Below are 57,671 nucleotides of genomic sequence, written 5' to 3'. Positions count from 1 at the left end.
GTGAAATAAAGAGCACCCCATTGGCCAAGCACAAGGCGCTCAAAACAGAGAAAAAAGTGGAAGTACCCTTTTCGGAACAGGAAATGGATAGAATCTTGTCGGAAATACCTTTTGAGGATAATTTTGAGGGGATGCGGGATAAACTCATCATAGAGCTTTTGTATACGACCGGGATGCGTAGGACAGAGCTTGTGAACCTGAACCTCGGGGCAGTGGATTTTTCCAGTGCAACATTAAAGGTTTTGGGGAAAAGAAACAAAGAACGGATTCTCCCGTTACTGCCTGCCACAGTTGAACTTATTAAGGAATATCTGGTATACCGTTCCAGATTGCAGAAAATAGAAAATCCTGCATTTATTTTTCTTACCAAAGAAGGAGCTAAAATTTATGAAACACTTGTTTATCGTATCATAAATAAGTATTTTAGTTTAGTGTCCCCCAAGGTAAAAAAGAGTCCACATATATTAAGGCACACCTTTGCAACACACTTGCTTAACGGGGGGGCGGACTTAAATTCGGTTAAAGAATTATTGGGCCATTCAAGTTTGGCTTCGACACAAGTCTATACACACAACAGTATAGCAGAACTAAAAAAGGTTCACCAAAAGGCCCACCCTAGGAACAAGAAGTGAAATTCTTGTATTGTTTAACTTCGCTGTCGCTTGACAGCACTAAAATCATATCTTATGAAAGTAAATGCGCAATCGGTAAATTTTGTAGCTGATGGTAAGCTTCTGGACTTTATCCAAAAGAGAATGGATAAAATGGAATTGTTCTATGACAAGGTCATTGACTCGGATGTTTATTTAAAGGTGGAGAACACCAGTGCAAAAGAGAATAAGATAGTGGAAATCATGGTATCTGTCCCTGGGGATAAGATGATGGTTAAAAAGCAATGTAAGTCCTTTGAGGAGGCGGTCGATTCAGCCTGTAGTTCCTTGGAAAGACAGTTGGTAAGGCGAAAGGAAAAACTCAGGGCCAAGGTTTGATCAAAATTTTTCAAATTTTATTTTGAATAAAAAAATAAATCTCTACATTTGCAGTCCGTTAGAAATAGCGGACTTTTTTATGTTCAAAAAAGCGGTAAAAATGCCGATATAGCTCAGCTGGCTAGAGCAGCTGATTTGTAATCAGCAGGTCGTGGGTTCGAGTCCCTCTATCGGCTCGTAAGATACTGAAAATAAGGCGGGGAGATACTCAAGCGGCCAACGAGGACAGACTGTAAATCTGTTGGTTTTCACCTTCGCAGGTTCGAATCCTGCTCTCCCCACGAAGTTGTTAGCGAACAACAGGACGTGGAAAGTTTTTTGAAATGTTGAAGTTTTTTGGGTGTAAGTCCCAAATAAAAATGCGGGAGTAGCTCAGTTGGTAGAGCGTCAGCCTTCCAAGCTGAATGTCGCCGGTTCGAACCCGGTCTCCCGCTCTAAACCGATTTTGGAACAAAAGATTTCAAAATTGTGTAGGTTGAAGTTTAACATGCTGGACTTGCAACTTTAAACGCTAAACCTGAAAACGCAATAAGCCGGTGTAGCTCAGGGGTAGAGCGTTTCCTTGGTAAGGAAGAGGTCAGGGGTTCAAATCCCCTCATTGGCTCAAAACGATTTGTACACTAATATAAACTAAGATTAAAATCATTTTAAAATGGCAAAGGAAACTTTTGATCGTTCCAAACCCCACTTAAATATTGGTACCATTGGTCACGTGGATCACGGTAAAACTACCTTGACTGCTGCCATCACTACCGTATTGGCTAACGCGGGATTGTCAGAGCTTAGAAGCTTTGATTCTATTGATAACGCTCCCGAGGAAAAAGAAAGAGGTATTACCATTAACACTTCTCACGTAGAGTATCAAACTGAAAACCGTCACTACGCGCACGTTGACTGTCCTGGTCACGCGGATTACGTAAAGAACATGGTAACTGGTGCTGCTCAGATGGACGGCGCTATTTTGGTTGTTGCTGCAACTGATGGTCCTATGCCTCAGACTCGTGAGCATATCCTTTTGGGTCGTCAGGTAGGTATTCCTCGTATCGTTGTTTTCTTGAACAAAGTTGACATGGTTGATGATGAGGAGCTTTTGGAACTTGTTGAAATGGAAGTAAGAGAATTGCTTTCTTTCTATGAGTACGATGGTGACAACGGGCCTGTTATCGCTGGTTCTGCACTTGGTGCTTTGAACGGTGAGCAAAAATGGGTTGATACCGTAATGGAGTTGATGAAAGCTGTTGATGAGTGGATCGAGCTTCCTGAAAGAGATGTTGATAAGCCTTTCTTGATGCCTATTGAAGACGTATTTACCATTACTGGTCGTGGTACCGTAGCTACTGGTCGTATCGAAACAGGTGTTGCCAATACTGGTGATGCTGTTGATATTATCGGTATGGGTGCTGAGAAATTGTCTTCTACTATCACTGGGGTTGAGATGTTCCGTAAGATTTTGGATAGAGGTGAAGCTGGTGATAACGTAGGTCTTCTTTTGAGAGGTATCGAAAAATCCGATATCAAAAGAGGTATGGTAATCTGTAAGCCAGGTTCCGTTAAGCCACACGCTAAATTCAAAGCTGAGGTCTATATCCTTAAGAAAGAAGAAGGTGGTCGTCACACTCCATTCCACAACAACTACCGTCCTCAGTTCTACGTTCGTACAACTGACGTAACTGGAAACATTGTGCTTCCTGATGGAGTTGAAATGGTTATGCCAGGTGATAACTTGACAATCACTGTTGATTTGATTCAGCCAATCGCATTGAACGTAGGTCTACGTTTCGCTATCCGTGAAGGTGGTAGAACTGTTGGAGCTGGTCAGGTTACTGAAATTTTAGATTAATCATTTTTGAAAATAATGCACTAAAGGGTGTCCCGGATTCTCGGGATACCTTTCAGTGTAATTATAAACGGGTGTAGCTCAGTTGGTAGAGCACTGGTCTCCAAAACCAGGTGTCGGGAGTTCGAGTCTCTCCTCCCGTGCAAGAAAATACAAGCAGTACTATGTTGACTTATATTAAGGAATCCTTCGAGGAATTAAAGAATAATGTTACTTGGTTGGACAGGGACAAGGCCTCTAACCTAATGGTGGTTGTGGCTGTATTCTCAATCATCTTTGCCTTGGCAACATGGGGTGTGGATGAACTTTTTAGCAAGTTGGTGGGATTGTATTTTGAACAAATAATAGGTTAAGTCGGTATGTCTGAAGTTCTTGAGAAAAAATGGTACGTGGTACGGGCTGTCAGTGGTCAAGAAAATAAGATCAAGGGCTACATAGAGAGTGAGGTAGAGCGCAATGGTTTTGGTGACTATCTTGAAGAAGTCCTTGTGCCTACCGAGAAAGTTGTACAAATCAGAAACGGAAAGAAAATCAATAAAGAAAGGGTTTACTTTCCGGGATATATAATGATCAAAGCCAATCTTGGTGGTGAAATGGTGCATATTATACGTTCCATAACCAATGTGATTGGATTTTTGGGTGAAACCAAAGGTGGTGATCCCGTGCCTTTGAGAAAATCGGAGGTGAACCGAATGCTTGGGAAAGTGGATGAACTGGCTGTCAATACAGACAATGTGGCCATTCCATTTGTGTTGGGTGAAACGGTAAAAGTTATTGATGGTCCTTTCAACGGATTCAATGGAACTGTTGAAAAAGTCAATGAAGAAAAGCGTAAGCTAGAGGTGATGGTTAAGATTTTTGGTAGAAAAACACCATTGGAACTTAGCTATATGCAAGTTGAAAAAGTATAGACTCAAGACCGGGAGAAACAAGATAAAAGACGATGAATGTCTTGGCTCTTGGTTCTATAAGTCTTGAATCAGAAAAGTTAAGAATTAAATAGAGCTGTTACATATATAAAGCTGTGTTGCTTCCAATTGACACACTTTAAATTTAATTAGAAACAATGGCAAAAGAAGTAGATAAGGTAGTTAAATTACAAGTTAGGGGAGGTGCTGCGAACCCATCGCCACCGGTTGGACCCGCCTTAGGTGCTGCTGGTGTTAACATCATGGAGTTCTGTAAGCAGTTTAATGCGCGTACACAGGACAAACAAGGCAAAGTATTGCCGGTTGTTATCACCGTTTACAAAGACAAATCTTTCGAGTTTGTTGTAAAGACACCACCTGCGGCAGTTCAATTGATGGAAGCAGCTAAGATTAAAAAAGGATCTGGCGAACCTAACAGGGTTAAGAACGGTTCGGTCTCTTGGGATCAAGTAAAGCAAATCGCCGAAGACAAAATGGTAGATTTGAATGCTTTTACAGTAGAGTCTGCAATGAGTATGGTTGCAGGTACTGCTAGATCTATGGGCCTTAAAATAGCCGGTAAAAGACCTTTTTAAAATCTTAAAAGCAATTTAGAATGGCAAGATTGACAAAAAAGCAAAAAGAAGCCCAAGCCAAAATAGATAAGAATAAACTCTATTCCTTGGAAGAGGCCTCTGCTTTGGTAAAAGAAATAACCAATGTAAAATTTGACGCTTCCATTGATTTGGCGGTTCGTTTGGGTGTAGATCCAAGAAAAGCAAATCAAATGGTGCGTGGCGTGGTTACCCTTCCCCATGGAACTGGTAAGGATGTTAAGGTTTTGGCACTGGTGACCCCTGATAAAGAAGCCGAAGCTCAAGAAGCTGGTGCCGACTATGTAGGGTTAGACGAATATTTGGATAAAATTAAAGGCGGTTGGACCGATGTTGATGTTATCATCACCATGCCAAGCGTTATGGGAAAATTAGGTCCATTAGGTCGCGTTTTGGGGCCAAGGGGATTAATGCCCAATCCAAAGACCGGAACAGTTACCATGGATGTGGCCAAGGCTGTATCTGAGGTAAAGGCTGGTAAGATAGACTTTAAAGTGGACAAAACGGGAATTGTACATGCCGCTATCGGTAAAGCTTCATTTTCTGCAGATAAAATTGCAGGAAATGCCAAGGAATTGATTGATACTTTGGTGAAGTTGAAGCCTGCCGCAGCAAAAGGAGTATACATGAAAAGTATCTACTTGTCCAGTACTATGAGTCCCAGTGTTCAATTGGATCCAAAAGCAGTTTAAGTAACTGGTAGTTCAATATTTTAACTATGACAAGAGAAGAAAAAGCAACAGTAATAGAAGATTTGACTGCACAGTTAGCTGAAACCGCCAATATTTACTTGGCAGATATTTCAGGATTGGATGCCGTTGCCACTTCTAACCTTAGAAGGGCATGTTTCAAGGCCAATATTAAACTTGCAGTGGTTAAGAACACCTTGCTTGCAAAAGCAATGGAAGCTTCTGATAAGGAATTTGGTGAACTTCCCGGCGTGTTGAAAGGCAATACATCCATGATGTTGTCCGAAACCGGAAATGCACCTGCGAAACTTATCAAGGACTTTAGAAAAAAATCAGATAAACCTTTGTTGAAGGGAGCCTTTATTGCTGAGGCCATCTACATCGGGGACGAAAACCTTGAGGCACTTGTAAACATCAAGTCCAAAGAAGAAGTCATCGGAGATATTATCGGATTATTGCAATCACCGGCCAAGAATGTTATTTCTGGTCTTAAATCAGGTGGAGGCAAGTTGGCCGGTATCCTTAAGACATTATCTGAAAAAGAATAATTCGCGCACAATAAACTAAGTATATTTTTAAAATTTTTATTAAACGATAGAAAAATGGCAGATTTAAAAGATTTTGCAGAACAGTTGGTTAACCTTACAGTAAAAGAGGTAAATGAATTGGCCGACATATTGAAAGAAGAATACGGTATTGAGCCTGCTGCTGCTGCAGTAGCTGTTGCTGCTGGTGGTGGAGCCGCTGGTGGTGATGCTGAGGCTGCTGAGGAAAAATCAGAATTCGATGTAATCCTTAAAGCAGCTGGTGCTTCTAAATTGGCAGTTGTAAAATTGGTTAAGGAATTGACCGGTCTTGGACTGAAAGATGCTAAAGACATTGTTGACAGCGCACCAAAAGCTGTTAAGGAAGCTGTTTCTAAAGATGAGGCAGAAGGTATCAAAAAATCATTGGAAGAAGCAGGAGCAGAAGTTGAGCTTAAATAATAGCTTATACCATAAAGGTTTGGTTAAGGTCTTTCCATTTTTGGTTAGACCTTAGCCTATTTTAATAAGGAGTGTATAAAGTCATACACGGCCCCCATAGTATTCACGATCAAAATTTGTCCATAGATGTTCACAAACACTATTGAAAGAGTTAATTTCGCATCCGCTAAGAACATACCGGAATACCCGGATTTCTTGGACATTCAGATAAAATCATTTCAAGACTTTTTTCAACTTGAAACCAAATCTGACGAAAGAGGGAACGAAGGTCTCTACAACACCTTCATGGAGAATTTTCCAATCACAGATACCAGAAACCAGTTTGTACTAGAGTTTTTGGATTACTTCATAGATCCACCCAGATATTCCATCCAAGAATGTATCGAACGTGGACTTACTTACAGTGTTCCATTAAAGGCACGTCTTAAATTGTACTGTACCGACCCAGAGCACGAAGACTTTGAAACGATCGTACAGGATGTATATTTGGGTACCATCCCTTACATGACTCCAAGTGGAACCTTTGTGATCAATGGTGCCGAACGTGTTGTTGTTTCCCAGTTGCATAGATCTCCAGGAGTTTTCTTTGGACAGTCTTTCCACGCAAACGGAACAAAATTGTATTCGGCCAGGGTAATTCCTTTTAAAGGGTCTTGGATTGAATTTGCTACCGATATCAATGCGGTGATGTACGCTTACATTGATCGGAAGAAAAAATTGCCGGTAACCACGCTTTTCCGAGCTATCGGTTTTGAAAGGGACAAAGATATCTTGGAAATCTTTGACCTATCTGAAGAAGTAAAGGTTTCAAAAGCCGGACTTAAAAAAGTATTGGGCCGTAAATTGGCCGCAAGGGTATTGAACACATGGCACGAGGATTTCGTGGACGAGGATACCGGAGAAGTGGTTTCCATTGAACGTAACGAGATCGTTTTGGATCGTGATACCGTTTTGGAAAAAGAGCATATCGATGAAATCATTGATGCCGATGTGAAGACCATTCTACTTCACAAGGAAAACAATGCGCAGTCAGATTACGCCATTATCCACAACACCTTGCAAAAAGACCCTACCAACTCTGAAAAAGAAGCGGTAGAACACATCTATAGACAATTGCGTAATGCCGAGCCGCCAGATGAAGAGACCGCTCGTGGTATTATCGACAAATTGTTCTTCTCCGACCAACGTTACTCTTTGGGTGAGGTAGGTCGTTACAGAATGAACAAGAAATTGGGCTTGGACATTGGTATGGACAAAGAAGTCTTGACCAAGGAAGATATCATTACCATCATCAAGTATTTGATCGAGTTGATCAACTCCAAAGCGGAGATTGATGATATCGATCACTTGTCCAACCGTCGTGTACGTACCGTGGGTGAGCAATTGTCCCAGCAGTTTGGAGTAGGTTTGGCACGTATGGCACGTACCATCCGTGAGCGTATGAACGTTCGTGACAACGAGGTGTTTACCCCAATCGATTTGATCAACGCCAAGACCTTGTCTTCCGTGATCAACTCGTTCTTCGGGACCAACCAGTTGTCTCAGTTCATGGACCAGACCAACCCATTGGCTGAAATTACACACAAAAGAAGATTGTCCGCATTGGGACCAGGTGGTCTTTCCCGTGAAAGAGCTGGTTTCGAGGTGCGTGACGTTCACTATACCCACTACGGTAGATTGTGTCCCATTGAAACCCCTGAAGGACCAAACATTGGTTTGATTTCCTCGCTTTCCGTGTTTGCGAAAGTGAACAGCATGGGCTTCTTGGAAACTCCTTACCGTAAAGTTGCCGATGGAAAAGTAGACGTGAAAGATCATATCTACTTGAGTGCAGAGGAAGAAGAAGGAATGAAAATTGCCCAGGCGAACATTCCTTTGAAAGATGACGGCACCATTGACAGGGATAAGGTAATTGCCCGTGAAGAAGGGGATTTCCCAGTAGTAGATCCTGCTGAAATCCAGTACACGGATGTTGCCCCCAACCAGATTGCATCCATCTCTGCTTCCTTGATTCCGTTCTTGGAACATGATGATGCGAACCGTGCGTTGATGGGCTCCAACATGATGCGCCAGGCCGTACCATTGTTGCGTCCTGATTCACCTATCGTGGGTACAGGTCTTGAAAGACAAGTAGCTACCGACTCCAGGGTATTGATCAATGCCGAAGGCAATGGAACCGTGGAGTATGTGGATGCCCAAAAAGTCACTATCAAATACGATAGAACCGATGAAGAGCGCTTGGTAAGCTTCGAAGAAGACTCCAAGACCTACGAATTGGTGAAATTTAGAAAGACCAACCAAGGGACCAGCATCAACTTGAAGCCGATCGTGAAGAAAGGTGACAAGGTGAAAAAGGGTCAAGTACTTTGTGAAGGATATGCTACCGAAAAAGGTGAATTGGCCTTGGGTAGAAACATGAAAGTAGCCTTCATGCCTTGGAAAGGATATAACTTTGAGGATGCAATCGTAATCTCTGAAAAAGTGGTTCGTGAGGATATCTTTACCTCCATCCACATTGATGAGTACGCTCTTGAGGTTAGGGATACCAAATTGGGTGCAGAGGAATTGACCAACGATATTCCAAACGTATCCGAGGAAGCTACCAAGGACTTGGACGAGTACGGTATGATCCGTATCGGTGCCGAGGTAAAACCTGGTGACATCCTTATTGGTAAGATCACTCCAAAAGGAGAATCAGACCCAACTCCAGAGGAAAAACTATTGCGTGCCATCTTTGGTGACAAGGCAGGCGACGTAAAAGATGCTTCCTTGAAAGCCTCACCATCGTTGAGAGGTGTGGTTATTGATAAAAAATTGTTCTCCCGTTCCATCAAGGACAAGCGCAAGCGTTCCGAGGACAAAGAAGCCATCTCAAGATTGGAGATGGATTACGAAGTGAAATTCCAACAACTGAAAGATGTATTGATTGAGAAATTGTTTGGCTTGATCAATGGTAAAACATCCCAAGGAGTCATCAACGATTTGGGTGAGGAAGTACTTCCAAAAGGAAAGAAATACACCATAAAAATGTTGAACGCTGTCGACGATTTTGCCCACTTGGTTGGAGGTAGCTGGACAACAGACGAGGATACCAATACCTTGGTGGCCGATTTGTTGCACAACTACAAGATCAAATTGAACGACATTCAAGGGAACCTAAGAAGGGACAAGTTCACCATCTCCGTTGGGGATGAGCTTCCTGCGGGAATCATGAAGTTGGCCAAGGTCTACATCGCCAAAAAACGCAAGTTGAAAGTGGGTGATAAAATGGCGGGTCGTCACGGTAACAAAGGTATTGTTGCCCGTATCGTTCGTCAGGAAGACATGCCGTTCTTGGAAGATGGAACTCCTGTGGACATCGTATTGAACCCACTGGGTGTACCTTCAAGGATGAACATTGGTCAGATCTACGAAACCGTTTTGGGTTGGGCCGGATTGAAATTGGGTAAAAAGTTTGCTACACCAATTTTTGATGGTGCCACTTTGGACGAGATCAATGCATTGACTGATGAGGCCGGTGTGCCACGTTTCGGACATACACACCTTTATGATGGTGGAACAGGTCAGCGTTTTGACCAGGCTGCCACCGTTGGGGTGATCTATATGTTGAAATTGGGTCACATGGTAGACGACAAGATGCACGCACGTTCCATTGGACCATACTCATTGATCACACAACAACCCTTGGGTGGTAAGGCCCAGTTTGGTGGTCAGCGTTTTGGAGAGATGGAGGTATGGGCATTGGAAGCCTACGGTGCTTCATCAACCCTAAGGGAAATCCTGACCGTTAAGTCGGATGACGTTATCGGAAGGGCCAAGACCTATGAATCCATCGTGAAAGGCGAGACCATGCCAGAACCTGGATTGCCAGAATCTTTCAACGTATTGATGCACGAACTTAAAGGTTTGGGCTTGGATATCCGTTTGGAGGAGTAGAACACTATATTACATTAATTATATCATCACCATATTGTTATGGCTAGAATAAAAGACAATAACGCACCAAAAAGGTTCAATAAGATTTCCATAGGATTGGCCTCTCCAGAGTCCATTTTGGCCGAATCCCGTGGCGAAGTATTGAAGCCTGAAACCATTAACTATAGAACGCACAAGCCCGAGCGTGATGGATTGTTCTGCGAGCGTATCTTTGGTCCTGTAAAGGATTATGAGTGTGCCTGTGGAAAGTATAAGCGTATCCGTTACCGTGGAATCGTTTGTGATCGTTGTGGTGTTGAAGTAACCGAGAAAAAAGTACGTAGGGACCGTGTTGGACACATCAACCTAGTGGTTCCCGTAGCACACATCTGGTACTTCCGTTCATTGCCAAATAAAATCGGATACCTTTTGGGATTGCCTTCCAAAAAGTTGGATATGATCATTTACTACGAAAGGTATGTGGTCATCCAACCCGGTATTGCCAAAGGTCCCGAAGGAGAGGAAATCCAAAAAATGGATTTCTTGACCGAAGAGGAATATTTGAACATCTTGGAGTCCATTCCTACTGAGAACCAGTACTTGGAAGATACGGACCCCAACAAGTTCATCGCCAAAATGGGTGCCGAATGTTTGATTGATCTATTGTCCAGAATCGATTTGGAACAATTGTCCTACGAACTTCGTCACAAGGCAAACACCGAAACATCAAAACAACGTAAGACCGAAGCCTTGAAACGTCTTCAAGTGGTTGAGGCCTTGCGTGAATCACAGGACAACAGGGAAAACAATCCTGAGTGGATGATCATGAAGGTCATTCCCGTGATTCCACCAGAATTGAGACCATTGGTGCCATTGGATGGTGGTCGTTTTGCCACTTCGGATTTGAACGATCTATACCGTAGGGTGATCATCCGTAACAACCGTCTAAAGCGGTTGATGGAGATCAAAGCCCCTGAGGTAATCTTGCGAAATGAGAAACGTATGCTTCAAGAAGCTGTGGATTCCCTTTTCGACAACACAAGAAAAGCCTCTGCGGTAAAAACAGAATCAAACAGACCATTGAAATCCCTTTCAGATTCTTTGAAAGGTAAACAAGGTCGTTTCCGTCAAAACCTTTTAGGTAAACGTGTGGATTACTCTGCTCGTTCCGTAATTGTTGTTGGTCCGGAATTGAAATTGTACGAATGTGGTCTGCCAAAAGATATGGCGGCCGAGCTGTACAAGCCTTTTGTTATCCGTAAGTTAATAGAAAGAGGTATTGTAAAGACAGTAAAGTCTGCCAAGAAGATCATAGACAAGAAAGAGCCTGTGGTTTGGGATATTCTGGAAAATGTCCTTAAAGGACATCCAGTTCTATTGAACCGGGCCCCCACATTACACCGATTGGGTATCCAAGCGTTCCAGCCCAAACTTATTGAAGGTAAGGCGATTCGTTTGCACCCCTTGGCGTGTACCGCATTCAACGCGGATTTCGATGGGGATCAGATGGCGGTTCACTTGCCATTGGGGCCAGAGGCCATTTTGGAGGCCCAATTGTTGATGTTGGCTTCCCAAAATATCTTGAACCCTGCAAATGGTTCGCCAATTACGGTACCATCACAGGATATGGTTTTGGGATTGTACTATATGACCAAGGAAAGAAGGTCTACCAAAGAAGTTCCTGTAAAAGGGGAAGGCTTGACGTTCTATTCCGCTGAAGAGGTTGAGATTGCCTTTAACGAAAAGAAAGTAGATCTTAATGCAGCAATCAAGGTAAGGACCAAAGACTTCAATGAAGCAGGTGAATTGGTCAATCAAATTATTGAAACCACTGTAGGTCGTGTATTGTTCAACTCTGAAGTACCAGAACAAGCAGGATTTATCAACCAAGTATTGAACAAGAAGGCCCTAAGGAACATTATTGGGGATATTCTTGCCGTGACCGATGTGCCCACAACGGCCGAATTCTTGGATAAGATCAAGTCCATGGGATATGATTTCGCTTTCAAGGGAGGTTTGTCCTTCAGCTTGGGAGATATCATCATCCCTGCGGAAAAACAAGATATGATCAACGAAGCCAACGAGCAGGTTGATGGTATTATGATGAACTATAACATGGGTCTTATCACCAACAATGAGCGATATAACCAGGTTATTGATGTTTGGACTTCAACCAACGCCATGTTGACCGAATTGGCCATGAAGCGAATCCGTGAGGACAAACAAGGATTCAACTCCGTGTATATGATGTTGGATTCCGGTGCGAGGGGTTCCAAAGAGCAGATTCGTCAGTTGACCGGTATGCGTGGATTGATGGCCAAGCCTAAAAAATCTACCGCTGGTGGTGGTGAAATTATCGAAAACCCGATTCTATCCAACTTTAAGGAAGGTCTATCCATCTTGGAATACTTTATCTCTACCCACGGTGCGCGTAAAGGTCTTGCGGATACCGCTTTGAAAACTGCGGATGCGGGATACTTGACCCGTCGTTTGGTGGATGTTTCCCAAGATGTGATCATCAACATAGAAGATTGTGGTACACTTCGAGGAATTGAAGTGGAAGCATTGAAGAAGAATGAGGAAATCGTGGAAACCCTCGGAGAACGAATCTTGGGTAGGGTTTCTTTACATGATGTATACAACCCATTGACTGAGGAGTTGATCCTTAGAGCAGGCCAAGATATTACTGAAGCTGATGTGAAGAAGGTGGAAGCCGCTCCAATTGAAAAAATTGAAGTACGTTCCCCATTGACTTGTGAGGCGCCTCAGGGAATCTGTGCAAAATGCTACGGAAGAAACCTAGCTACCAATAAAATGGTGCAACGTGGTGAGGCCGTTGGTGTGGTTGCAGCACAATCCATTGGAGAGCCAGGTACTCAGTTGACCTTGCGTACGTTCCACGTAGGGGGTATTGCAGGTAACATTTCTGAGGACAACAAATTGGAGTCCAAATTCGATGGTGTTGCCGAAATCGAAGATTTGAGGGTTGTTGAAGGTGAAAACAGTGAAGGTGAAAAGACCAATATTGTCATCTCCAGGACTACCGAAATCAAGATAATGGATGCCAAGACAGGAATTACCTTGAGTACCAATAACATTCCCTACGGTTCACAATTGTTTGTGAAGGATGGAGAGAAGATTTCCAAGGGAACCGTGATTTGTCAGTGGGATCCTTATAATGGTGTTATTGTGTCCGAGTTTACAGGACAGATTGCCTATGAGAATATTGAGCAAGGGGTTACCTACCAAGTGGAGATTGATGAACAGACCGGTTTCCAAGAAAAGGTAATTTCTGAATCGAGAAACAAAAAGTTGATTCCTACCTTATTGATCAAGGATGGTAAAGGTGAAACCTTGCGTTCTTACAACTTACCTGTTGGTTCCCACATTATGGTGAACGATGGGGAGAAAATCAAAGAAGGAAAGATTCTGGTCAAGATTCCACGTAAATCTGCTAAAACAGGGGATATTACTGGTGGTCTTCCAAGAGTAACCGAGTTATTCGAAGCAAGAAACCCGTCTAACCCAGCTGTTGTATCTGAAATAGATGGTGTGGTTTCTTTTGGTAAGATCAAAAGAGGTAACCGTGAAATCATCATCGAATCAAAGACAGGTGAGATCAAGAAGTACTTGGTTAAACTTTCCAACCAAATTTTGGTTCAGGAAAATGACTATGTACGTGCCGGTATGCCATTGTCTGATGGATCTATTACTCCAGAAGACATTTTGGCCATCAAAGGACCATCTGCTGTTCAGCAGTATTTAGTGAACGAGGTTCAGGAAGTATACCGTTTGCAAGGTGTAAAAATCAACGATAAGCACTTTGAGGTTGTCGTTAGGCAGATGATGCGTAAAGTACAGATCCAGGATTCGGGAGACACTACCTTCTTGGAGAACCAATTGGTACACAAAGATGACTTCATCAACGAAAATGATGAAATCTTTGGTAAGAAAGTGGTAGAGGATGCAGGTGATTCCGAAAGGTTAAAACCAGGTCAGATAGTTACGGCACGTCAATTAAGGGATGAGAACTCTATTCTTCGAAGAGAGGACAAGACCTTGGTTACCGCAAGGGATGCCGTTGCTGCTACTGCGACACCAATTCTTCAGGGAATTACAAGAGCGTCGTTGCAAACCAAATCCTTTATCTCTGCAGCATCGTTCCAGGAAACTACCAAAGTGTTGAATGAAGCTGCCGTTAATGGTAAAGTGGATACTTTGGAAGGATTGAAGGAAAACGTAATTGTTGGACACAAGATTCCTGCCGGTACCGGTATGAGGGATTATGACAGTATCATTGTAGGTTCCAAAGAGGAATATGATGAGATCATGGCCCGAAAAGAGGAATTTAAATTCTAGATAATGAGCAAGCCCTGACCTAATCGTCAGGGTTTTCTTTTTCATTTTTGAAAGAAAGTAAAGTATGGCTGAAAAAAATCAGAACCAAAAGCAGATCAATATTGAACTGGATGAGAAAACGGCAGAGGGAATTTATTCCAACTTGGCCATTATCAATCATTCCGTATCGGAGTTTGTGGTGGACTTTATCAGTATGATGCCCGGGGCTCCTAAGGCTAAAGTGAAGAGCAGAATTGTACTGACACCCCAACATGCCAAGAAGTTTTTAAAGGCTTTAAACGATAACGTGACCCGTTTTGAAAAAGCACACGGCCCTATAAAAGATTATGAGCAACCTTCCATTCCATTGAATTTTGGACCTACGGGAGAAGCTTAATTGAAATAGAGCTTCCCAAAGAATAGTGTTTCGTCAACCTGAACTTGTTTCAGGTTCTCATGTATAGAGTTGACCAACTCCAAAAGATTCTGAAATGAATTCAGAATGACGATTTTCATCATTTTTTGGGAAGCTTCTTTTTTAGTATTAGGTATTTATTTCAACCAACCTTTCTGGATGCCCTTTTTTGAAAAGAAAACTAGGTAAAGCCCAATGATTATAACAATTATGGGCATTCCATAAGTGGAGGTGCCAAATGCTTCCACCGCATTGGAAATAAAAAGCCAATGGACAAACTGTGCCACGGCAGTTATCAATGAAATAATGAAGAAAGGCCGTGCCCATTTTTTTCGGAGCAAAAGCCCAATTGATCCAATAAACCCGGAAAAGACTGCAATGGCAAAAGCAGCAGTTGCCCAAGCTGGTATTCCTTCAAAAACCTCACGTTGTGCTTGGTCCAAAGATTCCAGAATGGCCTGTTGGTTAAAGGCTTGATTGAGATAGTTAAAAACACCCATCAAATTCCACAAAAGTGCGATAGTACTTACCACCCAGAACCAAACTGGTGGTTTTACGGTTGTTGTCATAATAGTTATTTTTTTGGTTGTGGATACAATGTACAAAAATGACAACAAAGAACGGCTAAGATGTTATTTTACAATAAAGTAAGTGCGTCAATTGCTGCGGTGAACTCTACAGCAGTTGGCGTGTTTTAACGCGTACTGTTTCTATTGTGAAACGACTTTTTGACTTCTAGATTACGTGGATTGGCTGTTATTCAAACTCTGAAGTATAATGTAATTTTACCGATGGATATTTTTGCTGTGTCATCTGAAGTGAAAACTGAGAATCGGCCAAAAAGACAAGTTTTCCACGTTTATCGGTAGCCAAAAATTTCTGTTTTACCCGTTTAAATTCGGCAAATTCCTCGTTGTTCTTATCCTCAGGTTCTACCCAACAGGCTTTGTGCACCGGAAAGTTCTCGTAAGTGCATTTGGCGCCATATTCGTGTTCCAATCGGTATTGGATTACCTCATATTGCAGAGCTCCCACAGTACCAATGACTTTTCTACCATTCATTTCCAAGGTAAATAACTGAGCTACACCCTCGTCCATAAGCTGGTCAATTCCTTTGTACAACTGCTTGGCCTTCATGGGGTCTGCATTGTTGATGTATCTGAAATGTTCTGGAGAAAAACTGGGAATACCCTTGTAATGTAGCTTTTCGCCACTGGTTAACGTATCTCCGATTTTAAAATTCCCTGTATCATGCAGTCCAACAATATCACCGGGGTAAGAAACATCAACGATTTCCTTCTTTTCCGCAAAGAAGGCATTGGGGCTGGAAAATTTCAATTTTTTATTATGCCGAACATGTAGATAAGGCGTATTACGCTCAAAAGTTCCCGAAACTACCTTTATAAATGCCAATCTATCTCGGTGTTTGGGATCCATATTCGCATGGATTTTGAACACAAAACCTGAAAAATCCTTCTCATTGGCCTTTACTAAACGTTCCTCGGCCATTTTGGCCCTGGGTGGTGGGGCAATGTCCACAAAACAGTCCAGCAACTCCCGAACCCCAAAATTGTTCAATGCCGATCCAAAGAAAACAGGTTGTAACTCTCCTTTTAGATAAGCTTCTTTGTCAAAATCAGGATACACTCCATTTACCAATTCCAGATTATCACGGAGGTTTTCAGCGGCATCGGTGCCAATGATTTTTTCGAGTTCTGGGCTGTTGATGTCATCAAAGGCAATAGTCTCTTCAATATTCTTTTTACTGTTGCCGCTAAATAGATTGATGTTTTTCTCGTAAATATTGTAAATACCCTTAAAATCGTACCCCATTCCTATGGGAAAACTAAGAGGCGTAACAGATAGCCCCAATTTTTGTTCCACTTCGTCCAATAGGTCAAAGGCATCCTTTCCTTCCCGATCTAATTTGTTAATGAACACAATCATGGGAATATTGCGCATCCGGCAAACTTCAACCAATTTTTCGGTCTGTTCCTCTACACCCTTGGCAACATCGATCACTACAATTACACTGTCCACAGCAGTCAAGGTCCTAAAGGTGTCTTCGGCAAAATCCTTGTGTCCTGGTGTATCTAATATGTTGATTTTCTTATTGTTGTAAATAAAGGCCAGAACCGAAGTAGCTACTGAGATACCCCGTTGTCGCTCAATCTCCATGAAGTCGCTGGTGGCAGATTTCTTAATTTTATTGCTCTTTACGGCTCCAGCCTCTTGTATCGCACCTCCAAACAAAAGTAACTTTTCCGTCAAGGTGGTTTTACCCGCATCTGGGTGAGAAATAATACCAAAAGTTCTTCGTCGCGCTATTTCCTTTTCAAAACTCATCAACAAAAATTTGGGCAAAAATAGGGTAATTATGGCTTTTGTCATCAATTTGTTAAAAGATACCCCATTGTTGATATTTTCGGAAAAAAAGGAAGCTGGCCTTGGGTTATGATAGCAAAAAGTAGAGTAATTTTCGCTCCGCATTGCTCAAGCGTAAAGTTTAAGCTTCGGTTTATTTTGATTTAATGTAAAGTATGAGGTAAATAATGATGATGAATACGCCTTTTATCGAGAAAAATAGGAGGTAAGCGTCAAATACATTAATTATGTGACCGGATTGTGTTTGTATGTGTCGGAATGACCAAAGCACAAAGTAAAAATAAGAAAGCCCCAATTTTCTTACACTTACGAGAACTACATGCCATGGTGATTAGTTGACCAAAACTTATCATTTATGGAAAAAAATACTTTCTTGGATTTTGGGAGAAGGATACCTTATGGTCTATTTCCTGTTCTGGGACTTGCCATATTCCTAATCATGACCTCTTTTGATGGGGCACCCGCATCCACAACCGAATCCTTGGTCGTTGTAGATATGTACACTGACGCAGATGGAGATGGTGTTCCAGATTACATAGATATTGATGACGATAATGACGGAATTTTGGATTCGGTAGAGGATAATAACCTTGATGGCGATAACGACCCCCTGACCAATCCTTATGATAAAGACTCCGATGGTATTCCCAATCATCTGGACATAGATTCAGATGGTGATGGTATTTTGGATAACATTGAGGCGCAGTCATCCTCAAATTATATAGCACCTTCGGGAATAGATGCCAACAATAATGGTTTGGATGATGCTTATGAAAATGATGGTAAGCTGGGAATCGAACCCTTAAATACGGATAGATATAATGGGGGAAATGGGTTTTTGCCAGATTATCTGGATGTGGATTCGGACATCGATGGCATTAGGGACAATGTAGAGGCTCAGTCGTTTAAAGACTATGTTGGGCCCTCTGGAACGGATTCAAATGCAAATGGATTGGACGATGCATATGAAGGGGTATACGGATTTGGGATTATCCCTTTGGATTCGGATGAAGATGGCATACCGGACTACAGGGATTTCGATTCAGATAATGATGGAATAAAAGATAAGGTGGAAGCACAAACATCAGAAGGGTACATTCCACCAGCTGATGACAAAAACTGCAATGATATTGATGATGCCTATGAAGATGGATTAAATCCTATTGATACGGATTCCGATTCCATTCCTGATTATAGGGATATCGATAGTGATAATGATGGCATATTGGACAATGTTGAAAGCCAGACAATCCAAGATTATGTGGCGCCAAGCGGAATCGATGATAATGGAGACGGAATGGATGATGTATACGGTCTTGGAGGCATTGATCCCATCAATTCTGATGCAGATTCACTGCCAGATTTTAGAGATATCGATAGTGACGATGACGGGATTCCAGACAACGTTGAGGCGCAGAGCACTGCAGGCTATATTCTCCCGAACAACGACGACGCTGCAACCTACGAGTCGAACGACGGTTTGAACAGCGCCTACCTTGGCGGCTTGGATCCGGAGGACACCGATGGTGACGACACGCCGGACTACCTTGACGAAGACAGTGATAACGATTTGGTAGCGGACAACAACGAAGGTAACGACTTCAACTATGACGGTATCCCGGACTGGACGTACACAGGGACGGATACGGACAACGACGGTCTTGACGACGGCTACGAGGGCAGCGATGTCAACGACGGCTATGACGTGAACGACGAGATAGAGGACCCTGCGACGGACCTTCCCGACACAGATGGTACTGAAGATGTAAACTACCGAGATATTGATGATGATGGCGACGGGATCGACACCCCTGACGAGGACGCAAATGAGGACGGTGACCCTACAAATGACGATACTGATGAAGATGGCACCCCGGACTACCTTGACCCCGACAGTGGCGGAGGTGATGATACGGATGGTGATGGAGTCACTGATGATGATGAAGAGGAAGACGGAACGGATCCTAACGATGCCTGTGATTTTATATTGGCCAACCAGACCGTGGAACCTTCGTCTGAATGGAAGACATCGGATTGTGATGGAGACGGTGTGACCAACGAAGACGAGAAAGAAGATGGCACGGATCCCTTGGATCCCTGTGATTATAACCCTGATCATGTCACCTTGCCGCAGAGCGGAGATTATTTGACCGCTGACTGCGACGGTGATGGAGTGACGAACGAAGATGAAGAGGAAGACGGAACAGACCCGAACGATGCCTGTGATTTTGTATTGGATAGCCAGACCCTGGACCCAAGCTCTACATGGAATGCTTCTGATTGTGATGGTGATGGAGTGACAAACGAGGATGAGAAGGAAGATGGTACCGACCCATTGGACCCCTGCGACTACAATCCTGACCATGTGACCTTGCCACAGAGTGGGGATTATTTGACCGCTGATTGCGACGGTGATGGAGTGACGAACGAAGATGAAGAGGAAGACGGAACAGATCCGAACGATGCATGTGACTTTGTACTGGATAGCCAGACCGTGGACCCAAGCTCTACATGGAATACTGCTGATTGCGATGGTGATGGGGTTACCAATGAAGACGAGATAGAAGATGGTACTGATCCATTGGACCCTTGTGATTATAATCCAGAGAGTATCACGTTGGAGCCATCTCCAGAGTGGAAAGAGCTGGATTGTGATGGGGACGGAAATCCAAATGGTACGGATCCCAATCCTTTGGAAGCTTCAGCAGCTGATGATTCTGGATCAACCCCAGCCTTGACGGAAGTAGCCATAAATATTTTGGAGAATGATGATTATCTCCCTAACAATAATGAAAATAATGTGGGTGTTACCAGTTTGTCGAGAATTGGAGGGACTGCGGCCGGTGTTGTTTCCTTTGACCCTGACACTGGGTTTATGACCTATACCCCTACGGAATTGGAATCCAATTCTACGGTTACGGTTGTGTATCAAGTGTGCAACGTAATGCCAAACCCTCATGTTTGTGCTTCGGCTACGGTCACTATTGAAGTTGGTACCAATACCATTGATGCCGTGGATGATTCCTATACTGGAAATGGGGACATTGCTGACAGTGATGTGCTTTCCAACGACACATTGAACGGAGAGTCTGTTACCTTGGCCGATGTTATTTTGACCTCGACCCCAACGGACGAGCTTACCATCAACGCCGATGGAAGCGTGAGTGTGAACCCTGGTACAGCCGAGGGTATATATTCCATCACCTATACCATCTGTGAAATCGATAATGTGGAAAATTGCGATACGGCCACGGTCACCGTGGAGGTAACCGAGGGTATGGCCAACGTCATCGATGCCGTGGATGATTTTTATAATGAAGGAGCAGGAGACGGTGTTATTCCAAATGCCAATGTGTTGTTGAATGACAGACTTGATGGGGAGGAAGTTACCTTGGTCGATGTCATTTTGACTTCAGATCCAACAAACTCACTCATGATCAATGACGATGGAACAATTACTGTTGCTCCAGAAATTACGGCTGGGGAGTATACCATAGAGTATACCATTTGCGAGGTAGGCAACCCCGAAAATTGTGACACGGCAACGGTTACCGTGGTCATAGAGGAGATAGAAGTAAACCAGATGGTGACTCCGAACGGGGATTTAAAGAACGATTTCCTATTTATCCGTGGGGTGAGCAAGATAAAATCGAGCACGTTACAGATTTTTAATAGGTGGGGTGTGGCCGTTTATGAGGGCAAAAACTATGACAATGTGAGGAATGTTTTTGACGGTCGTTCCAGAGGAAGGTCCTCATTGAGTGTGAACGACTATCTTCCGGCCGGGGTATATTTTTATATCTTTAATTATGAAACCGAAAAAGGAAGTTTCACGGACACCGATTACATTTATATAAGCAGGTAACAATAGTGATAGAATGATAAAAAAACATTTTTTAGTTCCGTTTGCTGTATTGGGAATGATGTCCATGGGGCTTTTTGCCCAACAAGACGCACAATATACGCAATACATGTTCAATACCTTGAGCGTAAACCCTGCTTACGCCGGGTCTCGAGGCCAATTGAGTTTTGCCGGATTGTACCGTTCCCAATGGGTAGGGTTGGATGGTGCCCCAGAAACGTTCACCTTAAACCTTCATTCACCCATCCGAAACAGTAGGTTGGGTTATGGAGTTTCCATTGTTAATGACAATATTGGGGATGGAGTGGTTCAAGAAACTTACTTGGATGCCGTCGTTTCATATACCATCCAATTCGCAAGGGATGCTAAATTGTCATTTGGGTTGAAAGCAGGAGGAAATATGCTCAGCTTGGATTTCAACGGACTTCGAAATTTTGATCAAGAAGTGGTCAGTCAAGATAACATCGATAACAAGTTCAATCCTAATTTTGGACTGGGAATTTATTATCATACTGACAAATTCTATGTTGGGGCTTCAGCACCAAATATTTTGGAAAGCGAATATTTTGACAATAATAATGATGATGGCTCGGTGAACTTTTTGTCGGCCGAGCGTATCAATTTTTATTTGATTACAGGGTATGTTTTTGATATTGGGGCCGATTTGAAATTTAAACCGGCTCTTTTGACAAAAGCTGTTGGAGGGGCACCTTTGCAAGTTGACCTATCGGCAAATTTCCTGTATGCAGACAAGTTCAGTTTTGGCGCCGCATACAGATTGGATGCTGCGGTAAGTGCCTTGGCAGGATTTCAGATTACGGACCAGATAATGATAGGTCTGGCCTATGACAGGGAAGTAACCGAATTGGGAGGGACCCAATTCAACGACGGCTCTTTTGAGATATTCCTCAGATTGGAGTTGCTTAAATCATTTCAAAGAACGGTATCACCAAGATTCTTTTAATACAGGTTAGGATGCTAAAAAGAATACCCATACTCCTTCTCATGTTTTTTGGATGCATAGCGAACATGCTGGCACAGGATAGCATTCCAGATAAGCAGCAAGCCAAAAGAAAAGCAAGGGCAGATCAACGTTATGAAGAATATTCCTTTAGTCCGGCCATCGACATTTACAAGAAGGTATTGGACAAAGGATATGTGTCGTCAGATTTGCTGAAACGCCTTGGAAATGCCTACTATTTCAATGCGAAGTACCAAGAGGCAGCCAATATCTATAAGAAACTGGAAGAATCCTATCCAGATGAAATGGGAGTGGACTTCATTTTTAGATATGCCCAAAGCTTGAAATCGTTGGGGAATTACGATGAAGCTGCCCAATTGATGGAAAAGTTCAAGACGATGACCGCGGTTGATGTTGATTTTGATGAAGACTATCTGGCCAAAATAGAGGAAAACTCAGGAAGATATGGTGTAAAGCCCTTCGAATATAATAGTAAGTATTCAGATTTTGCAGCATCTTTTTATGAGAAAGGTCTCATTTTTGCTTCGGATAGGGACACGGGAAATTTGGCCCGCTATAGGCATACATGGAACTCAAAAGACTTTCTGGACCTATATAAGGTCGATGCTGATAGTGCTTCCAATGGAAGAGCCATAAAACTAGAGGGAGACGTGAATACCCGACTACATGAATCAACCTCGGTAGTAACCAAGGATGGAACCACCATGTACTTTACCCGAAACAATTTTTTGGATGGGAAGAAATATAAGGACGAACAAGGCATCATCCGTCTCAAAATATATAGTGCAGAAAAGGTAAACGGGGTTTGGACAAATGTTACGGAGCTCCCTTTCAACAATGATTCCTATTCGGTGGCACACCCTGTCTTGAGTCCAGATGAGAAGAGGTTGTATTTTGTTTCTGATATGACCGGAAGTGTAGGGGAATCGGATATATTCATGACAGAAATTATTGGAGACGGAACCTATGGGCCAATCATCAATCTAGGGAAGAACATCAATACCATAGGACGTGAGACCTTTCCGTTTATCACTAAAGATGGTGTATTATATTTTTCATCGGACGGCCATCAAGGTTTGGGTGGTTTGGATGTCTTTGCCACCAAAATTGCCTTCAATGATTACGATCAACCAGTTGTTAACGTAGGTAGGCCCATCAATGGACCTCTAGATGACTTTTCCTTTATTTTCGATTCAGAGAGCAAGAAGGGCTACTTTTCCTCAAATAGAGAAGGTGGCATGGGAGAAGATGATATTTACGAGTTTGTTGAAAATGACCCTTTGGTGCTCGATTGCATACAAGAAGTTTCGGGAACGGTTAGAGACCGGATATCCAATGAAGTATTGGCAGGAGCCACAGTTATGGTCATTGATGAGGAAAATAAAGAAATTTCTTCAACAATTACAGATTCCAAAGGCAATTATGTTTTGCAGTTGGATTGCTCCAAGGGTAATTTTGTACGGGCATCACGAGATGGGTATGTTCCTGCAGAGGAGTACCTGAATAAGTCCGATGGCAAACCAAGAATTATAGATTTTTATTTGGAACGCGATGTCGTGACCGGTGGGTTTGGCGATGATTTGGCCAAACTACTCCAGCTGAGTACCATTTATTTTGATTTGAACAAATACAACATTCGTCCAGATGCCGAAATCGAAATCCAAAAGGTAATTGTAGCCATGGAAAAGTACCCAAGCTTAAAAATTAAGGTGAACTCACATACCGATAGCCGTGGAAACGACGCATATAACCTCTGGTTATCACAGAAAAGAGCAGAGTCTACAATAAATTATATGATTTCCAAAGGGATTGCTGCCGACAGACTACAAAGCGAAGGATTTGGAGAATCAAGATTGGTCAACGAATGTGCTAATGGAGTACCATGCTCCAGCGAGCAACACCAGCTAAACAGAAGATCCGAATTCATCATATTTGACTGATTCTACCACTGAATAAGAATAAAAAGCACCTCTTGAAATTTCAAGAGGTGCTTTTTGTTTGTAGTAACTTGATTTTACAATCTTCCTTCGAGAAAAATTATTACCTCAAATACATCATTTAAACACATAAAAAAGTTTAAAAAATAAAGCGAAGGATATTTCTTACGATTAGATTCATAAAATGGTCTTCAATTTTTGAAGCATTCTTAACCGTTGATATTGCTGGATTTATCGATAAACGGTCCTGAGAAACAAGGAGGTATTCGGACAATCACCTCAAAAATTCAAGACTATACCGTAAGATTCAGGGCATACACAACAAATATTTTCCCCCCCTATAAGTAAAGGTAATTTTGTAGCATGTATTAAAATGCCAAGTGTTGATTCTTGCAACCAACACGAAAACTAAGCTAGTAAAATTGCAAAAAAAAATACAATTACAGAACCCTCAACTAATAATAACCCCATGAAAAAGAGCATATTAGTTTTAATCCTGCTACTTTCTACAGGAATTGCCTTTTCTCAAACCACAGTAACCCTGCAAGACCAGTGCAATTGTGAAGTTCTAAAAGGAACCGATGTGTCAAGCCCAGGAGCGATAGTACCAAGCGGTGCCGACACAGGAGACATTTATGTCAATACCAATACTGGAACCATTTACTTTTGGGATGGTGATACTTGGGAACTGACTTCTACAGATGCCCAACAGCTTACAGGTTTTACGTTTAACGATGCAACCAATACGTTGACATTGACATTGGAGAATGGGGGAAGTGTCAATGTTGATTTAAGTAGCTTAAGCGATAGCCTTACCGATACCAATACAACGATTACTTCTTTTGGGATTGATGGGACCAATACCAATTTGGTCATTACAGATTCTGATACGAACACATATGCCGTATCACTAGCGGATATTGCGGCCTTGATTGATACAGACAACCAGACCTTGTCGGAAGTGCTTTCCGAGGGCAACAGCGCGGGCACATCCATAACGAACGTTACTGACCCGACCAACGCGCAGGACGCCGCCACGAAGAACTACGTGGACACGCAGATTACGGCCAATGCGGCCGATGGCTCGGAGACCATTGTGAACGCCGGTACGGACATCAGTGTCAGTGGCACAGGTACCACTGGTGACCCCTACGTTGTGAGCAGCACCTTCACCGAGGTGGACGGCAGCATCACCAACGAGATACAGGATCTGGCCAGCGTGCTCGGCGAGGGCAACAGCGCGGGGACCTCGATCACGAATGTGACGGACCCGACCAACGCGCAGGACGCGGCCACGAAGAACTATGTTGACACGCAGATCACGGCCAACGCGGCCGATGGCTCGGAGACCATCGTGAACGCCGGTACGGACATCAGTGTCAGCGGCACAGGTACCACTGGCGACCCCTACGTTGTGAACAGCACCTTCACCGAGGTGGACGGCAGCATCACCAACGAGATACAAAATTTGGCCAGTGTGCTCGGCGAGGGCAACAGCGCGGGCACATCCATAACGAACGTTACGGATCCGACCAATGCGCAGGACGCGGCCACGAAGAACTACGTGGACACGCAGATCACGGCCAATGCGGCCGATGGCTCGGAGACCATCGTGAACGCCGGCACGGACATCAGCGTGAGCGGCACAGGCACCACTGGCGACCCCTACGTTGTGAACAGCACCTTCACCGAAGTGGACGGAAGCATCACCAACGAGATACAAAATTTGGCCAGTGTGCTCGGCGAGGGCAACAGCGCGGGGACCTCGATCACCAATGTGACGGACCCGACCAATGCCCAGGACGCCGCCACGAAGAACTATGTTGACACACAGATCACGGCCAACGCGGCCGATGGATCGGAGACGGTCGTGAACGCCGGCACGGACATCAGTGTGAGCGGGAGCGGCACCACAGGCGACCCCTATATCGTGAACAACACTTTCACGGAAGTGGACGGCAGCATCACCAACGAGATCAATACCCGCTTCGAGGTAAGTGGGGCGAACCTAGAGATAGAGGACAGCAACGGTACACTACAGGTACCTTTGACCAACTTGGGCAGCGATGACCAGACCTTGTCGGAAGTGCTTTCCGAGGGCAACAGCGCGGGCACATCCATAACGAACGTTACGGATCCGACCAACGCGCAGGACGCGGCCACGAAGAACTATGTTGACACGCAGATCACGGCCAATGCCGCTGACGGTTCGGAGACCATCGTGAACGCCGGTACGGACATCAGCGTCAGCGGTACGGGCACCACTGGCGACCCCTATATCGTGAACAGCACCTTCACGGAAGTGGACGGCAGCATCACCAACGAGATCAATACCCGCTTCGAGGTGAGCGGGGCCAACCTAGAGATAGAGGACGGCAACGGTACACTACAGGTACCTTTGGCCAACTTGGGCAGCGACGACCAGACCTTATCGGAAGTGCTTTCCGAGGGCAACAGCGCGGGTACATCCATAACGAACGTGACGGACCCTACGAACGCCCAGGACGCCGCCACGAAGAACTATGTTGACACACAGATCACGGCCAACGCGGCCGATGGATCGGAGACGGTCGTGAACGCCGGCACGGACATCAGTGTGAGCGGGAGCGGCACCACAGGCGACCCCTATATCGTGAACAACACTTTCACGGAAGTGGACGGCAGCATCACCAACGAGATCAATACCCGCTTCGAGGTAAGTGGGGCGAACCTAGAGATAGAGGACAGCAACGGTACACTACAGGTACCTTTGACCAACTTGGGCAGCGATGACCAGACCTTGTCGGAAGTGCTTTCCGAGGGCAACAGCGCGGGCACATCCATAACGAACGTTACGGATCCGACCAACGCGCAGGACGCGGCCACGAAGAACTATGTTGACACGCAGATCACGGCCAACGCGGCCGATGGCTCGGAGACCATCGTGAACGCCGGTACGGACATCAGCGTCAGCGGTACGGGCACCACTGGCGACCCCTATATCGTGAACAGCACCTTCACCGAAGTGGACGGCAGCATCACCAACGAGATACAAAATTTGGCCAGTGTGCTCGGCGAGGGCAACAGCGCGGGCACATCCATCACGAACGTTACGGACCCGACCAACGCGCAGGACGCCGCCACGAAGAACTACGTGGACACGCAGATCACGGCCAATGCGGCCGATGGATCTGAGACCATCGTGAACGCCGGTACGGACATCAGTGTGAGCGGCACAGGCACCACTGGCGACCCCTATATCGTGAACAGCACCTTCACGGAAGTGGACGGCAGCGTGACCAATGAGATCAATACCCGCTTCGAGGTAAGTGGGGCGAACCTAGAGATAGAGGACAGCAACGGTACACTACAGGTACCCTTGGCCAACTTGGGCAGCGACGACCAGACCTTATCGGAGGTACTCTCCGAGGGCAACAGCGCGGGGACGTCGATCACGAACGTGACGGACCCGACCAACGCGCAGGACGCGGCCACGAAGAACTACGTGGACACGCAGATCACGGCCAATGCGGCCGATGGCTCGGAGACCATCGTGAACGCCGGTACGGACATCAGCGTCAGCGGTACGGGCACCACTGGCGACCCCTATATCGTGAACAGCACCTTCACCGAAGTGGACGGCAGCGTGACCAATGAGATCAATACCCGCTTCGAGGTAAACGGGGCGAACCTTGAGATAGAAGATGGCAACGGGACCCTACAGGTGCCCTTGGCGAACTTGGGCAGTGACGACCAGACCCTGTCGGAGGTACTTTCCGAGGGCAACAGCGCAGGGACCTCGATCACAAACGTGACGGACCCCACCAATGCCCAGGACGCCGCGACGAAGAACTACGTGGACACGCAGATCACGGCCAACGCGGCCGATGGCTCGGAGACCATCGTGAACGCCGGTACGGACATCAGCGTCAGCGGCACAGGTACCACTGGCGACCCCTATATCGTGAACAGCACCTTCACCGAGGTGGACGGCAGCATCACCAACGAGATACAGGATCTGGCCAGCGTGCTCGGAGAGGGCAACAGTGCGGGCACATCCATCACGAACGTGACGGACCCGACCAATGCCCAGGACGCGGCCACGAAGAACTATGTTGACACGCAGATCACGGCCAACGCGGCCGATGGATCGGAGACCATCGTGAACGCCGGTACGGACATCAGTGTGAGCGGTACGGGCACCACTGGCGACCCCTATATCGTGAACAGCACCTTCACGGAGGTGGACGGAAGCATCACCAACGAGATACAGGATCTGGCCAGCGTGCTCGGCGAGGGCAACAGCGCGGGCACATCCATAACGAACGTGACGGACCCGACCAATGCGCAGGACGCCGCCACGAAGAACTACGTGGACACGCAGATCACGGCCAATGCGGCCGATGGCTCGGAGACCATCGTGAACGCCGGTACGGACATCAGCGTCAGCGGTACGGGCACCACTGGCGACCCTTACATTGTGAACAGCACCTTTGTGGAGGTCGATGGAAGCGTGACCAATGAGATCAATACCCGCTTCGAGGTAAGTGGGGCGAACCTAGAGATAGAGGACAGTAACGGTACCCTTCAGGTAGCTTTGGCTGATATCAATATTGATCAAACTGCTTCAGATGTTGATTTAGATACATCAGTTGACTCAGATGGAGATGGTAGTTCGGAAACAACTGTTGAAGGCGCAATTCAGGCAATGTCACCCATTGTATCCAAAGCGGCTCGGATTTTTTATCCGCCTTCCATAGCGGTTGATGCCTCAACAAATGGAGTTGGTAGAACATTAAATCTATATAATCAATACGTGGCACAATTTGGTACTCCAGCAGTGGCAAGTTTAGGAGCCCCAGCGGCAATACCAACCTATGGTGCAACGGATCTATACTATTATGTGACCTATGCAGACCCAGCAGTCTTTGATAATATGAGTATTGATGCAAGTGGTGAGCTTACCTATGATATCATTGGTCAGCCATCAGACTATAATGCATTGATCAATGTGGTTTTCGTTGTAAAATAAGAATGAGATAAAGACTGATCGATTTGAACTCAAAAAACTTACATAGGTCTTTATTTATTGGATTGTTCATCCTGTTTTTGGGGATGAACTTTGCAAACGCCCAGTTTTTGCTTCAAGCTCCCAATACGGGTGATGAAAATAACTACCAATGGTTTGAAGCTTCCGATTTGGGTACAGTTCTTGGAACAAATTCTTTTTACGAAGCAACCCAACCCGGTGTTTATTTTGCAACATACGATGGTACTCTTTGTGGATCTAATGCCACGGGATATTTTATTTTAACAGAATGTGAAGCGCCAAACAATGAAGTTACCTTGGATATTTCTGCCAGTGTGCCTTCAGGAGCTACAGTAAGTTGGAGTCCATCACTGAGTGGAGATCAAACCCGACCAACAGTTATAAGTACCCAAAGCGTGATGCGGTATACGGCTACCATTACTAAAGTAGGAAACAGTAGTGAGTTACCACGGTTTACGGTGGTTTGTATGAGTCAGGCGGCTACATTGGTTGATGACTTAATCGTAGTCAATGAAGATGAATCTATTCAAGCGCCCATTTTTGACAATGATTCTGATTTGCCATCTACAGGTACCCTTACCACAACTAACCCTGCAAACGGTACTGTCAACATTAATGATAATGGCACACCCAATGACCCATCAGATGATAATGTAACATATATTCCTAATCCTGACTTTAATGGAAGCGACAGTTTTGATTACACCATCTGTAACACCTTAGGAGATTGTAGTACTGCTACGGTGACTGTTGATGTACTACCAATCGTGGATACCAATGATGACTCAGTTTCTACAGATCAAGGAGTTGATGTGGCTATTTCATGGAGAGGAAATGATAATGACATTCCAACTATAGGAACTATTACTGCTACTGATCCATCCAATGGATCCATCCAACTAAATGATAATGGCACCACAAACAATCCATCTGATGATAATATTACCTACATACCCAATCCGGGTTATATAGGGACAGATTCTTTCGAATACACCGTTTGTGATGACAATGGACATTGTGATACGGCCACAATCACAGTGATTGTAAACTCTTCTGGAGTTGATTTGGATAGCGATGGGGATGGTATTGTGGATAGTTTTGAGGACCTCAATGCTGATAACGACAATGATCCATCTACCAACCCAACAGATACCGATGAGGATGGTATTCCAGATTACTTGGATATAGATAGTGATAATGATGGAATCCCAGATAATATTGAGGCACAACCTGCATTGGGGTATATTCCACCAAGCTCGGTTGATGTTAATGGAAATGGATTGGACGATGCCTATGAAAATGATGGGAATATTGGTTTGATTCCTCAAGATTCCGATAATGACGGTATTCCAGATTATGTGGATACAGATAGTGATGATGACAATGTTCCAGATATTATTGAGGGCCACGATATGAACCAAGACGGCATTGCCGATATATCACTCATAGGTTCCGATAAGGACAATGACGGTCTTGATGATGCCTTTGAAGGCAGCACAGTAATTGATTTGGATGTCAATGATGAAATTGACAATCCCAACACCGACCTTTTGGATACCGATTCTGATGGTATTCCAGATTTTAGGGATTCTGATGATGATGATGATGGTATTGAAACCATTGATGAGGATTTGGATTTGGATGGCAACTATGCCAATGACGATTCCGATGAAGACGGTATACCCAACTACTTGGACGCTGATTTGGGTGAAACAACGGCCGAAGCCATTGATGTGATCAACGTTATCACTCCCAATGGGGATGGAGTACACGACGTATTGGCCATTAACGGTATTGAAGATTATCCAAACAACACGGTCAGGATCTATAACCGATGGGGGGTAATGGTCTTCCAGACCAAGTCCTATAATACTACTGGAAATGTTTTTGACGGTACTTCCCAAGGTAGGGTAACGGTCGATCAAGACAACAAGCTTCCTGTGGGTACCTATTTCTACGTCATTGATTATCAAGATCAAGGTGGAAACATGAAGCAACTCTCAGGATACATATACATTAACAGATAAACATGGTTACTGTGGAGATAAAACATATTCTAAGGAACGTACAGAAACTATCGACCCTACTTTTTCTGGTTGTTGTGGGAACGGTCCATGCGCAGCAAGATGCACAGTATACCCAGTACATGTACAATACGGTAAGTGTTAACCCGGCTTATGCAGGTTCGCGGGGGCATTTGAGCATCGCGGCACTATATAGGAACCAATGGTTAGGGCTTGATGGAGCTCCTGAAACACAGACCCTCAACATTCATACACCTATGGGTTACCGAGGAGTTGGATTGGGAATTTCTGTGGTCAACGATAAGATTGGCCCTACTTCCGAAACCTATTTTGATGTGGACTTTTCGTATACCATACAAACCTCTTTTGAGGGTAAGTTGAGTTTTGGTCTTAAAGCCAGTGCACACATGTTGGACATTCGCTATTCAGAATTGGATGAGTTTGAAATAGACCCACAGCTGCAGTCCCAGCAGGATATTCAAAACAAATTTTCTCCAAATATTGGAGCTGGCGTATATTACCATACGGACAGGTTTTATGCAGGTCTTTCGGCTCCAAGGATTTTGGAAACCACCCACTTTGATGAATCCTCGGTATCTACGGCCAAGGAGCAAATCAACCTATATGCCATCACAGGTTATGTCTGGGACTTAAACCCTTTCTTAAAGTTTAAACCCACTCTTTTGACCAAGGTGGTTCAAGGTGCACCCTTACAGCTAGACCTTTCCGCCAATTTTATGCTGAATGAGCGGTTCATTGGAGGGGTTGCCTATAGGTGGGATGCTGCTTTTAGTGGACTTTTTGGCTTTATGGTTTCCGATCAGTTGATGATAGGACTCGCCTATGATCGTGAGATTACCGAATTGGGTGCAGCTACATTTAACGATGGTTCTTTTGAGGTTATTCTTCGGTACGACTTCCTAAGAAACATTGGGAATCTAAAATCCCCACGCTTCTTTTAGGAACAATTTAGAACCCTTAGCCCCATAAATTCCTACAAAGGTCATATTTTTACCTCATGGAAGAGGAAAAAGTGATTTTGGTAAATGAGGCGGATGAACCTATTGGCCTTATGCCCAAAATGGAAGCGCATGAAAAAGCATTGCTACATAGGGCTTTTTCAGTTTTCGTGATGAATGATAAGGGAGAAACCATGCTCCAACAACGTGCCAAAGACAAGTACCATTCCCCTTTGCTGTGGACAAATACCTGCTGTAGTCACCAACGTGACGGTGAGAGTAATATTGAGGCCGGTAAACGCAGACTTATGGAAGAAATGGGGTTTCAAACGGAGTTAAAAGAACTGTTTTCCTTTGTCTACAAAGCCCCTTTTGATAATGGACTTACCGAACATGAATTTGATCATGTGATGATGGGTTCCTACAACGATTCTCCCAATATCAACACGGAGGAAGTGGCCGATTGGAAATGGATGCGGCCATCAGATATCAAAAAAGATATAGCAGTACAACCAGAGCAGTATACCGCATGGTTCAAGATTATTTTTGAACGTTTCTATGACCATTTGATGAAAAATCCCCAGGCAAAATGAAAGTCAAGGTAAGCAGAAAGGCTAATTTTAATGCGGCCCACCGATTGCACAGACCTGATTGGGATGAGCAGAAGAACCAAGCAGTTTTTGGAAAATGCAATAATCCCCGTTATCATGGGCATAACTACGACCTTATTGTAAGTGTTGCGGGGGAGATTGATCAAGGAACTGGTTTTGTAATGGATTTAAAAGTGCTCAAGGACTTGATCAAGGAACATGTGGAAGAGGCTTTGGACCACAAAAACCTGAATGCTGATGTTCCTGAGTTCAAGGAACTCAACCCAACTGCGGAGAATATTGCCGTGGTAATTTGGAATAAACTCAGGCCCCACATAGACCAGGCCAATGAATTGGAAGTGGTACTCTATGAAACACCTCGTAATTTTGTAACCTATTCAGGATAACATGGATTTATACCCTTTAAAGTTCAAACCCATTCTCAAGGAACGTCTTTGGGGAGGAACAAAACTCAGAGACGTACTCAACAAACCCATAGAGAGTGATATTACTGGCGAAAGCTGGGAACTTTCCGGAGTAAGTGGAGATATTTCCGAAGTGGCCAATGGGGCTTTGCAGGGAACTTCACTCCAAGAATTGATAAGCCTTCAGGGAGAAAGCCTCTTGGGAAAAGGTGTGATGGAACGGTTTGGGAATGAATTCCCCATTTTGATAAAATTCATCGACGCCAAGCAAGACCTATCCATTCAATTGCACCCCAATGATGCCTTGGCCAAGAAAAGGCATAATTCCTTTGGAAAAACAGAGATGTGGTACATTATGGATGCCAATCCCGGTGCCCAGTTGATCGTGGGTTTCAATAAAGATGTTGAGAAAACGGAATATATTGAAAGTCTGGAGTCCGGTACTCTTTTGGATTTGATGAATTATGAAGAGGTAAAGGAAGGAGATACTTATTTCATCAATACCGGAAAGATACACGCCATAGGAGCTGGGGTGTTGTTGGCCGAAATCCAGCAAACCTCAGATGTTACCTATAGGGTCTATGACTTTGACCGAAAGGACAAGGATGGCAACCTAAGGGAACTCCATACCAGTTTGGCCGTTGATGCCATTGATTACGAGCGAAAGAACGATTTTAAGGTAGATTACCCAAAGGGTAAGGATGAAACCAATACCATGGTGGACTGTCCCTATTTTAAAACCAACTTTTTGGAGTTGACCCAACCCCTTAAACTGGATGTATCCCAAAGGGATTCATTTACCATATACATGTGTGTGGGAGGTGAGGCACAGATTACCAATGATTGGGGCACTGCATCCATTCAAAAAGGAGAGACGGTGCTGGTCGCAGCGTCCAGTTCCACCATTGAAATAGATACCGGTAACGCCAAACTTTTGGAAGTTACCATTTAATAGTACCTTTATAAAAAACAGCGGTATGCCAAGTATACGTGATTTAAAAAAGGATGTCAACTTTGTCTTGGGAGACATCATAGAAGCAGTCTACATTTGGGAGGCAGGCTCGGATAACAAGGAATCCGAAGAGGGAACGGTCATTATTGACAAGGCCATTGAAGCTTTTGATGAGCTCATGGACAAAATCAACCAAAAAAATGTTGAGGACCAAAAAGCACATTTTAGGAGTGTGCGGGCCCAACTCGAGGAAAAGGCCACACAGTTGGTCAATGATTTGAACAGTCTTGCCAGTTAGTTAATCCTGCTTGCTTAGAAAGTCCTGGAACACCTTTCCGTATTTGGATGTGGCTACTTCGGGAGTAAGGGCGTTATATACAGAATCCAAATATTTAGGGTTGGCATCGCTTGCCTCTGCCATCATAATATATGGAGTGGCATAGGAGTCTCCATTGTTCAAACCAAAGTTTAGTGCGTATCTGTATCGTCTCACCAAATTAATGTCCGCTAGTTTTTGAAGCGAATCCAAGGCTGTTGAATCTCCTTGAAAATCAGGTAACGAAGCCTGCTGGGCCAGCGCAATGTCCCTGATGTTGAATTTGGATATCATCTCATTGAATTCCGAAAACTTATCATGCGATGCAGAACCAGAAATCTTTGGGTCGGTATCAAATGTCTTCCATGTGGTATTTATGGTAATCTGACCTGGTTCACCAAAAAAGGTGATTCGGTCATTGATATCGTTATTGTCTTGTTTTTTCAAGTAGAGGTAAAAAATGTCGGGACTTTCCAATTCCTCCGAAAAAGTGAATGCCCCATCACCCTCAATTTCCAAGGAATCCAATGCCACAAGCGTTGAATCCTTGAACTGTTGTAGGTAAAGGGTCCCTTTTTTCAATCCTTTTACATTTCCAGAAATCGTCATGGTGCTTTCTGTGTTTTTTTCACAGGACAGCACCAACATTCCCAATGACAATACAAATAGTAACCTCTTCATGGATAAAAATTTTGCAGGGCAAATATCAAATAATCTTCTGAAATATTTAAACTTTGGAGGCGACTTCCATCAACAAAGCACATAAATAAGCCCCTGCGGTACCCACTACATACCCAAAAACGGCCAAAAGAATCCCCACAGAAGTAAGTGAAGGATGGAACTCTGCCGCAACAACTGGCGCTGAAGCCGCTCCTCCAACATTCGCCTGACTACCCACTGCAAGGAAAAAGTAGGGGGCCTTGATGAGTTTGGCCACTAAAATTAGAAGACTTGCATGAATGGCCATCCAGATCAACCCAATGGCAATGAGTCCTGGGTTTTCCAAAACTTTGCCCAAATCCATTTTCATACCAATGGTGGCCACCAATATGTAAATGAACATTCCCCCAATCTTGCTGGCTCCGGCACCTTCATAGGTCTTGGCCTTGGTAAAAGACAGTCCAATGCCAATGGCGGTTGCAAACACTACCATCCACAGGAACTCGGAACCTAAGGAAGAGAGAATTTTTTGTTTGTTTCGGATGACTTCAAAATTATCTTGTAAGAATCCTGCAAAATGGGTTCCTAGAAAATGGGCAATTCCAACTCCGGTGAAGGCGAAGAATAGCATCATAATAAAATCCGGAAGTGTTGTAACACGTGCAATTTTATCAGTATAAGTTGATACTTTTTTCTTAAGTTCTTCAATGGACGAACTATCTGCCTTGAGCCAACGATCTATTTGTTTGGTTTTACCAATGCCCAAGAGAAGAATCGCCATCCATAAATTGGCTACTACAATATCAATCAACACCATACCGCCATAGTTCTCCTGGTTGTAATTGAATACTTCCAGCATGGCCGCTTGATTGGCACCACCACCGATCCAACTCCCAGCAATGGTGGCAAGACCTCGCCAAACAGCGTCAAAGCCACTTCCACCAACCGTTTCGGGAGAAAATATGGAAACAATAAGAATAGCCACAGGTCCCCCAAGGATAATGCCTGCAGTACCCGTAAGAAACATAATCAATGCTTTGGAACCCAAATTGGCAATTGCTTTAAGATCTATGCTCAAAGTCATCAATATTAAGGCAGCAGGCAATAAATACCTACTGGCCACATAGTAAGTCTGGGAAGAGGATTCATCCACGATACCCAAACTTGCCAGAATGGCAGGGAGTAGATAGCACATAAGTACTGTGGGTACAATGGAGTAGAATTTCTTCCAAAAACCAGTATTCAAGGATGAGGTATAAAAGACAAAACCGAGGCAGAGACAGAGTAGTCCAAAGATGACCGTGTCTTCGGTCAAGGGTAGTTGATCCATAGAATTTAAATAGCGATAGCCCCAAATATAGGAAAATCAAAAATGGTCGTGGGCAAACCTTATCCTTGCCTTGATCAAATGTTCAGCCAATAGGTCAATTTTAAATTGATGGACCTACTCCTAGGTGTAAAAGAGTTTACAAAATAATTGTCGTTGTACACTAAAAATAGATCGGATAATGGGGCAAAGCGCCATTGTAAACGGGAATTAAAGCCCAGATTGTCCCTTTGGTTGCTATATTGAATCAAGGTGGACCAGAAAATGGATTTGTTGAAGGTGATGTTGATTCGGGGGCTTATCAACCATATATCTGCACTTTCATAAGGCTCAGGTAGTTTTATGCTATCGTAGTTCAATCCTAGTGAAAGGAAGACCTTAGGTTGTAGGCGGAGGCTCATGTCCCCTTCAAATGAAAATCGCGTACCATTAAAAAAATCGCCATATCCAGGTTCCAGTGAATAGGAAAAAACCTTTCGTTGATCACTCTGGAATTCCACTTCATAGCTGGTATAGTAATACCCTTGATCGGCAGGAAGTTCCACCCCACCATCCGTTCCGGTAGGGTCAAAAGGCTCCGTGAGGAACGTAAATCGGTTAAAAAGACGTGCAGATAGCTCTTCCTGGGTTTTAAACTGCGCTTGCCAACCAGAAAAAATAAAATAATCCGTGTTTCTATAGTCCAAGGTAGGTTTCCATTCAAAATTGGGGTTGAATGTAAATCCATGGAAGTTTAGACGTCCCTTTTTGGGCCAAAAATTTAGTTCTGCAAATGGCTTGGCCGATACAACGTCCTCCCTTCGGATGAACCCTAAATCAGAGCGAAAATCCTCACCCACAAAATTACCGACAAGGCCAAAATTTAGGTAGCGTGAATTGTAGTTTAGGGTAATACCCCCAGCATCATCCCTTGATCCAATTTCATGGGCAAAGGATTTATGGTAGAAGAATTTTCCAGTCCACGTATTGTCTGCCGAAGCTAAATTGTAATCCAATCCCAAAACCCGGTTGTACCTATCTGTTTCCTCTAAAAAATCATAATCCTTAAAAGTCTGGCGGTTCACTAAAATGAAACTAAGATTGGAACGGGAGAACATTCTCTGCTGAAGGGCCAAAACCGTATTGTTGTTACCGGCAATATGGTTGGCCTCATCTTCTTCAGTTTGGATGGTTAAAAACCCCAAACGTAGGTTCTCATTTAGTTTTCCACTGAGCCTTACTCCACCAATGATTCCATTTTCTATGGTTTCCCCATCCAAATCCTCTGCAATACCTATTCTTCTTGAAAAGAAGGGGTTTGTATCATCTTCGCTACCAAATGACCCAAAAAGATCACTGTTATCAATAAAAAATTGTCTTCTTTCCGGGAGTGAGATTTCAAAACGGGTAAGATTGGTCACAAAATTGTCTACCTCAACATTTGAAAAATCTGGATTTACCGTAATGTCAAGGTTCATTCCGTTGCCAATGGAAACCTTGGCATCCCCACCAAAATTTAAAGCGCTGAGGTCATTATCGTTTTCGTAGTCTTTGCCTGCAATCCCATTCACATACGGAATCAAAGCCATGGGAGTCCTTGACTTTCCCAAAGGCTTTTCAAATACCATATCACCCATAAAAGCTAAGCTATAGATCAACTGGTTTTGCGGAATTTCCATCCAAGTACTGGTTTCGTTGGATTGCATATCAAAACGGTAACTATTAAAACGCCATTTGGTCTCCCCTTGTTTAAACTTGAACGAGGTCAAGGGAATGGCCAATTCGCACACATAGTACCCATCGTAAAGTCGGGTTTCCCCCAGCCATTTAACGTCCCAAGAAGTAGTGAAGCCACTTGGGCCAGACCCTCCGTTGGAAATTAGGGCCTCTCTACGTACGCCATAGGGATTCATTCCAAAAAGAAATGCATTGGTGCCATCGTTGAAGGTGTCAAACAGCAAACTGATATTGTCGTTTCCCCCAGCTCTGTAGTCCCTTTCCAAAGATGGAATTACATAATTGTCGCCCTCAGTGTTCAGTTTAATTCCAATGTAGAGCGTTGTGGCATTGTACAGCATTTTAATATCGGTCTGCTGTGCTGCCAAGGTTGAGTCTGAGGGGAAATATTGCTGAAAATTGTTGGCACTTTCGGCAGTTTTCCAAATAGTTTCATCTAAAATGCCATCCACCAAAATAGGCTCATTGGTAAATTTAACCGTAAAGCTTTTGGGTTGGGACTGGGCGAAAAATAGAAAAGGAAGAAGCGTTGTAACAAGTACAAGACGTAATCTAAGCATTGTTTTGAGTCTAGTCGGTGCCCAAATTTAAGGGTTAGGGTCGTTAAAAAAATCCCAAAATTTTTTATGAGGATGTTCATTGATAAAAGATTATGAAAATTGTTGTCCACTTGTTTTTACTTTTGATTTTAGAGTTCCCTATTTTTGAAAAAACCTTGGATAATGAAAAAAGTGATACTTCTTGCTTTGCTTTTGCCCCTATGTTCTTTTGGTAATTTTTGGGGAGAAACAGGCCACCGGGTAACGGGTCATATTGCACAGAACCATTTAACGGGAAAGGCCAAGAGGGTTTTGAACGACCTCTTGGATGGCCATAGCCTGGCTTTTGTCTCTACCTATGCCGATGAGATCAAGGCAGATCGTTCCTATTCCAAATTCTCGGCATGGCATTATGTAAACTATCCCTTAGGCATGCGCTATGAAGATTCTGAAAAGAGCAAATATGGTGATATTGTCACCGCCATTGAGGAGTGTATCAGGGTGGTTAAGAACAAGGATAGTAGTCGAGCAGATCGGGTTTTTTACCTAAAAATGTTAGTTCACTTTATTGGAGACCTACACCAGCCCATGCATGCCAGTAGGGCAGAGGATAAGGGAGGGAATGATATCCAAGTACAGTGGTTTGGACAGGGAAGTAACCTTCACAGGGTGTGGGATAAGAATTTGATCGTATCCTACGGAATGACCTATACGGAATTGGCCAATGAGTTGGATAGAGGCGTTTCTAGAAAAGAGCGCAAGAAAATACAGGAGGGAAGCATTTATGATTGGGTGGATGAATCCCATGAAATCTGTGGTACCCTCTACGAATCTGTTGAGGTTGGTGAAAAACTGGGATACCGGTATACCTATGATTACAACGACCTTTTATTTGAACAGCTTCAAAAAGGGGGATTGCGGCTGGCCAAGATCTTGAACGACCTATTTAGTTAAGCCAGCAATCTATTGCAGAACGGTCTTGAGCTGGTTTCTATATTCGGATGGGTTTTGTCCGGTAAAGGCCTTGAACGACTTGTTGAAATGCGAAAAGTTGTTGAAACCGCTATCATAGCACACCTGTGTAATGCTGATTGGCTGTTCGGCAAGTAGTTTGGAAGCATGTACCAAACGATATTCGTTCACGAACTGGGTAAAGGTCTTATTGGTAATTTTTTTAAAGTAACGACAAAAAGAGGGTACGGTCATACTTACTAAATCCGCAATTTCATTTAGGCCGATGTCTTCCTTAAAATTGGTCTTCACATGGTTGAAGACAATATTGATGCGATCATTGTCCTTTACCTCGGTTTCCATTGCAAACCCTTCTCCATTGAGTACTTTTATTTCATCCGAGGTGGCCAATACATTCAGAATGTTTAAAATGGAAAGCAAGCGCTGAAAATCGGTCTGATATTCCAAAATCTCCATTTTTTCACCCACTTTGGTCTTCGTCTTTCCGGAAAATGCAATACCGCCCTTAGCTACTTCGAACAGTTTTTGGATGTTCTTCATTTCTGGGATGTTAAAAAAATCACTGCCCAGAAAATCAGCTTTCATCTGAATGAGTGTTTCACTTTTGTTGCCCGTTAGCTTATCTGTAAAACCACAGTGGGGCAAGTTAGAGCCAATAAGAATCAGGTCCCCGTTTCTAAAATAGGAAACATGGCTACCTATTTGCCTCTTGCCAGAACCTCCGTTAATATAGACCAGCTCCAACTCGGGGTGGTAATGCCAACCAATGTTCTTGTTCTCATGCCGTTCACTGAATTTCTGATACAGGAATGAGTGTCCGAAACTGGGTGCAATTGCCTCAAAAGCAGGTTTTTGAATCATTTTGGCCATTTTCTTTTTCGTACTGTAAAATTATGGTGATAGCTAAAATAGCGTCTCCACAAAATTAACCAAAATATATGGTATTTTAACATTAACTAATTATTAACCATTCCAGAAGGTTAAAATTGCACATATACTGGAAAAAATGGTGGTGTTTCTGTTCAATCTTCAACCCTAGCTTTGTACTGTAATCTAAAAACAGAGTGTTATGAAATCAGTTGTTAAGTATACCGTGGCAATGGCGTTTCTTTTTGCAACAGCAATAGGAGTTGCCAATGGGCCAGCAAAAAGTGAGGTTGAAAGAAAGTTGATCAATGTTGACCTTGACCCCGTATTTGTTAAAAAAGGGGGAAAATTGATGATGAACCTTTTGAACCTATCAGAAGGAGCTGTTACAGTTAAAGTTTATGACAGTCAAAAAAGACTGGTTTACAATGAGACTATAGATGGGCAAGTTGTGGTAGAAAAATCCTTCAACTTTGAGAAAGCCTTTGAAGATGAATACACCGTAGTTGTTTCCGATAAGAAAGGAACATACAAGGAAACTGTGGTGGTAAGATAGTTTGTTTAGTTAATTTTTATGTGCATGGGGGCCTTTTAGGCCCCTTTTTTATAGAAACTTTTTAAGGCGTTCTCTTTTGTGAAGGGGTAAAGAATCATTGGATATGGCCAATTTTAAGATGGCTTGATCTTTTTCTTTGGCATATAAAAGCCTGTAGAATTGTTGAGTGGTCAATGGATTGCTGGACTCTTCTACCAGTTCCATGGTGTCGCCAGAGTTTACTTTGCCCACTTCCAGAATACGTACATAAGTACCAGGCCATCCATGGTTTATAAATTGTTTTAGGATTTTTTGGGTTCCAAACTTCAAACCAAGCTTAAAACAGGGTTCCCTAGGTTGGGTAATCTGAACCAGTGCAGTACCCAATCTGTAAATACTACCCACCCTGATTTCGGATTCATCCAGTCCTTCAACGGTAAGGTTTTCACCAAACATGCCCCAATTCCAATCCAGATGGGGATATTTTTCCTTCCAGTACGGATATTGTTCAACCGAAAACAAATAACAGGCCTTGTAGATACCTCCATGCACCTTACGGTCTCCAATGGTATCCCCTGATACGCTTTCGGCTTCCAATAGTAAGGGAGTGTTCACCGGGGATTTATAAATTCCTGTGGTAATCAACGTATCGTTCCAAGAAACCTCTGTGGGTTTTCCTAAGTTGGTGGAGATAATTTGCATGCCACCAAGGTAAAAAAAACCATCGCAATCTGCGATGGTTTTTTATCATGTTTTCATTGGGCCGATACTATTTTTCCAAACGTTTGGCGACGGCAAATCCTGCCAACAACCCAATCCCTGCCATAAAGAAAATGGTTCCGGGATAGGCTACATCCTCGTTGACCCCTAAGTTGTAGACCATAAAGGCGGCCATAAAAATGGCTATGCCAATACCGATAAAAAGAAGGGCGACATTGATAAGGATGATTTTCCAAAAAGGAACTTTACCTTCACGTTTCCCCTGAAAAAAGATGCTGGCATCGGCCCCTTTCTCTATCAAGGCCATGCGTTCTTTGTTCCGGGTTGAATAATACAGATAGGCAATCGCAAAGACTGCTCCAAAAATTACGGGTAAGATGATTACTTCAGATCCCATGATTGTTCGTTTTTAATGATTATACTTCTTTGGTTTTTAGCCTATGACGGGATTTTTATGGATCAGGTTACAGAGTTCCATAAAAAAGTGAAATTTATGTAACCAAAACAATAGGTTTAACGTCCAATCTGCAATGTTGACCACCAAGGAAAGAAAATTGATACAGAGCATTCGCAAGGGGAATACCCGTGCATTTTCTGAATTGGTCAATACATATAAAGATTTGGTCTACACCTTAACCCTTCGTATGTTGGGAAATAGGGAAGAGGCCGAAGAGGTTTCGCAGGACACCTTTATTAAGGTATTTAACTCGTTGGAACATTTTAAGGGCGATTCAAAAATATCGACATGGGTCTACAGGATTGCATATAATACCTGTTTGGACCGGATACGGTTGCGAAAGAGCAGAAAATTCTTGGATGTTGGTGAAATGCAAGATTTTATCTTTACGGAGATGGATACGGCCTTGGACAAAATGGTCAGGGAAGAACGGGGGAGGCTTGTGGGGCAATGTCTGGCAAAGTTGCCCAGTGAGGATGCAGGGCTTTTGACCTTGTTTTATTTTGAGGAGAAAAGTCTTTTGGAAATTGAGAATATATTGAATGTTCCGATAAATTCGCTGAAAGTACGATTGTTCCGGGCAAGGAAGAAGTTGGCAGCGGTATTGGAAGGCCACATAAAACCAGAAATACTTCAAAACAATGGATGAGCAAAAAAATAAAGAACTTGAAGCGTTCATAGACAAGGTCATGGCTGAAACTTCTTTGGAGTCACCTTCGCCGGATTTTACCGAAAAGCTTATGGCAAAGATCGAGAGACAATCCCAAAAGCAAGTGTTCGTAGCCCAACCCCTTTTGCCGAAAAAGCTTCTCACATTTCTGTTTCTGGGTTTTGTGGCAGGATTTATTTATTTGCTGATGACCTATGGTCTTGATCCCAGTCAAGGATGGTTTAAAAATATACAGTGGAATTATGATTTCTCCAAAACATGGAGTTGGATGGAAGGATATACTGCTTCCAAGGCAACCCTATATGCCGTCTTGCTCTTCGGAGTGTTGTTTTTTGTGCAAATACCCTGGTTGAAACGCTATTTGGATCAACACGGAACCTTAAGCTGATATATAAACATAGGCCCAATACATCAATACAAATTGTAATGGAATCCTAAGAATTAAAATCCATTTGGGGATTCCTGCAGCGGCTTTTTTACTGGAAAGCATGTAAAAGTGCACGGTTAGAAATACAGTCAACATGGCAATGATTCCATAGGCACTCAGGTTTCGGGACACTTGAAAACATAGTCCCAAGCCTAGGACCATCTCGGCCGCACCACTCAATAATACTAAAAATTTGTGATGAGGGAGATAGCGGGGCATAATGCGCAAATACATCTTGGGAAATATAAAATGGGCCAAGCCTGCAATTATGTACAGTACGGCCATTGCATAAAGATGCCAAGGATTTTCCATATCTTAAAAATAAGAAAACGGATACCAAAAGGGAAATTGTCAGTTCGAGCGAAGTCGAGAACTCTTATTTAGGATATAGAGGACTTGCATCTCGACTGCGCTCGATGTGACAGTATTTTTGTAGATAGATGTTTATTTGATCATATCATAGCTACGGCTAATGAACTTAGTGAGTTCTTCACCTTTCAGCAATCCTTTGCTCAATCGGGCCAAATCCAGGGATTGATTGATCAAACGTTCCCTCTTTTTGTCTGTTTTGGTGTTCAATATCTCGCTGACCAATTCATGGTTGGTGTTCACGATAAGGTTGTACATATCGGGCATGTTGCCCATTCCAAAAATTCCACCACCTCCGGTTCGTTGCATTTCCTTCATGCGGCGCATGAACTCAGGTTCAGTGATGATGAAGGGGGAAGCGTTACTGTCCATGGCCTCCAATTGAATAGTGTATCCTTTATCGGCGCTGATGATTTTCTCCAAATTTTCCTTTAAGCGGTCTTTTTCTTCATCGGACAATTTGGAAATGGCCGTATCCTCTTTTTTGACCAAGTTGTCAATATGGTCGGCATCCACGCGGACAAAGGATAGATTTTCCTTGGAGCCCTCCAGTTTCTGCATCAAATGGGAAACAATGGGGGAGTCCAACAGCAAAATTTCATACCCTTTTGCCTTGGCGGCTTCAATGTAGCTGTGTTGTGCTTCCATATCCGAAGCATAAAGCACTACCAATTTATCATCCTTATCGGTCTGGTTGTCCTTGATTTTGGCCTCCAGTTCCTCAAAAGTGTAAAACTTGCCATCCACGGTAGGGTAAAGGGCAAACTTATCGGCTTTTTCAAAGAATTTCTCTTCGGAAAGCATCCCGTATTCAATCACGATTTTGATATCGTTCCATTTTTGTTCAAAATCCTCACGGTTGTTCTTGAATAGGGAACTCAACTTATCGGCCACCTTTCTGGTGATGTAGGAAGAGATTTTCTTCACGGCGCCATCGGCCTGCAGATAAGATCGTGATACGTTCAAGGGAATGTCCGGGGAATCAATGACCCCACGCAACATGGTCAGGAATTCAGGAACAATACCTTCCACGTTATCCGTAACAAACACTTGGTTCTGGTACAATTGTATCCTGTCTTTCTGGATGTTGAGGTCATTCGTCAACTTTGGAAAATACAGGATTCCGGTCAGGTTAAAGGGATAGTCCACATTCAGATGGATGTGGAACAAAGGCTCCTCGAACTGCATGGGATAAAGCTCCCTGTAAAAATTCTTGTAATCCTCGTCCTTAAGGTCGGTGGGCTGCTTGGTCCATGCCGGAGCAGGGTTGTTGATGATATCGTCCACCTCTTCTGTTGGAGCTGGCTCGTCCTCTTTGGCCCCTTCTGGCTTGGGAAGTGTTTCCGTACGGGTTCCAAATTTAATCGGAATGGGCATGAACTTGTTGTACTTGGTCAGCAGTTCACGGATTTTGGCATCTTCCAAAAATTCGGTGGAATCCTCCGCAATATGAAGGATGATTTCCGTGCCCCTGTCTTTTTTCTTAGCTTCTTCCAAGGTGAATTCCGGGGAGCCATCACATACCCAATGTACTGCGGGCTCATCCTTGAAGCTCTTGGTGATGATCTCTACCTTTTCCGCGACCATAAAGGCCGAATAGAAACCAAGTCCAAAATGACCTATTATTCCAGCTTCCTTGCCAGCATCTTTATACTTGTCCAAAAACTCCTCCGCACCAGAAAAAGCCACTTCATTGATGTACTTTTTCACTTCATCCTCGGTCATACCGACCCCTTGGTCCAAAATGTGGATGCGTTTTTTGTCCTTGTCCACTTTGACCTCGATGATGGGATTTCCATATTCCACCTTGGCCTCGCCAATGGAGGTCAAGTGCTTTAGCTTTAGGGTTGCATCCGTTGCATTTGAAATAAGTTCCCTTAAGAAGATTTCATGATCACTGTACAGAAACTTCTTGATCAAGGGAAAGATGTTCTCTACTGAAACATTGATTTTACCTGTTGCCATTGTTTTTACATTTTCTTTACGCCATTAGGACAAAAAAAATACCAGACTGATAAAGGTGACAAACTGACATTGACCCTTGACATAGGACCCAGATAAAAATTTAACATAATTTTGTTTATCTTTTTGTTTAAAAAATTAAACAAAATGTGTGTCTTTAGATTGTTATTGGAAAGATTGCTATGAAATAGGTTTATCCATAACGTACTTTTATTTATTGGTTAGGTTGTTGGAAATGCATCTTCGCTCGGAGGTGCATTTTCGTTTTGTGATAAAACTCCAAAAACCGACTAAATTTTTATTTTATCAATATTTATGCGGTTCTATGGATATATTTTTTACTTTTCGGTTTAATAGCCCCGTTTTTTTGATAATTTATTTATAAACGTAGGACAATGTATAATTCAAGAATATCAGGACTGGGATTCTATGTACCTGAAAATGTGGTCACCAATGATGATTTGTCCAAAGTAATGGACACCAATGATGAATGGATTCAAGAACGTACCGGTATAAGAGAACGCAGACATGTGGTAAAGGGCACGGATACCACCACATCCATGGGAGTAAAGGCGGCGCAAAAAGCCATTGAAAGGGCAGGAATAGATAAGAATGATATTGATTTTATCATTTTCGCCACCTTGAGCCCTGATTATTATTTTCCAGGTCCAGGGGTTTTGGTACAACGTGATTTGGATATCAAAACCGTGGGAGCTTTGGATATTAGAAACCAATGCTCTGGATTCGTGTATGGCATTTCTGTGGCGGACCAATATATTAAAAGCGGCATGTACAAGAATGTGCTGGTCATTGGTTCCGAATTGCATTCCCACGGGCTGGACATGACCACAAGGGGGAGGGGTGTTTCCGTAATCTTTGGGGATGGGGCCGGAGCTGCCGTACTTACTAGAGAGGAGGACACTTCCAAAGGAATTTTATCGTCCCATTTGCATTCCGAAGGGCAACATGCCGAGGAACTTTCACTGATTGCCCCGGGGATGGGAAAACGTTGGGTAAACGATATTCTGGCCGATGTGGGTAGCGGTGAAGAGGATACCTCTTATTTTCCGTACATGAACGGACAATTTGTCTTCAAAAATGCTGTGGTTCGTTTTAGTGAAGTGATCATGGAAGGGTTGGGGGTGAACAATTTGGGGCCTCAGGATATTGATATGCTGATTCCCCACCAAGCCAATTTGCGCATTTCACAATTCATTCAAAAGAAATTTGGACTATCTGACGATCAAGTATTCAACAACATCATGAGCTATGGGAATACCACAGCGGCCTCGATACCCATTGCCCTTACAGAGGCATGGGAGCAAGGAAAGATCAAAGAAGGTGATTTGGTGGTCTTGGCCGCTTTTGGGAGTGGCTTTACTTGGGGAAGTGTAATCATTAGATGGTAATATGGGAAGACAGATCCCGGAGCTGACCCCGCCGCTTATTGAATTCATCAAGAACCAAAAAATGTTCTTTGTGGCCACGGCCATGGATGAGGGTTCCGTGAACCTGTCCCCAAAGGGATTGGATTCATTGAGAGTGATCAATTCCCAACGGGTCATTTGGCTCAACCTTACCGGAAGTGGCAATGAAACAGCCATCCATTTGGAGCACAAAAACCGAATTACCCTTATGTTCTGTGCCTTTGAGGGCGACCCTTTGATTTTACGATTGTATGGAACAGCAAAGGTCTATTCACATAAAAATACTGAGTGGGAAGAGTATATTGGATTGTTTCCCGAGATTGCGGGTGGTAGGCAGTTGGTTGACGTACATATTGAAAAAGTGCAGACCTCATGCGGTATGGGAATTCCCATTATGGAATACCAACACCAACGGAAAGAACTGGTGGATTGGGCACAAAAGCAGGGAGAAAGTGGTCTGAAAAAATATTGGGAGAAGAAAAACACCGTCAGTTTGGATGGTCTCCCGCATAAGTTTGACTAAATAAAAACCCCGATCTTTCCAGACCGGGGTTTTTTATTGATACCTCTTGCAATATTAACCAACCAACACTTTTTTGCAGAGGATACCAATGTTGGGTTATAGGATGCCGCCACCCGTATCTTTAGTACGGTTGTCCCTTCTTTTTCGTTGCTTGGCACGGTTTTTACCACTTCCAAAGCGATAGGACAAGCCTACATATACGTTGTTGCTTTCCCAATTGAATCCTCCTTCTTGTAAATATGGGCGTTCCCCATCAAAAGCAAAACGCATGGTGTTGAAAATGTCGTTGTAGTTTACACTTATGGTACCCTTGCCCTCATCAAAGCTATATCGTGCTCCAAGATTTACAAAGTACATGGGTTCTACCTTAAATTGGATGTTTCTGTTTTTACCGCGATAAAATCCAAAGGCTTGTAGGGTAAGTTTTTTGGTCACGGTAAAGCTATTGTTCATTCGTAGGTTCCATGCGGTGTTGTCCACTTCCACATCTTCAACTACGATATCGTCCTCGGATGGATCGGCAATGTTACCTGGAATGCTCTCCGTGATACCTCGATTGGTTTGGGAGAAAATATCGAAACTACCATTGATGTTCCACCATTTTGTAGGCCTATAGTTGGTTGAAAACTCAAATCCATATGCGGAAGTCTCATCAAAATTATCGAAAGTGAGTATGATTTTGTTGAAGTCCAGTCGGTCTACAAAAACTGCTCTGTTGATTTCATCCTTGATGCTACGGTAAAATACACCCCCTGTTATGCTACCATTTTTGATACGCCGGGTATAATTTGCTTCATAGGAACTGGTGAACTGAGGCACCAAATTCGGGTTACCAAAAGAAGAGATCAACGGAGTGGCAAACTCTCTGATAGGATTTACTTGCTGCAACCCAGGACGATCTACACGTCTGCTATAGCTTACCTGTAACTGGTCCTTTTCATTGGGAGTAAATGTTAAAAAGGCAGAGGGGTATATTTCGGTATACTTATCGGTAAAGGCTCTTACACTATTGGTATCTGCCTGAACCTCCACATCTTCTATACGTACGCCCATTTGATACGACCACTTCTTGTAATTCTGACCGAAAGTGGCATAGGCCGAGTAGATATCCATTCCATACACAAAGTTGGTATTGGGGGTTGGTACCAAAACACCGTTTGAGTTAAAGGAAGAACCTGTTGAAGCATAGTCCACATCAGTTTCAAAGTTTCTGGCCTCCAAGCCAATTTCCAATTTTGAGATACTGTCCAGCGGATTTACATAGTCCAAGTTGGCAATGGTCTGATCCCTTTTGGTATCCACAAAATCCATGTAGTTTGGATATAGTGAGGCGCCCACTGATCTAAAATTGGCGTCTTGGTTGTTTTCAAAGCGGTTATGGTCCACTTCCAGTTCAATATTATGTCCCTCTTTGGCAAAATCCAATTTGTAGTTAAAGTTGTACTGTTCGCTTCGGTTGTCCGAAACATCGTTGAAAAATTGGGTTACATTGCGGGATGCATCTGTATTATAGGTTACCTCGGTGATACCCCTTCCGTCACCTTCAAAAATGTTTTGGTTGGTAAAAACGGAAATAGTATTTTTTTCATTAAGGTAGAAATCGACCCCCAATTTATATAAATGGGATTTGTTGTTGTTGAAGAAATCGAAATCTTGCAATGAGTTTTCTTCCAATCTGAAGATATTTCCATTGTTCACATACTTGCCTATATTGTTGCCATAGTTTCCATAAAAGTTGAACTTCCCGTTTCTGTAGTTCAAATCAACAGAACTGTTGAATTTGGCTTCAATTCCTTTGGTAAGCCCCAAGTTAACATTTCCATTGAACCCAATATTGGCGTTTCTGTGAAGCACAATATTGATGATACCACTCATACCCTCGGGATTGTACTTGGCCGATGGATTGGTGATCAATTCAATGGATTTAATGGAGGTTGATGGGATTTGACGCAGCAATTGCGCAACGGGGACGTTGGATAGTTTTCCATCTACCATTACCCGAACATTGGAGTTGCCACGAAGGGTAATATCTCCAGTCTGCGCATCTACGTTTACAGATGGAATGTTGTTCATAATGTCTGAAGCTGTGGCACCGGCCGTAGTCAAGTCTTTTCCCACATTAATGACCTTTCTGTCCACACGTTGTTCAATGGTGGTTCGTTCTCCAACCAACTCTACTTCATCCAATTCTTGGGTGTTCTCCATTAGGGTAATGGTGCCCAAGTTCAGATTTCGGTTGTTTTTGTTGATGACCAAGATTTCCGAATGGGTCTTGTATCCAATAAACTGTACTTCCAGTAAAAAAGAGCCATCAGGCAGTTTCTTTATTTCAAAGGTACCATCATCGTTGGTGATACCCCCGGTAATCGTTTCAGAACCATCTTCGGATTTTATAACTACTGCGGCATAAGCCACAGGTTGTTGAAGTGCATTGTCAATGACAGTTCCCGATATGGAACCTAATGCGTCTTCTGAAGGGTTTGCAAATAGTTTGGTTGAGTGTGCACTGCATATAAGCAATGCAAAAAGTAAGACTACTTTTTTCATGAGCTGTTCGTTTTTTGATTAGATTGACGATGATACCTACAAGACGTATTGTAGATGGGAATGTTACATGTAGAAATAATTTTAACATTATTTAACAAAGCATGAATAGGCTCAATGTAAGCGAAGGTCTTTGAGGTAGACTAACATAATGCTGAAAAAAAAGAAACCCTGACAATTTCAACCGAAGTTGACTGCCAGGGTTTTAACATTGATAAGCTATACTAAACACTAACCATTAACTATAAAAAATACAGTCTTACCAATGAAAGATTTTATCTATACAATAGACGTGTTTTTTTGTAAAAAGTTTCAATATTTAACGCAGTTTAACACATAAATTAACAAATGGGGCAAACACTTGTCATGGGGGCTTCTACAAACCCAGGAAGATACAGCAATATAGCAATTCGTAGATTGGTTGAGAACAAGGTGGAAACAACCGCATTTGGAATCAATGGGGGAACTGTATCAGGAGTACAAATTAAGGATAACTTGAGTGATTTTCAAAATATTGACACCATAACCTTGTATTTAAACCCAAAAAGGCAAAAAGAGTACTACCAAAAAATTTTGGACATAAAACCAAGGCGGGTCATATTTAACCCAGGTACGGAAAATCCTGAATTTCAAGAAATCTTGACCCAGGCCGGCATTGAAGTTGAGGTAGCATGTACTTTGGTGCTTCTTGCTACTGGGCAGTATTAGGGATGGTCTCTCTCGTTCTGATCAACCATAGCCCAATAAATGTCAAAAGTCCGTTCAGAGGCAATAACTCATAGCCAACGATGTATCCGCCCAAATAGTCGGCAGGGATGTTGGCCACAAGTACAATAATGATCACTGAAAGTAAGGCGACAATCCACACATAGGCATCTTTTACCTTGTGTTTGGTGAAAATGCCAAAGGCAAAGAGGCCCAATAGAGGTCCGTAGGTATATCCCGCAACAGTCAAAAGGCTATCAATGACATTGCTGCTCAAGATGTACTTAAAGGCAATGATCACCAGTACCAACAAAATGCTCATGGCAATATGGGTTTGTTTCCTGACTTTCTTTTGTTCGGCCTCGGTTTTTTTCTCAACATTTAAAAAATCAACACAAAAGGAAGTGGTCAGCGAGGTAAGTGCACTATCGGCACTACTGTAGGCGGCAGCAATAAGTCCCAGCATAAAGGTAACCGCAAGGGCAAGGCCCAACCCGCCGTTCAGTGCGATTTCAGGAAACAACAAATCTGTTTTTGGTGTACCGTCCATAAGCGGTATGGAAATGGACTCCCGTTGGGCATAAATAAAAAGAAGGGCCCCAAGAAGCAAGAACAGAATCTTGGCACCAACCAAAACAAAGGTAAAGGATACCATATTCTTCTGGGCATCTTTCAAGGATTTACAGGTAAGGTTCTTCTGCATCATATCTTGATCCAATCCGGTCATGCAAATGGTCACGAACATGCCGCCCAAAAACGATTTGACGAAATGGTTGCGGTCCAGAAAATCATCCATTATTAGAATGTTGCTATAATCTTTAAGCTCATTGGATGCCAAAAATTCACCAAAGCTCCAGCCAAGGGCATCATTTATCAGCACTATGGAGAGGACAACGGCCGTGATCATAAAAAGTGTTTGTAATGTATCGGTCCAAACAATAGTTTTAATACCGCCACGATTGGTGTATAGCCAAATCAATAGAATTGAAATGGCAACGGTGAACTCAAACCGTACCCCAAGGTCATCAAAAACAAATTGTTGCAATACTATGGCCACTAGGTACAATCGGAAAGAAGCTCCCAAAACCCTTGAGATAAAAAAGAAAAAAGCTCCTGTTTTATGACTTACGGTACCAAAACGCTCCAATAAATATTCATAAATGGAAGTTAGATTGAGCTTGTAATAGAGGGGTAACAAAAGAAAAGCCACCACCAAATACCCGAAAATGTACCCAATAACTACCTGTAAATAGCTAAACTGGGTATCCGCCACCCAACCGGGAACCGAAATAAAGGTTACTCCAGACAACGAAGCCCCAACCATGCCAAAAGCAACCACATACCAAGGGGATTGTTTCCCTGCCTTGAAGAAATCTGCGTTGGAGTCATTTTTACCGGTAAAATAAGAGATTAGAATCAGTACCAAGAAATAGGCACCAATAAGAAGGAGAATTTGTGTGGCTGTCATAAAGGTATTTTGATTTGCAAAGTACAAAAGTTAATTGGTAACGCTAAAATCGTAATTTTGTTGGACATTTAAGGCTATGGAATTTTCATCAAAGCTATTGGAAAATGCAGTTTACGAAGTGTCGCAATTGCCCGGTATTGGCAAACGAACGGCATTGCGTTTGGTTTTACACCTGTTGAAACAACCTCTGGAAAGAACGGAACACTTGTCCAATGCCCTTTTAAAACTCAAGGGTGAGGTGAATTTTTGCAAGCAATGCCATAATATTTCGGACACAGAACTTTGCGAGATATGCGCCAATCCCAAGAGGGATGAGACCTTGGTATGTGTGGTGGAGGACATTAGGGACGTAATGGCCATTGAAAATACATCGCAATACAACGGACTGTACCATGTTTTGGGAGGTAAAATTTCGCCTATGGAAGGTATTGGCCCCCAAGACCTGAACATTGTATCGTTGGTGAATCGGGTAAAAGAAGGCGCCGTGAAAGAGCTCATTTTTGCATTGAGTTCCACCATGGAAGGTGATACCACCAATTTTTATATCTACCGACAATTGGAAGGTTTGGAAGTGACCACCTCCACCATTGCTCGGGGAATTTCGGTGGGGGATGAATTGGAATATGCAGATGAGGTAACTTTGGGAAGAAGTATTTTAAACCGGGTTCCATTTGAAAGTTCCATGAAGACCACTTAGATTCGATTAATTTATATGGTTAAATCAATAAAGAGTCGATTTCTTTAGTATTTTTGCAAAATATAAGTCAATATCACTTCGTTAAATAAGAATATGTCAAAATTTGAATTGAAATTACCGCAGATGGGGGAAAGTGTTGCAGAAGCAACATTGACCACTTGGCTCAAGGAGGTGGGCGATACCATAGAAATGGACGAAGCCGTATTTGAAATTGCCACGGATAAGGTAGATTCAGAAGTGCCAAGTGAGGTGGAAGGTGTGTTGTTGGAAAAAAGATTTGAAGTAGATGACGTTATAAAAGTAGGCGAAATAGTTGCCGTAATTGAAATAGACGGAGAAGCAGGAGGCACTTTGGATGCTGCAAGCCCAGAAGAAAAAACTGAAGAGGTTGAAGCAGCTGAACCTGCGATTGCCTTGGAAAGTCAAATGGCCCAAGTAAAGGAGACCGTGTCTTCCCCAGCTCCCGTTTTTTCAAGTTCAGACCGATTTTATTCGCCCTTGGTAAAAAACATAGCCAAAGAAGAAGGAGTTTCCATGGAAGAATTGGAGTCCATTATAGGAACCGGGAAAGAAGGACGGGTGACCAAGAATGACATCAAGGCCTTTTTAGAGAACCGTTCCAACAATGGTGGCCCCAAAACTGAACAAGCACCTGCAGCCGAACCAACCAAAACAGTGGAAGCACCTCCCAAAGTGGATAAAAGTGTTGCAGAAAAACCAAAGCCAACTCCAGTGCAAGTTGGTGCCGGTGATGAGATTATTCCCTTGACCCGAATGGGTAAACTTATAGCACAACATATGGTGGATAGTGTAGCCACATCTGCCCATGTGCAAAGTTTTGTTGAAGTGGATGTTACCAATGTGGTGAATTGGAGAAACAAGGTGAAAAAGAGTTTTGAGGAACGCGAGGGCGAAAAACTCACCTTCACCCCAATTTTTATGGAAGCTGTGGCAGTGGCCTTGAAAAAATATCCTTTAATGAACATTTCATTGGATGGGGACAAGGTCATTAAAAAGAAAAACATCAACTTGGGAATGGCAGCAGCCCTTCCTGATGGAAACTTGATCGTGCCCGTGATAAAAAATGCCGACCAACTTAATTTAGTAGGCATGGCCAAGACCGTGAATGATTTAGCCAATAGAGCGCGCAACAATCAGTTAAAGCCGGATGAAATCAAAGATGGAACCTATACAGTAACCAATGTGGGGTCGTTTGGAAGCGTTTTTGGAACGCCTATCATCAATCAGCCACAAGTTGGGATATTGGCTCTGGGAGCTATCCGTAAGATTCCATCAGTAATTGAGACTGACCAAGGAGAATACATCGGCATCCGAAGTAAAATGTACCTGTCCCACAGTTATGATCACCGAGTGGTCAATGGAGCTCTAGGAGGAATGTTCGTGAAAACGGTGGCCGATTATTTGGAAGCTTGGGATATAAATCGGGAAATCTAATCCAAAAGGAAGCATTTTCCTCTAAGATTCTTACTTTAGGGGTCCAATCATTTCAACTAGCATGAAAATTTACACCCCCATTATCTGTGCTATGGCCATTGTGCTATTTTGCAATACAGTTATTGCGCAAGAATACGCCGCATATCAACAGGATTATTTCATAAAAAAAGGTGATAGTCTGCCTTATCGAATACTATTGCCAAAAGATTACGATGCATCAAAAAGCTACCCCCTACTCATTTTTTTACATGGTTCGGGAGAGCGTGGCAATGATAATAAAGCGCAGCTTATGCATGGCGCAAGTCTATTCTTGGAAAATCAGAATAGGGATGCATATCAGTCAATAGTTGTGTTTCCGCAATGCAGGGCCAATAGTTCTTGGGCCAGAATCGGGGTGGAAGGAGAATTTCCGAACCGGGAGTTTGTGTTTTACAAAAAGTCTGAACCTACCAAAGACATGCTCTTATTGGAAGGGCTCATAAAGCATCTCAAAAAAAACTACATATTAAAACGGGACCAACTCTATGTAGGAGGTTTGTCCATGGGTGGCATGGGAACCTTTGAACTGGTACGGCGCAATCCTAGAATGTTCGCGGCTGCTTTTCCCATTTGCGGTGGAGCCAACCCAGAAATCAGCAAGCGCCTTAAAAAGCTGGATTGGTGGGTGTTCCACGGTTCAGATGACAAAAGCGTTCCTGAAAAATATTCAGCTCAAATGGTGGAAGCCATGAAACAAAAAGGTATTAATGTAAAATATTCCGTTTATCCCGGAGTAGGGCATAACAGTTGGGACAATGCCTTTGCAGAGCCCGAGTTATTATCGTGGCTATTTTCTAAATCAAGATAAAAAAAGTACATGGATTTAAAATTGACCAAGCCCATTTGTTTCTTCGACCTAGAAACTACAGGAACCAATGTGGCCAAGGATAGAATTGTTGAAATAGCCATCTTTAAAGTTTTTCCCAATGGCAATAAAGAGAGTAAGACCTGGTTGGTGAACCCAGAAATGCCCATTCCGGCAGAAGCTACGGCAATTCATGGCATTTCCAATGAAAAAGTGGCCAATGAACCTACCTTCAAGCAGCTCTCCAAAGAAATTTACAAGATGATAAAGGATAGCGACCTGGCGGGATATAATTCTGATCGGTTCGATATTCCATTACTGGCCGAAGAAATGTTGCGTGCCGAGGTGGATTTTGATATGAAAAGTATGGTTTCGGTGGATGTGCAGACTATTTTCCATAAAATGGAGAAACGTACCTTGGAAGCAGCCTATAAGTTTTACTGTGACAAAAATCTGGATGATGCACATAGTGCCGAAGCAGATACCATGGCAACCTATGAAGTATTGTTGGCGCAGTTGGATAGATATCCGGAATTGGAAAATAACGTAAAGAAACTGTCAGAGTTCACCACCAGAAAACAGTCGTTGGATTTTGCAGGATTTATTGGTGTCAATGAAGATGATCAGCCTATTTTTGCCTTCGGAAAACACAAGGGAAAAACGGTGGATGAAATCATGGAAAAAGAACCTGGCTATTTTGGTTGGTTGCTGAACGCGGATTTTCCCCTATACACCAAAAAAGTGCTTACACAGATTAAATTGAGCAAGCTCAATAACAAGCTTTCCTAAAAGTAGACCTCAAAAAATACACCCTATGAAACTGATATGTATAGGCAGGAACTACGCTGCCCATATTGATGAGCTCAAGAATGAACGGCCCAGTGAACCCGTGGTCTTCATTAAGCCGGACTCTGCCATACTGCCCAAAGAACAGGATTTTTATATCCCAGAGTTTTCCAATGATGTGCACCATGAGGTGGAGGTATTGGTAAAGATTAAAAAGGTGGGAAAGCATATTGCACCTCAATTTGCCCATAAATATTATGATGAGATTGGCCTGGGAATAGATTTTACGGCTAGGGACCTTCAATCCAAATTAAAGGAGAAAGGACTACCATGGGAAAAAGCAAAGGGGTTTGATGGCTCTGCAGTAGTTGGAAGTTGGTTGCCAAAGTCCAAGTTCCAGAATGTAGATAATTTAACATTCTCCTTATCCAAGAATGGTGAAAAAGTACAGCAGGGAAACACCTCGTTGATGCTGTGGAAGATAGATGAATTGATTGCCCATGTTTCTACATATTTTATGCTGAAGAAAGGTGATATTTTGTTTACAGGCACACCGGCAGGTGTTGGTAAAGTAAGTCCAAATGACTACCTTTCAGGGATGCTTGAAGGTGAACAACTATTTGAAATTAATGTAAGATAATGATTTACAGCCTCGATAAAATAAATGAAATGGCAGAAGGAGACCAAGATTTCATCACCTCTGTTATTTCTGTTTTTTTGGAAGAAGTTCCTGAAGATTTGGATGGTTTGGAAAAAGCCATAAAAGACAGGGATTATGAAAATGTATACAAATTGGCGCACAAGATAAAGCCCAACGTGGACATTTTGGGTATGGAGCAGACAAGGGCTAGAGCATTGGAAATTGAGACCTTGGGTAAGAATACTGGAAATTTTGACGAAATAGAGGAAAAATTTCCCTTGCTGAAAAAAGATGTGCTTCAGGTAGTGTCCGAACTCAAGAACGATTTTAACCTATAAATGCAAGCAGAGATCATCACCATTGGGGATGAAATCCTTATTGGGCAAGTTATTGATTCCAACTCCGCTTTCATAGCCAAGGAGCTTAACAAGATAGGTGTTTCCGTTTATCAGATTACCTCTATACAAGATGATAGGGACCATATCTTAACCGCCTTGAAAGAAGCGGGTGAGCGGTCTTCAGTTATTATCATCACGGGTGGATTGGGACCTACCAAGGATGATATTACCAAGCATACCCTTTGCGATTTTTTTGGGGATGAGTTGGTCCAGGACGAAAAAGTCTTGCACCATATTGAAATATTGTTCAAAAAGTATATTTCCACACCAATATCCGATTTAAATAGAAAGCAAGCTTTGGTACCATCGCAGGCCACTGTATTGCATAATGCCTATGGAACAGCTCCTGGGCTATGGATGAAAAAGGATAAGGTGGTCTATGTATCCCTTCCGGGCGTTCCCATGGAAATGAAGAATTTGATGACAAGCTCGGTTCTGCCTATGATTATTGAGGAGTTTGACCGTCCTTTTATCTTGCACAGGACCATTTTAACGTATGGTCTTGGCGAAAGCGCCCTTGCTGAAAAGATAGAGGATTGGGAGGACAATCTTCCTGAATTCATCAAATTGGCGTATCTGCCCAATTTAGGTAAGGTAAGACTTCGACTTTCTGCAAAAGGAAGTGACAACGATGTCCTTAAGTCTACCATGGATGCGGAAATCAAAAAGTTGTATCCCCTAATTGGTGATATCATCTATGGAGAGGAGGAAGATGCTTCCGTGGAAGCTCAAATAGCAGCCCTGTTGACCGAAAAGCAGTTGACCTTGGCTACGGCAGAAAGTTTTACAGGAGGTAGGATAGCTGAAGGAA

The 57,671-nt window shown here is 43.2% G+C and carries 48 protein-coding genes and 5 tRNA genes (2 of these 53 running past the window's edge); 41 read left to right on the top strand and 12 right to left on the bottom strand.

Features of this window, described 5'->3' with window-relative positions:
- The 17 genes from ACP14V_RS12025 to ACP14V_RS11945 all read left to right on the top strand — a co-directional run.
- Positions 1-632 carry the 3' portion of a tyrosine-type recombinase/integrase gene (locus ACP14V_RS12025; protein ID WP_272608125.1) on the top strand. 259 nt of this gene lie to the left of the window's left edge, so only the last 632 of its 891 coding nucleotides appear in the window; the start codon falls outside the window, past its left edge; the stop codon is at positions 630-632.
- 54 nt (positions 633-686) lie between these two features.
- A complete protein-coding gene (gene hpf, locus ACP14V_RS12020; protein WP_136566337.1) occupies positions 687-989 on the top strand; it encodes a ribosome hibernation-promoting factor, HPF/YfiA family in 303 nt (100 codons plus the stop codon).
- A 102-nt stretch (positions 990-1,091) separates the two neighbouring features.
- Positions 1,092-1,165, top strand: a tRNA-Thr gene (locus ACP14V_RS12015).
- 22 nt (positions 1,166-1,187) lie between these two features.
- Positions 1,188-1,270: transfer RNA gene (locus ACP14V_RS12010), tRNA-Tyr, on the top strand.
- A gap of 80 nt (positions 1,271-1,350) precedes the next feature.
- Positions 1,351-1,423: transfer RNA gene (locus ACP14V_RS12005), tRNA-Gly, on the top strand.
- A 98-nt stretch (positions 1,424-1,521) separates the two neighbouring features.
- A tRNA-Thr gene (locus ACP14V_RS12000) sits at positions 1,522-1,593 on the top strand.
- 48 nt (positions 1,594-1,641) lie between these two features.
- A complete protein-coding gene (tuf, locus tag ACP14V_RS11995) occupies positions 1,642-2,829 on the top strand; it encodes an elongation factor Tu (protein ID WP_136566336.1) in 1,188 nt (395 codons plus the stop codon).
- Positions 2,830-2,896: 67 nt separating this feature from the next.
- A tRNA-Trp gene (locus ACP14V_RS11990) sits at positions 2,897-2,969 on the top strand.
- Positions 2,970-2,990: 21 nt separating this feature from the next.
- Positions 2,991-3,179, top strand: a complete 189-nt coding sequence (gene secE, locus ACP14V_RS11985) for a preprotein translocase subunit SecE (RefSeq protein ID WP_136566335.1) — start codon at positions 2,991-2,993, stop codon at positions 3,177-3,179.
- 6 nt (positions 3,180-3,185) lie between these two features.
- A complete protein-coding gene (gene nusG / locus ACP14V_RS11980) occupies positions 3,186-3,737 on the top strand; it encodes a transcription termination/antitermination protein NusG (protein WP_136566334.1) in 552 nt (183 codons plus the stop codon).
- Positions 3,738-3,892: 155 nt separating this feature from the next.
- Positions 3,893-4,330, top strand: a complete 438-nt coding sequence (gene rplK, locus ACP14V_RS11975) for a 50S ribosomal protein L11 (protein WP_136566333.1) — start codon at positions 3,893-3,895, stop codon at positions 4,328-4,330.
- Between the two features lie 20 nt (positions 4,331-4,350).
- The gene (gene rplA / locus ACP14V_RS11970; RefSeq protein ID WP_136566332.1) at positions 4,351-5,040 is read left to right on the top strand and encodes a 50S ribosomal protein L1; all 690 of its coding nucleotides are present in this window, start codon (positions 4,351-4,353) and stop codon (positions 5,038-5,040) included.
- 26 nt (positions 5,041-5,066) lie between these two features.
- Positions 5,067-5,585, top strand: coding sequence for a 50S ribosomal protein L10 (gene rplJ / locus ACP14V_RS11965; protein ID WP_136566331.1), 519 nt, complete (start codon positions 5,067-5,069; stop codon positions 5,583-5,585).
- 54 nt (positions 5,586-5,639) lie between these two features.
- Positions 5,640-6,023, top strand: coding sequence for a 50S ribosomal protein L7/L12 (gene rplL, locus ACP14V_RS11960; RefSeq protein WP_136566330.1), 384 nt, complete (start codon positions 5,640-5,642; stop codon positions 6,021-6,023).
- A gap of 126 nt (positions 6,024-6,149) precedes the next feature.
- The gene (rpoB, locus tag ACP14V_RS11955) at positions 6,150-9,959 is read left to right on the top strand and encodes a DNA-directed RNA polymerase subunit beta (protein WP_272608118.1); all 3,810 of its coding nucleotides are present in this window, start codon (positions 6,150-6,152) and stop codon (positions 9,957-9,959) included.
- Positions 9,960-9,998: 39 nt separating this feature from the next.
- Complete coding sequence (rpoC, locus tag ACP14V_RS11950) at positions 9,999-14,297, top strand: DNA-directed RNA polymerase subunit beta' (RefSeq protein WP_272608116.1); 4,299 nt, start codon at positions 9,999-10,001, stop codon at positions 14,295-14,297.
- A 64-nt stretch (positions 14,298-14,361) separates the two neighbouring features.
- On the top strand, positions 14,362-14,673 hold the full coding sequence (locus ACP14V_RS11945; RefSeq protein ID WP_272608114.1) for a DUF3467 domain-containing protein: 312 nt from the start codon (positions 14,362-14,364) through the stop codon (positions 14,671-14,673).
- A 155-nt stretch (positions 14,674-14,828) separates the two neighbouring features.
- Here ACP14V_RS11945 and ACP14V_RS11940 read toward each other — a convergent pair whose 3' ends face one another.
- Both ACP14V_RS11940 and ACP14V_RS11935 read right to left on the bottom strand, forming a co-directional pair.
- Complete coding sequence (locus ACP14V_RS11940) at positions 14,829-15,260, bottom strand: hypothetical protein (protein WP_272608112.1); 432 nt, start codon at positions 15,258-15,260, stop codon at positions 14,829-14,831.
- Between the two features lie 187 nt (positions 15,261-15,447).
- The gene (locus ACP14V_RS11935) at positions 15,448-17,037 is read right to left on the bottom strand and encodes a peptide chain release factor 3 (protein WP_272609296.1); all 1,590 of its coding nucleotides are present in this window, start codon (positions 17,035-17,037) and stop codon (positions 15,448-15,450) included.
- 394 nt (positions 17,038-17,431) lie between these two features.
- Here ACP14V_RS11935 and ACP14V_RS11930 point away from each other — a divergent pair, with 394 nt between their 5' ends.
- The 10 genes from ACP14V_RS11930 to ACP14V_RS11885 all read left to right on the top strand — a co-directional run bounded on the left by ACP14V_RS11930 (position 17,432) and on the right by ACP14V_RS11885 (position 34,134).
- Positions 17,432-20,941, top strand: a complete 3,510-nt coding sequence (locus ACP14V_RS11930; RefSeq protein ID WP_272608110.1) for a gliding motility-associated C-terminal domain-containing protein — start codon at positions 17,432-17,434, stop codon at positions 20,939-20,941.
- A 13-nt stretch (positions 20,942-20,954) separates the two neighbouring features.
- Positions 20,955-21,902 (top strand): PorP/SprF family type IX secretion system membrane protein, encoded by a 948-nt coding sequence (locus ACP14V_RS11925; protein WP_136566323.1) that lies wholly within the window; start codon positions 20,955-20,957, stop codon positions 21,900-21,902.
- Between the two features lie 11 nt (positions 21,903-21,913).
- Complete coding sequence (locus ACP14V_RS11920) at positions 21,914-23,860, top strand: OmpA family protein (RefSeq protein WP_272608108.1); 1,947 nt, start codon at positions 21,914-21,916, stop codon at positions 23,858-23,860.
- Between the two features lie 466 nt (positions 23,861-24,326).
- Positions 24,327-28,868 (top strand): beta strand repeat-containing protein, encoded by a 4,542-nt coding sequence (locus tag ACP14V_RS11915; protein ID WP_424987396.1) that lies wholly within the window; start codon positions 24,327-24,329, stop codon positions 28,866-28,868.
- 83 nt (positions 28,869-28,951) lie between these two features.
- Complete coding sequence (locus ACP14V_RS11910) at positions 28,952-30,913, top strand: gliding motility-associated C-terminal domain-containing protein (protein WP_272611005.1); 1,962 nt, start codon at positions 28,952-28,954, stop codon at positions 30,911-30,913.
- A gap of 2 nt (positions 30,914-30,915) precedes the next feature.
- A complete protein-coding gene (locus ACP14V_RS11905) occupies positions 30,916-31,872 on the top strand; it encodes a PorP/SprF family type IX secretion system membrane protein (protein ID WP_272610945.1) in 957 nt (318 codons plus the stop codon).
- Between the two features lie 56 nt (positions 31,873-31,928).
- Positions 31,929-32,462: an isopentenyl-diphosphate Delta-isomerase gene (gene idi, locus ACP14V_RS11900; RefSeq protein WP_272610946.1), complete on the top strand. Its 534-nt coding sequence runs from the start codon at positions 31,929-31,931 to the stop codon at positions 32,460-32,462.
- Positions 32,459-32,866 carry a 6-pyruvoyl trahydropterin synthase family protein gene (locus ACP14V_RS11895; protein ID WP_272610947.1) on the top strand — a complete coding sequence of 136 codons (408 nt, stop codon included), beginning with the start codon at positions 32,459-32,461 and terminating at the stop codon, positions 32,864-32,866. The genes idi and ACP14V_RS11895 overlap by 4 nt, the downstream gene beginning before the upstream one ends.
- Position 32,867: 1 nt before the next feature.
- Positions 32,868-33,836, top strand: coding sequence for a type I phosphomannose isomerase catalytic subunit (locus tag ACP14V_RS11890; RefSeq protein WP_272610948.1), 969 nt, complete (start codon positions 32,868-32,870; stop codon positions 33,834-33,836).
- Between the two features lie 25 nt (positions 33,837-33,861).
- The gene (locus tag ACP14V_RS11885) at positions 33,862-34,134 is read left to right on the top strand and encodes a hypothetical protein (RefSeq protein ID WP_136567228.1); all 273 of its coding nucleotides are present in this window, start codon (positions 33,862-33,864) and stop codon (positions 34,132-34,134) included.
- Here the strand turns inward: ACP14V_RS11885 and ACP14V_RS11880 are convergent, their stop codons facing one another.
- The 3 genes from ACP14V_RS11880 to ACP14V_RS11870 form a co-directional block, all read right to left on the bottom strand.
- On the bottom strand, positions 34,135-34,833 hold the full coding sequence (locus ACP14V_RS11880) for a DUF4369 domain-containing protein (RefSeq protein WP_272610949.1): 699 nt from the start codon (positions 34,831-34,833) through the stop codon (positions 34,135-34,137).
- Between the two features lie 46 nt (positions 34,834-34,879).
- Entirely contained in the window at positions 34,880-36,142 is a 1,263-nt protein-coding gene (locus ACP14V_RS11875) for a DUF819 domain-containing protein (protein WP_136567230.1), read from the bottom strand.
- Between the two features lie 74 nt (positions 36,143-36,216).
- Positions 36,217-38,415 (bottom strand): DUF5916 domain-containing protein, encoded by a 2,199-nt coding sequence (locus ACP14V_RS11870; protein ID WP_272610950.1) that lies wholly within the window; start codon positions 38,413-38,415, stop codon positions 36,217-36,219.
- A 162-nt stretch (positions 38,416-38,577) separates the two neighbouring features.
- Between ACP14V_RS11870 and ACP14V_RS11865 the strand changes: the two genes are divergently transcribed.
- Positions 38,578-39,348 (top strand): S1/P1 nuclease, encoded by a 771-nt coding sequence (locus tag ACP14V_RS11865; protein ID WP_272610951.1) that lies wholly within the window; start codon positions 38,578-38,580, stop codon positions 39,346-39,348.
- 9 nt (positions 39,349-39,357) lie between these two features.
- Here ACP14V_RS11865 and ACP14V_RS11860 read toward each other — a convergent pair whose 3' ends face one another.
- The gene (locus ACP14V_RS11860) at positions 39,358-40,227 is read right to left on the bottom strand and encodes an AraC family transcriptional regulator (RefSeq protein ID WP_136567233.1); all 870 of its coding nucleotides are present in this window, start codon (positions 40,225-40,227) and stop codon (positions 39,358-39,360) included.
- A gap of 208 nt (positions 40,228-40,435) precedes the next feature.
- Here ACP14V_RS11860 and ACP14V_RS11855 point away from each other — a divergent pair, with 208 nt between their 5' ends.
- Positions 40,436-40,789, top strand: coding sequence for a hypothetical protein (locus ACP14V_RS11855; RefSeq protein WP_136567234.1), 354 nt, complete (start codon positions 40,436-40,438; stop codon positions 40,787-40,789).
- A 48-nt stretch (positions 40,790-40,837) separates the two neighbouring features.
- Here ACP14V_RS11855 and ACP14V_RS11850 read toward each other — a convergent pair whose 3' ends face one another.
- Both ACP14V_RS11850 and ACP14V_RS11845 read right to left on the bottom strand, forming a co-directional pair.
- Positions 40,838-41,470 (bottom strand): MOSC domain-containing protein, encoded by a 633-nt coding sequence (locus ACP14V_RS11850; protein ID WP_272610952.1) that lies wholly within the window; start codon positions 41,468-41,470, stop codon positions 40,838-40,840.
- Between the two features lie 67 nt (positions 41,471-41,537).
- Positions 41,538-41,885, bottom strand: coding sequence for a DUF6249 domain-containing protein (locus ACP14V_RS11845; protein ID WP_272610953.1), 348 nt, complete (start codon positions 41,883-41,885; stop codon positions 41,538-41,540).
- A 133-nt stretch (positions 41,886-42,018) separates the two neighbouring features.
- Here ACP14V_RS11845 and ACP14V_RS11840 point away from each other — a divergent pair, with 133 nt between their 5' ends.
- A complete protein-coding gene (locus ACP14V_RS11840) occupies positions 42,019-42,594 on the top strand; it encodes an RNA polymerase sigma factor (RefSeq protein ID WP_272610954.1) in 576 nt (191 codons plus the stop codon).
- Entirely contained in the window at positions 42,587-43,003 is a 417-nt protein-coding gene (locus tag ACP14V_RS11835; RefSeq protein WP_272610955.1) for a hypothetical protein, read from the top strand. The genes ACP14V_RS11840 and ACP14V_RS11835 overlap by 8 nt, the downstream gene beginning before the upstream one ends.
- On the opposite strand, the gene ACP14V_RS11830 is transcribed toward ACP14V_RS11835, so the two are convergent.
- Positions 42,995-43,354: a DoxX family protein gene (locus ACP14V_RS11830; protein ID WP_272610956.1), complete on the bottom strand. Its 360-nt coding sequence runs from the start codon at positions 43,352-43,354 to the stop codon at positions 42,995-42,997. The genes ACP14V_RS11835 and ACP14V_RS11830 overlap by 9 nt on opposite strands.
- Before the next feature lie 132 nt (positions 43,355-43,486).
- Positions 43,487-45,376 carry a molecular chaperone HtpG gene (gene htpG / locus ACP14V_RS11825; RefSeq protein ID WP_272610957.1) on the bottom strand — a complete coding sequence of 630 codons (1,890 nt, stop codon included), beginning with the start codon at positions 45,374-45,376 and terminating at the stop codon, positions 43,487-43,489.
- 392 nt (positions 45,377-45,768) lie between these two features.
- Between htpG and ACP14V_RS11820 the strand changes: the two genes are divergently transcribed.
- Both ACP14V_RS11820 and ACP14V_RS11815 read left to right on the top strand, forming a co-directional pair.
- A complete protein-coding gene (locus tag ACP14V_RS11820; protein ID WP_272610958.1) occupies positions 45,769-46,782 on the top strand; it encodes a 3-oxoacyl-ACP synthase III family protein in 1,014 nt (337 codons plus the stop codon).
- Position 46,783: 1 nt separating this feature from the next.
- The gene (locus tag ACP14V_RS11815; RefSeq protein ID WP_272610959.1) at positions 46,784-47,323 is read left to right on the top strand and encodes a pyridoxamine 5'-phosphate oxidase family protein; all 540 of its coding nucleotides are present in this window, start codon (positions 46,784-46,786) and stop codon (positions 47,321-47,323) included.
- 96 nt (positions 47,324-47,419) lie between these two features.
- Here ACP14V_RS11815 and ACP14V_RS11810 read toward each other — a convergent pair whose 3' ends face one another.
- On the bottom strand, positions 47,420-49,870 hold the full coding sequence (locus ACP14V_RS11810) for a TonB-dependent receptor domain-containing protein (protein ID WP_272610960.1): 2,451 nt from the start codon (positions 49,868-49,870) through the stop codon (positions 47,420-47,422).
- Between the two features lie 345 nt (positions 49,871-50,215).
- Between ACP14V_RS11810 and ACP14V_RS11805 the strand changes: the two genes are divergently transcribed.
- Complete coding sequence (locus ACP14V_RS11805) at positions 50,216-50,575, top strand: CoA-binding protein (protein ID WP_272610961.1); 360 nt, start codon at positions 50,216-50,218, stop codon at positions 50,573-50,575.
- On the opposite strand, the gene ACP14V_RS11800 is transcribed toward ACP14V_RS11805, so the two are convergent.
- The gene (locus tag ACP14V_RS11800; protein ID WP_272610962.1) at positions 50,559-52,040 is read right to left on the bottom strand and encodes a sodium:solute symporter; all 1,482 of its coding nucleotides are present in this window, start codon (positions 52,038-52,040) and stop codon (positions 50,559-50,561) included. The two genes, ACP14V_RS11805 and ACP14V_RS11800, sit on opposite strands and share 17 nt — an antisense overlap.
- Before the next feature lie 76 nt (positions 52,041-52,116).
- On the opposite strand from ACP14V_RS11800, the gene recR reads away from it, so the two are divergent.
- The 7 genes from recR to ACP14V_RS11765 all read left to right on the top strand — a co-directional run.
- Positions 52,117-52,737 carry a recombination mediator RecR gene (gene recR, locus ACP14V_RS11795; protein WP_272610963.1) on the top strand — a complete coding sequence of 207 codons (621 nt, stop codon included), beginning with the start codon at positions 52,117-52,119 and terminating at the stop codon, positions 52,735-52,737.
- Between the two features lie 93 nt (positions 52,738-52,830).
- Positions 52,831-54,192, top strand: coding sequence for a dihydrolipoamide acetyltransferase family protein (locus tag ACP14V_RS11790; protein ID WP_272610964.1), 1,362 nt, complete (start codon positions 52,831-52,833; stop codon positions 54,190-54,192).
- A 61-nt stretch (positions 54,193-54,253) separates the two neighbouring features.
- A complete protein-coding gene (locus ACP14V_RS11785) occupies positions 54,254-55,039 on the top strand; it encodes a prolyl oligopeptidase family serine peptidase (RefSeq protein ID WP_272610965.1) in 786 nt (261 codons plus the stop codon).
- Between the two features lie 9 nt (positions 55,040-55,048).
- Positions 55,049-55,825: a 3'-5' exonuclease gene (locus tag ACP14V_RS11780; protein ID WP_136567248.1), complete on the top strand. Its 777-nt coding sequence runs from the start codon at positions 55,049-55,051 to the stop codon at positions 55,823-55,825.
- 25 nt (positions 55,826-55,850) lie between these two features.
- Entirely contained in the window at positions 55,851-56,462 is a 612-nt protein-coding gene (locus ACP14V_RS11775) for a fumarylacetoacetate hydrolase family protein (RefSeq protein ID WP_272610966.1), read from the top strand.
- A complete protein-coding gene (locus ACP14V_RS11770; protein ID WP_136567250.1) occupies positions 56,462-56,800 on the top strand; it encodes an Hpt domain-containing protein in 339 nt (112 codons plus the stop codon). Before ACP14V_RS11775 ends, ACP14V_RS11770 begins: the two co-directional genes overlap by 1 nt.
- Positions 56,801-57,671, top strand: the 5' portion of a protein-coding gene (locus ACP14V_RS11765; protein WP_272610967.1) for a competence/damage-inducible protein A. It continues 377 nt past the right edge of the window; 871 of the gene's 1,248 nt are visible here — the first part of the coding sequence; the start codon lies at positions 56,801-56,803; the stop codon falls past the right edge of the window.

This window comes from Flagellimonas alvinocaridis (genome assembly GCF_965248585.1).
In the GTDB taxonomy this organism is placed as follows: Bacteria; Bacteroidota; Bacteroidia; order Flavobacteriales; family Flavobacteriaceae; genus Flagellimonas; species Flagellimonas alvinocaridis.
The sequence above is the reverse complement of the archived record's forward strand: the minus strand, read 5'-3'. Positions and strand labels throughout refer to the sequence as shown.

Excerpts from the sequence above, each read along its gene's own strand:
- hpf (WP_136566337.1), top strand. The coding sequence starts at position 687 with ATGAAAGTAAATGCGCAATCGGTAAATTTTGTAGCTGATGGTAAGCTT.
- tuf (WP_136566336.1), top strand. The coding sequence starts at position 1,642 with ATGGCAAAGGAAACTTTTGATCGTTCCAAACCCCACTTAAATATTGGT.
- secE (WP_136566335.1), top strand. The coding sequence starts at position 2,991 with ATGTTGACTTATATTAAGGAATCCTTCGAGGAATTAAAGAATAATGTT.
- nusG (WP_136566334.1), top strand. The coding sequence starts at position 3,186 with ATGTCTGAAGTTCTTGAGAAAAAATGGTACGTGGTACGGGCTGTCAGT.
- rplK (WP_136566333.1), top strand. The coding sequence starts at position 3,893 with ATGGCAAAAGAAGTAGATAAGGTAGTTAAATTACAAGTTAGGGGAGGT.
- rplA (WP_136566332.1), top strand. The coding sequence starts at position 4,351 with ATGGCAAGATTGACAAAAAAGCAAAAAGAAGCCCAAGCCAAAATAGAT.
- rplJ (WP_136566331.1), top strand. The coding sequence starts at position 5,067 with ATGACAAGAGAAGAAAAAGCAACAGTAATAGAAGATTTGACTGCACAG.
- rplL (WP_136566330.1), top strand. The coding sequence starts at position 5,640 with ATGGCAGATTTAAAAGATTTTGCAGAACAGTTGGTTAACCTTACAGTA.
- rpoB (WP_272608118.1), top strand. The coding sequence starts at position 6,150 with ATGTTCACAAACACTATTGAAAGAGTTAATTTCGCATCCGCTAAGAAC.
- rpoC (WP_272608116.1), top strand. The coding sequence starts at position 9,999 with ATGGCTAGAATAAAAGACAATAACGCACCAAAAAGGTTCAATAAGATT.
- ACP14V_RS11945 (WP_272608114.1), top strand. The coding sequence starts at position 14,362 with ATGGCTGAAAAAAATCAGAACCAAAAGCAGATCAATATTGAACTGGAT.
- ACP14V_RS11940 (WP_272608112.1), bottom strand. The coding sequence starts at position 15,260 with ATGACAACAACCGTAAAACCACCAGTTTGGTTCTGGGTGGTAAGTACT.
- ACP14V_RS11935 (WP_272609296.1), bottom strand. The coding sequence starts at position 17,037 with ATGAGTTTTGAAAAGGAAATAGCGCGACGAAGAACTTTTGGTATTATT.
- ACP14V_RS11930 (WP_272608110.1), top strand. The coding sequence starts at position 17,432 with ATGGAAAAAAATACTTTCTTGGATTTTGGGAGAAGGATACCTTATGGT.
- ACP14V_RS11925 (WP_136566323.1), top strand. The coding sequence starts at position 20,955 with ATGATAAAAAAACATTTTTTAGTTCCGTTTGCTGTATTGGGAATGATG.
- ACP14V_RS11920 (WP_272608108.1), top strand. The coding sequence starts at position 21,914 with ATGCTAAAAAGAATACCCATACTCCTTCTCATGTTTTTTGGATGCATA.
- ACP14V_RS11915 (WP_424987396.1), top strand. The coding sequence starts at position 24,327 with ATGAAAAAGAGCATATTAGTTTTAATCCTGCTACTTTCTACAGGAATT.
- ACP14V_RS11910 (WP_272611005.1), top strand. The coding sequence starts at position 28,952 with ATGAACTTTGCAAACGCCCAGTTTTTGCTTCAAGCTCCCAATACGGGT.
- ACP14V_RS11905 (WP_272610945.1), top strand. The coding sequence starts at position 30,916 with ATGGTTACTGTGGAGATAAAACATATTCTAAGGAACGTACAGAAACTA.
- idi (WP_272610946.1), top strand. The coding sequence starts at position 31,929 with ATGGAAGAGGAAAAAGTGATTTTGGTAAATGAGGCGGATGAACCTATT.
- ACP14V_RS11895 (WP_272610947.1), top strand. The coding sequence starts at position 32,459 with ATGAAAGTCAAGGTAAGCAGAAAGGCTAATTTTAATGCGGCCCACCGA.
- ACP14V_RS11890 (WP_272610948.1), top strand. The coding sequence starts at position 32,868 with ATGGATTTATACCCTTTAAAGTTCAAACCCATTCTCAAGGAACGTCTT.
- ACP14V_RS11885 (WP_136567228.1), top strand. The coding sequence starts at position 33,862 with ATGCCAAGTATACGTGATTTAAAAAAGGATGTCAACTTTGTCTTGGGA.
- ACP14V_RS11880 (WP_272610949.1), bottom strand. The coding sequence starts at position 34,833 with ATGAAGAGGTTACTATTTGTATTGTCATTGGGAATGTTGGTGCTGTCC.
- ACP14V_RS11875 (WP_136567230.1), bottom strand. The coding sequence starts at position 36,142 with ATGGATCAACTACCCTTGACCGAAGACACGGTCATCTTTGGACTACTC.
- ACP14V_RS11870 (WP_272610950.1), bottom strand. The coding sequence starts at position 38,415 with ATGCTTAGATTACGTCTTGTACTTGTTACAACGCTTCTTCCTTTTCTA.
- ACP14V_RS11865 (WP_272610951.1), top strand. The coding sequence starts at position 38,578 with ATGAAAAAAGTGATACTTCTTGCTTTGCTTTTGCCCCTATGTTCTTTT.
- ACP14V_RS11860 (WP_136567233.1), bottom strand. The coding sequence starts at position 40,227 with ATGATTCAAAAACCTGCTTTTGAGGCAATTGCACCCAGTTTCGGACAC.
- ACP14V_RS11855 (WP_136567234.1), top strand. The coding sequence starts at position 40,436 with ATGAAATCAGTTGTTAAGTATACCGTGGCAATGGCGTTTCTTTTTGCA.
- ACP14V_RS11850 (WP_272610952.1), bottom strand. The coding sequence starts at position 41,470 with ATGCAAATTATCTCCACCAACTTAGGAAAACCCACAGAGGTTTCTTGG.
- ACP14V_RS11845 (WP_272610953.1), bottom strand. The coding sequence starts at position 41,885 with ATGGGATCTGAAGTAATCATCTTACCCGTAATTTTTGGAGCAGTCTTT.
- ACP14V_RS11840 (WP_272610954.1), top strand. The coding sequence starts at position 42,019 with ATGTTGACCACCAAGGAAAGAAAATTGATACAGAGCATTCGCAAGGGG.
- ACP14V_RS11835 (WP_272610955.1), top strand. The coding sequence starts at position 42,587 with ATGGATGAGCAAAAAAATAAAGAACTTGAAGCGTTCATAGACAAGGTC.
- ACP14V_RS11830 (WP_272610956.1), bottom strand. The coding sequence starts at position 43,354 with ATGGAAAATCCTTGGCATCTTTATGCAATGGCCGTACTGTACATAATT.
- htpG (WP_272610957.1), bottom strand. The coding sequence starts at position 45,376 with ATGGCAACAGGTAAAATCAATGTTTCAGTAGAGAACATCTTTCCCTTG.
- ACP14V_RS11820 (WP_272610958.1), top strand. The coding sequence starts at position 45,769 with ATGTATAATTCAAGAATATCAGGACTGGGATTCTATGTACCTGAAAAT.
- ACP14V_RS11815 (WP_272610959.1), top strand. The coding sequence starts at position 46,784 with ATGGGAAGACAGATCCCGGAGCTGACCCCGCCGCTTATTGAATTCATC.
- ACP14V_RS11810 (WP_272610960.1), bottom strand. The coding sequence starts at position 49,870 with ATGAAAAAAGTAGTCTTACTTTTTGCATTGCTTATATGCAGTGCACAC.
- ACP14V_RS11805 (WP_272610961.1), top strand. The coding sequence starts at position 50,216 with ATGGGGCAAACACTTGTCATGGGGGCTTCTACAAACCCAGGAAGATAC.
- ACP14V_RS11800 (WP_272610962.1), bottom strand. The coding sequence starts at position 52,040 with ATGACAGCCACACAAATTCTCCTTCTTATTGGTGCCTATTTCTTGGTA.
- recR (WP_272610963.1), top strand. The coding sequence starts at position 52,117 with ATGGAATTTTCATCAAAGCTATTGGAAAATGCAGTTTACGAAGTGTCG.
- ACP14V_RS11790 (WP_272610964.1), top strand. The coding sequence starts at position 52,831 with ATGTCAAAATTTGAATTGAAATTACCGCAGATGGGGGAAAGTGTTGCA.
- ACP14V_RS11785 (WP_272610965.1), top strand. The coding sequence starts at position 54,254 with ATGAAAATTTACACCCCCATTATCTGTGCTATGGCCATTGTGCTATTT.
- ACP14V_RS11780 (WP_136567248.1), top strand. The coding sequence starts at position 55,049 with ATGGATTTAAAATTGACCAAGCCCATTTGTTTCTTCGACCTAGAAACT.
- ACP14V_RS11775 (WP_272610966.1), top strand. The coding sequence starts at position 55,851 with ATGAAACTGATATGTATAGGCAGGAACTACGCTGCCCATATTGATGAG.
- ACP14V_RS11770 (WP_136567250.1), top strand. The coding sequence starts at position 56,462 with ATGATTTACAGCCTCGATAAAATAAATGAAATGGCAGAAGGAGACCAA.